This window comes from uncultured Stenotrophomonas sp. (genome assembly GCF_945952405.1).
In the GTDB taxonomy this organism is placed as follows: domain Bacteria; phylum Pseudomonadota; class Gammaproteobacteria; order Xanthomonadales; family Xanthomonadaceae; genus Stenotrophomonas.
This window is the reverse complement of sequence record NZ_CAMFIA010000009.1, coordinates 1-55,985: the sequence shown is the minus strand read 5'-3', so window position 1 is coordinate 55,985 and position 55,985 is coordinate 1. Positions and strand designations below refer to the sequence as shown.

Below are 55,985 nucleotides of genomic sequence, written 5' to 3'. Positions count from 1 at the left end.
GGTCGATGGCTGCGGCATAGCCTCGATGGCCATGCTCCAGCGTGCGTGCCACCCGCCCGGTGGTGGTCACACTGACCCCGGTGCGCTCGTGGATCTCGCGGTACGGCACGCCCTGCTGCAGCAGCGGCACCACCTTCCAGCGGTCGGCCATCGCCTCCAGTTCGGCGGGGGTGCAGAGGTCACGCAGGAACGCCTGCACCTGCTCCGGCTCGCGCAGGGCGGCAAAGGCCAGGGCCAGGGCTTCCAGGTCGGCCTTCGGGTCTTTGGCGGCAATTTCGGGGCGGGCTTTCACGGGGTCGTATCCATGCATCAATGTAATAGCGCGTTAGTACATTAACGCATTCTTGCGCAGTGCGTCAAACCCGGGATGGCATGGGGTCAGATCCGCTTTAACGGAAACGGAAACGGAAAACGCCCACCAAGGGTGGGCGTTTCTGTTCTCGATCAACCACTTGGAATGCTTCAGGCCGGGCCGCAGCGTACCTCGCCCTGCAGCGCGCCGCGCCGCAGGCATTCGCCGAACAGACTGCCCTGGCGGCTGGGCCGCGACTGCAGGTTCTGCAGCTCGGCCGCCCCGCCACGGCACGCTTTCGCGGCCAGGGCGCGCAGGTCGTGCTCAAGCTGGGCACGGTCGATCACATGGCAGCGATCGACCACCAGCTGGTAGCGGTCGGGACCGATCCGCGTGCTGTGCAGCGACGGATCGCTCTGGCATCCCGCCAGCAGGAGCGCACTCAGCACCCCTGCGGCGGCACGTCTCACGCCATTGCCTTGGACTGCTCCAGCTCGACCTGCAGGGTGCTGGCCAGTTCGTCGCGCGAGACTTCGAACTGCTGCTCGCGCAGCAGGTCCTTCACCGCCACCACGCCACGCGCCAGCTCGTCTTCACCGGCCAGCACCACGAAGCGGATGCCAGCCTTGGCGGCGTACTGGAACTGCTTGCCGATCTTCTTCGGCTCCATCTGCACTTCGGTGTTGATGCCACCGGCGCGCAGGCGACGCGCGATGTCCAGCGACTGCGGCATGCCCTGCTCGTCCATCAGCGCGACCAGCGCCTGCACGCTGCTGCCTTCGATGCCATCGATCAGGCCGGCCTCGCGCAGCTGCCAGAACAGGCGCGACAGGCCGATCGAAATACCCACGCCCGGCAACCTGGACTTGCTGTAATGGCTGGCCAGGTCTTCATAGCGACCACCAGAGCAGATCGAGCCGATCTGCGGGTGGTCGGTCAGGGTGGTCTCGTACACGGTGCCGGTGTAGTAATCCAGGCCACGGGCAATGGAGAAGTTCAGGCAATACGCGGCCTCCGGCACGCCCAGCGCCTGCACCAGCTGCAGCACTTCACGCAGCTCGGCAACGCCGGTACGCAGCGTCTCCGACGAGGCCGCATCCACTTCCAGCGCCGTCAGCTGCGCCAGTGCATCGGCATGCCCCTGCGAGCGCACGGCCACGAACGCCAGGATCTTCTCGACCTGCTCGGCCGGAATGTCGAAGCCTTCGCCCACCAGCGTCTCGCGCACATAGTCGGCGCCACGCTTGTCCAGCTTGTCCACTTCGCGCAGCACCGCCAGCTGGCGCTCGCCCTCGGCCACGCCCAGGCTTTCGAAGAAGCCGCGCATCAGCTTGCGATTGTTCAGCTGGATGCTGAAGTCACCGATGCGCAGTTCCGAGAACACCGCGTGGATGACCGCCAGCACTTCGGCGTCGTAGCGCACGCTCAGGCTGTCCTTGCCGATCACGTCGACGTCGCACTGGTAGAACTCGCGGAAACGGCCGCGCTGGGCGCGCTCACCGCGGTACACGCGCTGCATCTGGTAGCGACGGAACGGGAAGGTCAGTTCGTGCTCGTGCTCAGCCACGTAGCGCGCCAGCGGCACGGTCAGGTCGAAGCGCAGCGCCATTTCCGGCAGCGAACGGTCACCCGATTCGGCGGCATTGGCCAGTGCGCCGGTGGACTGCACGAAGTACACCTGGCGCTCGGTCTCGCCACCGGACTTGGTCAGCAGCACATCGGACAGCTCGAACACAGGGGTCTCCACCGGCAGGAACCCGAAGCGCTCGTAGTTGCGGCGGATGACGTCCAGCATGCGCTGGAACGCAATCTGCTCGCGCGGCAGCAGTTCAAGGGTGCCGGGCGGGGTACGGGGCTTGATCACGGGCGGAACTCCTGCTGGAACGGGACGTGGGAGGGGGGCGACATTCTAGCGCCCCCGCCTCGGGCAGGGTCGAACGGCCGCTTGAAGTATCATAAGGCCCTCCCCGCCCGCGATACGCCCCCCCGCAACATGTCACGGCCTTCCGGCGCTCCGCCCGCCACCAACGATCCCGCCTCGCCGTCCTGCCCCACGCTGGACTGCCTGCACTGCTCGGTTCGCCACCTTGCGGTGTGCTCGGCGCTGTCGCCCGATGAAGTGCAGGCGCTGGAACAGGTCACCGTCTCGCAGCAGGTCAGCATGGGCAGCACCCTGGCCCGCACCGGCGAAGAGCGCGACCATGTCTATACATTGACCGCCGGCGCGCTGCGCCTGGTGCGCACCCTGGCCGACGGTCGCCGCCAGATCAATGGTTTCGTGCTGCCCGGCGACTACCTGGGTCTCAGTGGCAGCGACCACCACCGCTACGACATCGAGGCCATCGCCGACAGCCGCGTGTGCCGCGTCGCACTGCCGCAGATGAAGGCGCTGCGCAGCCGCTTCCCGCACCTGGAGCGCAAGCTGCTGCAGCGCGCCTGCCAGGAGCTGGATGCCGCGCAGGACGCCGCGCTGGCGCTGGCGCGCCTGCAACCGGCGGAGAAGCTGGCCGACTTCCTGCTGCGCCTGGCCGCCCGCGAAGCCAGGCTCGGAGGCGACGGCCTGCGCGTGTCGCTGCCGATGGGTCGTGGCGACATTGCCGACCATCTGGGGCTGACCATGGAAACGGTCAGCCGCACCTTCACCAAGCTGCGCCAGCAGGCGCTGATCGCCCTGCCCCACCTGAACGTGGTGGAGATCCTCGACGAAGACGGGCTGCGCAACCTGGCCGGTGAAGGGTTGATCTGACCGTATCGCGTAGCGCCGGCCGCTGGCCGGCAACCACGCACCTCTCCGGTCACCCCATCAACACCTGACGCAACGCCGCATAGTCGGCCGCCAGCGGTTCGGCATGTGCCGGTCGCTGCAGCAGCGCATCCAGCGCCGGCGGCACCGCCACCGGGCCGCCAAGCAGTGGCTCGACCACCGCCTCGAACTTGGCCGGATGCGCGGTCGCCACCACCGCCCAGTCGCCTTTCGCGCCGCGCGCACGCAGGTCCTGCAGCACCCTCACCGCGGTCGCCGTGTGCGGGCAGAACAGCTCGCCGCTGCTGGCATGCGCCGCGGCGATCGTGGCGCGGATGGCCACATCATCCACCGCGAAGGCACGGAACGCCGCGCGCAGTTCGGCGTCGTCGCCCTGGTAGAGCCAGCGCAGGCGCTCGAAGTTGCTCGGTGCCCCCACGTCCATCGCGTTGGCAACCGTCGCCACGCTCGCCTGCGGCTGATAGTCGCCCCCCCCGAAGTAGGCCGGCAGCACGTCATTGGCGTTGGTGGACAGCACGATCTGCCCGATCGGCACGCCCAGCGCGCGCGCCAGCACCGCGGCCATCGCGTTGCCCAGGTTGCCGGTCGGTACCACCAGGTTGAGCCGGCGACGATGCCCGGCGTAGTGACTCAGGGCCGCGTGCGCGTAATAGCTCATCTGTGGCAGCAGGCGGCCCAGGCTGATGCTGTTGGCCGAGCTCAAAGGCACCTGCGCCTGCAGTTCGCGATCGGCCAGCGCCTGCTTGGCCAGGGCCTGGCAATCGTCGAAAGAACCGGCCACGCGCAGTGCCCGGATGTTGTCACCGAAACAACCGAGCTGGTGCGCCTGGCGTGGCGACACGCGGCCATCCGGATACAGCACCACCACCCTCACTCCGGGCTGGCGATGGAAGGCCGCCGCCACGGCCGCACCGGTATCGCCGGAGGTGGCAACGACAATCGTCAGGTCGCGGTCCTTGCCAGCCTGCAGGCGCGACAGCGTACCTGCCAGGAAGCGCGCCCCAATGTCCTTGAAGGCCGCGGTCGGCCCATGGAACAACTCCAGCACATGGTCGTCGCCACCGAGCGGGCGCAGCGGCACCGGAAAATCGAAGGCCTCACGGCAGATCGAAGGCAGCGCGGCCTGCAGTGCGTCGCCAGCGAAGAACGGCGCAAGCAGATCGGCGGCGGTATCGGCCAGGGTCGCGCCGGCCTGCAGCTCACGCGCCGCCGGCAGTTGCCCGGGCACGTACAACCCGCCATCGGGTGCCAATCCAGCGGCGATCGCCGCGCTGAGGCCAACGGCGGCGGATTGGCCACGGGTCGAAACGAAGTGCATGGGTTCGGTATCCAGAAGGGGGGAAGGATTCAGCACAGCCGGGCTCCCGGCGCATCCAGCGGTGACACCCACGCATCGCTGTCGAAGCCGGCGGCCGCGAACGCTGCCTGCACCGCTGCAGCGGCGGCCTGCGCCTGGTCGGCGTCTTCGAACCAGGCGAACACGCTGGGTCCGGCGCCGGAGATGCCCGCCCCCATCGCCTGCGCCGACAGTGCCGCGTCGCGCGCCGCCTCGAAGCCGGCGATCAGGCCGGACCGCCGCGGTTCCACCAGCACGTCGCGCAGCCCGGCCCGCACCAGGGCGGCATCGCTGCGATGGCAGCCGCTGAGCACCAGCGCCAGGTTCGCGCTCTGCGCCACGAACTCGCCCAGCGCATAACTCCCCTGCAGCGCCTGGCGGGCGCGACGCGTCTCCAGTACGGCGTGCGGATGGACCAGCAGGCTGTGCCAGCCTGCCGGCACCGGGATCGACACCAGCCGATCGGCGGTGCACAACGCCAACCCGCCGAGCAGCAACGGGCCGACGTTGTCACCATGCCGGCCACCACTGGCCACGGCTTCGCCATCCAGCGCATAGGGGTACAACGCCTCGCGCGGCAGGGGTGTCTCCAGCAGGGCATTGGCGGCCACCAGTGCAGCGACGCACGAAGCGGCCGAGCCGCCCATGCCGGAGCCGAACGGTATGCCCTTGTCGATCTCGATCGCGAAACCGAAGTCCAGGCCGAGGCCGTCGCGCAGCGATATCAATGCGGCACCGGCCGTGTTGCTTGCCGCATCCAGCGGCAGCGCGATGGCACTGCCGCGGATCGCCTCGATGCGTACCTCCGCGGCGTCGAGGCGGCGTACGCTCACCGTATCGCCGATCCCGGCAATGGCGTGGCCGAGAATGTCGAAGCCCACCGCCACGTTGGCCACCGAGGCCGGCGCGAACGCACGTGCGATCACAGGCGCGCCCCCTCGCCGGCGGCGACCCGTAGCAGATCGGCGAACACGCCGGCCGCGGTCACCTCCGGGCCCGCCCCCGGCCCCTGCACCACCAACGGGTTGTCGCAGTAGCGGCGGGTACGGAACTGCACCACGTTGTCGGTCAGGCGCAGGTTGGCGAAGGCATGATCGGCCGGCAGCTCCTGCAGGCCCACCGAAGCCCCATCCGTACCGAGGCGCGCGACATAGCGCAGCACTGCGCCACGCGCACGCGCGCCCTGCAGGCGCTGCAGCAGGCTGGCATCGGACTCGCCCAGCCGCGCCATGAACGCATCCACGCTGCCTTCGCGCAGCAGCGCCGGCACCAGGCTCTCCACCTCGACCTGTTCCAGGCTGAGGGGGTGACCGGCCTCGCGCGCCAGGATCACCAGCTTGCGTGCCACGTCCACGCCGGACAGGTCATCGCGCGGGTCCGGCTCGGTGTAGCCCATCGCGCGCGCCTGCGCGACCAGCGCGGAGAACGGCTGGCTGCCGTCGAAACGATTGAACAGCCAGGCCAGCGTTCCAGAGAAGATGCCCTCGATGGCCAGCACCTCGTCGCCGGTATCGACCAGATCGCGCAGCGTGGTGATCACCGGCAGCCCGGCGCCCACCGTGGCCTCGTAGCGGAAGCGTGCGCCGCTGGCTGCCGCGGCCGCGCGGATGCGCTGGTAGCGCGGCAGCGGTCCCGCACCGGCCTGCTTGTTCGGGGTCACCACATGGATGCCGGCAGCCAGCCAGCCCTCGTAGCGCTCGGCCACCTCGGCACTGCCACTGCAGTCGATCACCACCGCATGCGGCAGGTGGGCGGCCAGCAGGTGTTCGGTGAAGCGGTCCAGGTCACTCGATTCGCCCGCCTGCTGCAACGCCTCGCGCCAGTCGGCGTGCAGGCCATCCACGTCCAACCGCATGCGCGAACGCGAGGCCAGGGCGCGCAGGCGAAGGTCGACATTGGCCTTGGCCAGCAGCTGCGGGCCCGCCGCCAGCAGCTGGTCCAGCAGGGCGGCCCCCACATTGCCCGGCCCGATCACGCCGACCGCGAAGGTCTGCGGTGACAGCCAGAAGCCGGCATGCGCGGCCCGCAAGGCTCGGGTGGCATCGGCACTGTCGACCGCCACCGAGATGTTGCGTTCGGACGAGCCCTGCGCGATGGCCAGGATGTTCACCTGTGCACGCCCCAGTGCCTCGAACAGGCGCGCCGCCACGCCGGGCTGGCCGGCCATGCCGTCACCCACCGCGGCCAGCACGCTGACCCCCTCGCTGACCTGCACGCGCTGCACCTGGCCCACCGACAGTTCATGCGCGAACGCGTGCAGCAGTGCCTCGCGGCCACGTGCGGCTTCAGCCGCGCGCACCACGCAGCAGATCGAGTGTTCCGAGGACCCCTGCGATATCATCACCACCGACACCTGCGCCTGGCGCAGCGCGGCGAACACGCGTTCGGCGGTGCCCGGCACGCCGATCAGGCCGGTGCCTTCCAGGTTCAGCAGGGCCAGTCCCGGGCTCAGCGTCAGCCCCTTCACCGGCCCGCGTGGCGAACGCTCGGCACTGATGCGCGTGCCCGGATGCGCCGGCTGGAAGGTATTGCGGATGAAGATCGGCAGGCCGAGCCGGATCGCCGGCGACATCGTCTGCGGATGCACCACCTTGGCGCCGAAGTAGGCCAGCTCGCAGGCCTCGTCGTAGCTCAGCGATTCCAGCTGCACCGCCTCGGGCACCAACCGCGGGTCGGCCGACAGCACGCCATCGACATCGGTCCAGATATGCAGCTCATCGGCGTTGAACAGCGCGGCGAAGATGGCACCGGAATAATCGCTGCCATTGCGGCCGAGCGTGGTGATGCGGTCATGCCGATCACGGGCGACGAAGCCGGTGGCGACCAGGCGCGGCTGCGGATGCTGCAGGCGCCATTTGGCCAGGCGGTCGGCGCTGGCCTCCCAATCCACGTCCACCCCCAGTTCGCCATGCCCAACCACCAGCACGTCGCGCGCATCCAGCACCGCGCAGTCTTCCCCCAACGCACGCAGGTGGGTGCCAAGCAGCTGCGCCGAGAACACTTCGCCCAGGCCCTGCACGCGGTCGAGCACCTCACGTGGCAGTTCGCCGATCACCGCCAGCGCTGCCAGCACTTCGGACAGCTGCTCGAAGCGCGCGTCGATCCATTCAACCGTCTCACCCACCTGCTCGCCGAGCAGGGCCACGGCCGCGCCACGATGTCGGGCGCGCAGTGCGTGCCAGGCTTCGCGCCAGCCTTCGTTGCCGCTGGCCGCCAGCTGGGCCAGCTCGATCAGCGCGTCAGTGACGCCCTTCATCGCTGAAACGACCGTGACCTGCAACGATTCGGGACGCGCCAGCAGCAGGCCGGCGACATGGCGGTAGCGTTCGGCATCGGCCACCGAAGTGCCGCCGAACTTGTGCACGACGGTGGACGGCGCAGCCAGATCGGCCGGAACTACGGGATGAGCGGGGGCGTGGGAAGACATGCAGACCTCGGCAGGAGGCCCCGTCGCATGCAGGTGTCGAGTTTCCCCGCCACCTGGATGGTGCGGGGCCGTGGTTTTCGGGAGTTACACGAAGACGACGGGCCGCACCAGGGCAGTGGTGACGGTGGTGGTGGTAATGGTGGTGGTGGCGACCGGCGCAGTCGAACGGCCCGCAGTGGCGGGGGCGATCAGGCTGGCGTGGGCGGCATCAAGGACCATGGCGCACAGAAAACACCGTGCGCCGGGCCGCTGTCAAGTGCTGCGATGCAAAAATCCGCTGTCGCGATCATCGGTCAACATGCGGGCATTTGGTTGCATCTGAGACAAAGCGGGCATCTGCCCGCTTGTGGAATGCATTCACCCGGCATGTTCGGCGATCGCCCGCGGGGTGCGATGCGCGTGTGCACACAACAGCACGCCGGCCACCAGCAACACGATCGCCAGGGCCTCCAGCAGGGTCGGCCAGCGCACTTGCCAGGCAAAGGCATACAACAGCGCGAACAGGGTCTCGAACACGATCATCTGGCCGGTCAGGGTGAGCGGCAGCAGGCGGCTGGCACGATTCCAGAACGCGTTGCCAAGGATCGAGGCGACCACGGCCACACCGGCGCTGATCGCCCAGAAGCCACTCCACTGCGCCGCGGTGTGGCTGCCGGCATGCCCGATGAAGGCCATCGGCACCAGCAGCAGTGCCAGGCCACCGGTGGTGACGCCAGTCAGCAACGACCAGTCATGGCTGGACAGATCCGGCCGGCGCGCCAGCCAGCGGCTGTTGCCGATCGAGTACAGCGCCCACGAGAACAGTGCACCGAACGCGCACAGCAGCCCGATCAGGCGTTGCCGCCATGGCGTTGCGAGATGCTCGGACATCAGTGCTTCCCAGCCCACCAGCGCCACGCCCAGTACGCACAGGCCCAGTGCCGGCAGCAGCTGCTTCAGCGGCACCGCGCCGTGCTCGCGCACACCGACCAGGGTGACCACCACCGGAATCAGGCCGACAATCAGCGACGCCGCGGCACCACCGGCCCACTGCACCGCCGTGGCCAGCAGCAGGAAGTACACCAGGTTGCCGGCCAGGCTCAGCCACAGCAGGCCAAACCACTCGGCACGGCCCAGCCGCGGTGCCAGCCGCTTCCAGCGTGGCAGCAGCAGGACCACGGCGATCAAGCCATAGACCAGGTAACGACCTGCGGACAGCTGCAGGGCATTGAACGACTGCAGCACGGCGGGCGCGAGGAAGACCACGCCCCACAGCGCACCGGCGGCAACGCCATTGGCGATGCCCAGGGCCATCGGGTTGTTGCGCATTTCGGTTCTTCGGGGGAGAAGCGGCCGCGCAGTGTAATCGCTGACCTGCAGGGCTCTCTTGACCGAGGCTACTGCCCGGGCACCACGCTGTTGCGGAGCCGAGCATGGGCTCGGCCCTACAACGGCAACACGCTCCTGCGCAGCCGAGCATCGGCTCGGCTCTACAGTTCAGGCGCCCTTTCGCCAGGCGGCGGGGGTCTGGCCGCATTCGCGACGCAGCGCGCGGGTCAGTGCGCTCTGCTCGGAATAGCCTGCGGCCAGCGCGATATCGCTGATCGGCGCGGCAGTGGCGCGCAGCTGGTGCTTGGCCCAGCGCAGCCGACAGGCGCTCAGCCAGGCCTGTGGGCTGAGCCCGAACTCGCGCTGGAACAACGCGTGCAGCCGGCTCTCACTCACGCCCACGAATGCAGCCATGCGTGCCACCGGCCACGTGCTGCCCGGCTGCGCCTGCACGGCAGCACACAGCCCCTGCATGCGCGCGCCACTGCCGGCCGGCGCAAATGCCTGCAGCAGCTGTGGCAACAGGGCCGGCACCGGCTGGCCGGCCTGCACACCCGCCAGGCACCGGCGCAATGCCAGCGGCAGATGCAGCCAGCGCTGGCGGCACAGGTGTTCCTGGGTCACGTCATCAAGCACGCCCGGCGCGCAGTCGACGATCACGAAACCATTCGGGCCATCGGCCATCTGGTCATGCGCTTCGCCGGCAGCCACGAAGGCGCCCTGCAGCAGATCCAGGCGCCCGCCCCGCCCTTCCATCTCGAACTGCAGTTCCCCCTGCAGCGGCAGCACCCATTGCGCATAGTCATGACGGTCCAGGCCGGTGGCCTGGCCGTAGTGCCGCAGGTGGAAGATGGCGCCCATCGGCGCAGTGTGCGCGTGTAACACTGGCCGTGCAAACCGCTGCTATAGTCGATCCGTCATCCAACGCAGGGAGTGCAGGACATGACCCATCAGCACGTTCTCGTGGTGCTCGCCGCGAGCCTGGGCCTGGCGCTCGCCGCCCCGGCCCCGGCACAGGAACGCACGCCACCGGCCCCGCATTGCATGGACGCAGTCGGCGTGCAGGAAGTGGAGCAGGCCTCACCGCGCTCGATCGCGCTGCGCGCGGCCTCCGGCCAGGCCTATCGCATCGACTTCAGCGAGGACTGCCCCGGCGTCCGCGCGGCTACCGCGCTGAAGCTGGAAGCGCCCGCCGGCTGGGCCTGCGGCCGTCCCAGCGAGCGGGTCGTGGTGGATGGCCGACGCTGTGCCATCAGCGCGGTCACTCCGGTGCAGGATCGCGATTACGCCAGCGTGGCCCGCGACAGCGACCGCCTGCGTACGGCGACCCTGCCTGCCCTGACCATCCGCGAACGCAAGGACGTGCGCCGCAGCTTCGGCGGCTCACCGTCGTACTGCTTCGCCACCCGCAATGTGCGCGCCTGGTCGTCCGACCCGCAGGGCATGCTGGTGGAGACCAACCCGCGCCGCAATGGCGGCCATCGCTACTACCGTGTCGAGCTGGGCAGCCATTGCCGCCAGCTCGATCGCGCGCCGCAGCTGAGCTTCCGCTCCGGCCTGCAGAATGGCCTGATCTGCGGCAATCCAGGCGATCGCATTGTTACCGCCGGTTTCGAGGGCGGTGACCTGCGCAGCGCCGGACTGGCGCCGCTGCCGCAGTACACCCGCGGCAGCTGCACGATCCAGGCGGTCTATCCCGCCTCCAACCAGGCATCGAACTAACCGTCGATGCCGAGGAAGGTGAACGGTGCGCTGGGCACGAAGTGGCCCAGCGCATCACCGGCGAAGGTGTTGCGCTGATCCTTGCCGAGGTCGAGCTTGAGCACCTGGCCGCCGAAATCGACCTTGTTCAGGTCAACCCAGAAGGTATTCGGGGTCAGCGCCGATTCGAAGAAGTACAGCCGCCGCTTGTGGTCGGCCACGGTGCGCCAGCGCGTGGACGAGATGTTCGGCTCGCCGGGCGTGGTGATGCCGTAGGGCACCGACGCGTTGCGGATCACGCTGAACACGCTGGCCAGCGCCTCCACCGGATCTTCGGCCTTGGGAATGGCGTTGATGTAGAACGAAGCCCGCGCAAAGCGGTCGGACGAACGATTGGTACCCGGCAGCATCACCGTGCCGCCGATCTGCTGCCAGTAGCTGTTGAGCGCGAGCTGCTGGTCGAAGATCGGCGAGTTGGTCATCACCTGGTAGCGCCGGTCATGGTGGATGACCTGGCGACCGCCGATGTACTCGACGATGGCACTGTCGCCGGTCGCATCGGACAGCGACAGATGCAGCGTGGCCTGGCGGTCTTCACCGGGCACCTTGTCGGTGACGATGGAATACGGCTCGCGCTTCAGCGCGGCCACGGCCTCGTCCACGGTGGCGAAGTTGTCCAGCACGTACTGCGCCCACAACGAGATCGCCAGGCCCGGCTTGTTGCCGCGCTGCTGCGGATACTCCGATTCCACCAGCCACAGCAGGTTGGCGACCAGGCCCTTCTCGTTCATGCCATCGGTGGTCGACACGTCGTACCCGGTGGCAACGACCGAACCATAGCGGGCGGTCCAGGCCAGCGACTTCGGACCCGCCAGGCCGGTACGTGCGATGCCGCGCGGAAGCACATAGAGATTGGTCGCGACATCGACCTTCCAGTCCATCGAGCGCGCAGTGATCACATCGCCGTTGTCGCCCAGGTACACCGCGCGCGTACACGCCAGTGCCGGCGAGATCGCGGCCGCCAGGGCCAAGGCCAGCATTGCCCTGCCCTTCCACTTCGTCCGTGCCATGTCAGTACGCTCCTTTCCCCGTGGTCCGTGGATCTGACCCGATCCATCGTGACACAGGGGTGAAGCCTCAGCGCACGATGCGATCGTGCAGCCAGAAACCCAGCAGCATGGCCGGCACGAACCACAGCGCCTCACGCGAGGCCACCGCCACACCGGCCAGGGCCGGCCCGGGGCAGTAGCCCGCCCAGCCCCAGCCAATGCCGAACAGGGCCGCGCCCAGCAGCAGGCGGGTATCGACATCGCGGCTGCTGGGCAACTGGAAACGCAGCGCGAACCACGGCTGCGTGCGCCGCAACACCCAGCGCTGCCCGATGGCACTGACCAGCAGCGCTGCCCCCAGCACCCACATCAGGCTGGGGTCGAAGTCACCGCTGACATCGAGGAAGCCGAGCACGCGACGTGCATCGGTCATTCCCGAAAGCGCCAGCCCCGCGCCGAACAACGCGCCCGCCATCGCGGCGGCGCCAATCGCGCGGCTCATGCCAGGCCTCCGCCGTGCCGGACAAGGAAGGTCGTCAGCATCGCGCAGGCCATGAACACCAGGACCGCCAGCAGCGACCGCTTCGAGCCGCGGGCCATGCCGCAGACGCCGTGGCCGCTGGTGCAGCCACTGCCCAGCCGGGTACCGAAGCCCACCAGCAGGCCGGCACCGATCAGCTGCCAGGCCGGAAGGGCATCGCGCAGCAGCGCTTTCGGCGCTGCTTCAGGCGCCGATTGCCACCACAACACCAGTGCCGCCGCCGCGAGCAGGCCGAGCAGGAACGCCCAGCGCCAGCCGCGGTCGCCCCGTGGCGCGCGCAGGCTGCCGCTGGCGATGCCGCTGATGCCGGCGACGCGGCCGATGGACGCCAGCAACAGTACCGCCGCCGCCCCGATCAACGCACCGCCGGACAAGGCGGCCCATGGCAGGCTCATGCCCTGCCCTCATACGATCCCGTCACCTGCTTGCCCTTTTATTTAGATTTTTCTAAATTAGATCTTTCTAAAGTAAAAGGTCAAGCATGGACCGACCCGCACTCGACAGTGCCGCGATGGCCGAGCATGCCTTGCAGGCAGCGGCCCTGCTCAAGAGCCTCGCCCATCCGGCGCGGTTGCGGGTGCTGTGCCGTCTGGTCGAAGGCGAGGCGCCGGTCGCGGAGCTGCAGGTGCTGACCGGATTGAGCGCATCGGCGCTGTCCCAACACCTGGCGGTGCTGCGCGAACTGGATATCGTCGCCACCCGCCGCGAAGCCCAGGCGATCCACTACCGCGTACTGCAAGGGCCGGCGCTGGGCGTGCTGCAGGCCTTGCATGCTGCCTACTGCGGCGGCACGCGCTGAGCAGGCGTGCGCTCAGACCGCGTGCAGCGCCGGCTGTACCACCGCATCGAGAAGGTCGATCGGGGTCGGTGCCGCACGATCCCTTTCCAGCGACCGGCTGAAGCCGGACCAGTCGCTGGCGGTCAGCTGCCGCAGCAGTGCCGCATCCACCGGCAACGCACGCATCGACCAGTACGGAAACTGGCGCTGGCCAAGGCGGCCGCGCGCCAGTTCAATGATGTCGACATGGCTGCCCGCCTGCAGGATGCGCTCATAGACCGAATCGATACCGTCCGGCGGCCCTTCGATGTACTGCACGAAACGGTCGCCGTCATGCAGCAGCACCCCGGTCACCCCGGCCATCTTGTTGAACCGGGCGGCGTCTTCGACCAGCGCCTGCAGGCGATCGACGGACAGCTCCGGCAGCGCCCGGCTGACGTAGGCGATGGCGCGCAATGGCATTGCTGCTTCCTTGGCTGGGTGTGAGCGCACGGTAGCAGTTGCGGACGAGCCCGTCTCAGTACCGCCGCGTTTTTCCTGAAGAGTTCAGCTTGCGGGACTGCCGGCACCGTCGGAGCGCCGTGGCAGCACCGCTTCAAACACCACCTGGCCGGCCTCGTTGCGCGCACCGATCCAGCCACCATGGGCACGTACGAACTGGTCAACGATGTACAGGCCGAGGCCGAGCCCCTTGCTCTGATGGAAGCTGGCCTTGAACGGTTCGAACAACCGTGGCAACAGCGCATCATCGATGCGCCCGGCATTGCTCACCCGCAGCAGCACGGAACGCGCGTCGCTTCCGTCCAGCTGCACATGTGCCTCGCTGCCGTGGGTCAGCGCATTGCCCACCAGGTTGGCCGCGATCTGCCCCAGGCGATCCATGTCGCCCTGCAGCCGCGTATCGCCGACCACGTCGAAACGGATGCGCGCATGGCCGTGCGCACTACCCGCCTCGGCGATCACTGCGTCGGCCACTTCGCGCAGGTCGCAGGCGGCCGCCTCCAGGCGCAGGCCGCCACTGCGGATCCGCGAGAAATCCAGCAGCTGTTCGACCATCCGCGCCATGCGCAGGGTGCTGGCCTCCAGGTGAGCCAGCGTCTGCTGCGCCCCCGTATTGCCGGCAGGAAGCTCCAGCGCCAGCTTGTCGGCACACAGCAGGATCGCCGACAAGGGCGTGCGCAGGTCGTGGGTCAGCACCGCCGCCATCGTCTCGTTGAGCTTGAGCGCACGTTCCAGCGCCTCGTTGCGCGCCTTCAGCAGCTGACGCTGCTGGTACAACTCGATGAAGACGTTGACCTTGCTCAGGATCACCTGCGGCGCCACCGGCTTGTGCAGGAAATCAACCGCTCCGGACTCGTAGCCCTTGAACGCGCGCAGCGGGTCATCCGGCGACGCGGTCAGGAAGATGATCGGCACCGTGCGGCTGCGATGCGAACCCCGCATCAGTTCGGCCAGGGTGAAGCCGTCGATCTCCGGCATGTGCACATCCAGCAGCGCCAGCGCCACGTCGTGCTCGAGCAGCAGCTCCAGCGCCTGCGCACCCGAGCCGGCCAGCAGCAGAGTGACCCCTTCGCGCTGCAGCAATGCCTGCATGGCCACCAGGTTCTGCGGCACGTCGTCGACGATCAGCAGGTTGACCGGGGTCTGCGACTGCGCAGGGTCCGGTGGCAACAGGTTCATGCAAACAACTCCTTCAGGCGACGACACATCAATTCAAGGGGCAGCACGGCATCGGCGCCGGCGTGCTGCAGGGCGGAGGCCGGCATCATCGATGCCTCGGCCTCCTCGGGACATTGCAGCCAGACCCGGCCGCCGGCGCCGCGCACAGCGGCCACGCCTTCGCTGCCGTCACTGCTGGCACCGGTCAGCAGCAACGCCAGTACCTGCGCGCCGAACACCGCAGCGGCCGATTCGAACAGCGGGTCGATGGCGGGGCGCGAGTACAGCACCGGCGCATCAACCGACAGCGCGACCGAGCCCGCATCCTCCACCAGCAGATGGTAGTCCGGAGGCGCGAACGTCACGGTACCGGGCTGCAGGGGCTGCTTGTCCTCCGCCTCGCGCACCGGCAGCGCGCAATACGGCGCCAGTACTTCGGCAATGCGGCTGCTGCGATCACGCGGCAGATGCAGCACCGCCAGCACCGGCACCGGCAGCCGCGCAGGAAGCGCACCGAGCACGGCCTGCAACGCCGCAACGCCCCCTGCGGAGGCACCGACCACCAGCACTGCAGGGCGCGCCTGCACCACCATCAGGCAACCTTCCGGTACAGGCGATGCTCGCGCGAGCAGACCTCGAACGCATCGTGATGGCGCCCGAACTGCAGCGACTCCTTGCTGCCCAGGCCGAGGAAGCCACGGTGCACCAGTGCCTCACGGAACAGGCCCACGGCACGGTCCTGCAGGTCACGATTGAAATAGATCAACACGTTGCGGCACGACACCAGGTGTACTTCGGAGAACACCGTATCGGTGGCCAGGCTGTGATCGGCAAACACCACGTTGCGGCGCAACTGGCGGTCGAACACCGCACCGTCGTAGGCCGTGGCGTAGTAATCGGACAGCGACGCCGTGCCACCCGCGGCCAGGTAGTTGCGGCTGAACTGCGCCATGCGGTCGATGCCGTAGGCCCCGGCCTCGGCGGTGGCCAGCGCCGCCGGATTGATGTCGGTGGCATAGACGATGCTGCGCTCGAGCAGGCCTTCCTCGTGCAGCAGGATCGCCAGCGACCAGACCTCCTCGCCGGTGCTGCAGCCGGCCACCCACAGCTTCACCGAGGGATAGGTGCGCAGCACCGGTACCACCTGCTCGCGCAGCTCACGGAAATAGGCCGGATCACGGAACATTTCCGAGACCTGCACGGTGAAGAACTGCATGGCCTGGGCAAACAGCTCCGGCTCGTGCAGCAGGCGATGCTGCAGGTCGACCAGGCGCTCGCAGCCATAGCGCTGCATCGCCTGGCGGATGCGCCGGCGCAGCGAAGACACCGCGTAGCTGCGGAAATCGTAGTGGTAGCGCTGGTACAGCGCTTCCAGCAGGACCTTCAGCTCCAGGTCGAACAGCGCCTGTTCGTTCATTGCCGCGAGCACCAGACCCGGCACAGCGAGACCAGCTTGTCGACGTCGATGGGCTTGGCGATGTAGTCGTTGGCGCCGGCCTGCAGGCAGCGTTCACGGTCGTCCGGCATCGCCTTGGCGGTCAGCGCGATGATCGGCAGGTCCTGCAGGTGGCGCTGCGCGCGGATCTCGCGCATCGCGGCCAAGCCGTCCTTCTCCGGCATCATGATGTCCATCAGCACCAGGTCGACCTCGCGTTCGGCCAGGCGGTCCACGGCTTCCTGGCCGTTGCGCGCGATCTCCAGGGTCACGCCCAGCGGCTCGAGCACGCTGGACAGGGCGAAGATGTTGCGCACATCGTCCTCGGCCAGCAGCACGGTACGGCCGTCCAGCACGGTGTCGCGCCGGCGCGCCTCGCGCAGCAGGCGCTGCTGGTCGGTCGGCAGGCTGGCCTCGACGCTGTGCAGGAACAGCGTCACCTCATCCAGCAGGCGTTCCGGCGAACGCGCGCCCTTGATGATGATGCTCTTCGAATAGCGGCGCAGGCGCTGCTCTTCCTCGCGGCCGAGCGCGCGGCCGGTGTAGACGATCACCGGCGGGAAGCCGACATCATCGTTGCCGGCCATGTGTTCTAGCAGGTCATAGCCACTGCCGTCGGGCAGCGACAGGTCCATCACCATGCAGTCGAAGGTGACGCTGCTGAGCTGCTCCAGTGCCCCGGCCAGGGTGCCCACGGCGACGATCTGCAGCTGCTCGCGGCCCAGCAGCAGTTCCAGGTTGTGGCGCAGCTCGCGGTCATCCTCGACGATCAGCAGGCGCCGCACATCGCGCTGGCTGGTCTGCTCCAGCTGCTCGATCGCCGCCGCCAGCCGTTCGCGCGTGGTCGGCTTGATCGCAAAGCCGATCGCGCCCAGCTCGCGTGCCACCTGGCTGCGATCCATCGCCGAGACCACATGCACCGGAATGTGGCGGGTGTCCGGGTTGCGCTTCAGGCGCTCCAGCACGCTCAGACCGGACACATCAGGCAGGCCGATGTCGAGCAGGATGCCGTTCGGGCGCAGTTCGCTGGCCAGGGCCAGGGCCTCTTCAGCCGTGGTCGCAACCACGCAGTCGAAATCCAGTTCGTGCGCCAGCTCCACCAGCGCCTCGGCGAAGGTGGCGTCATCCTCCACCGCCAGGATCAGGCGACCGGCGCGTTGCCGGCGACCGCGGTCATCCGCCACCTGGGCGGTCGCGGCGGCGGCGACCGCAGCCGTTGCCGGCGTCACAGGCGCTGCGGAAACCGGCGCAACCGGGTGCGCGGACGCTGCCACGGCGGCAGGCGCTTCCGCAGGTGCCGCTGCCGGCGCACCGTGCAGCGGCAATTCCAGGATGAAGCAGCTGCCGCGACCCGGTTCGCTGTCAACCTGGATGCTGCCGCCCATGCGTTCGGCCAGGTCACGCGAGATCGACAGGCCGAGGCCGGTACCGCCGTAGCGGCGACGCGTGCTGCCGTCGGCCTGGCGGAACGCTTCGAAGATGACCTGCAGCTGCTCGCGGGCAATACCGATGCCGCTGTCAGCCACCTCGAAGCGGACGCGCCCGTTGCCGCCGGCACGGACCTGCAGGCTGACCTTGCCGTGCTCGGTGAACTTCACGGCGTTGGCCAGCAGGTTCTTCAGGATCTGCTGCAGACGCTGGCTGTCGACCACCAGCTGGCTCGGCGCCAGCGCATCGGCCTCGATCTGCAGGGCCAGGCCCTTCTGCCGCGCCATCGGCTCGAAGGTCTCGCGCAGGCGCTGCAGCACACTGCCGACCACCACCACTTCATCGTTCAGTTCGACATGGCCGGCTTCGATCCGCGACAGGTCAAGGATGTCGTTGATCAGCGCCAGCAGGTCGTTGTTGGAGGACAGGATCGCGCGCGCGTACTTCACCTGTTCGGCGGTCAGCGTGCCGTCCTTGTTGTCGGCCAGCAGCTTGGCCAGGATCAGCGAGCTGTTCAGCGGCGTGCGCAGCTCATGCGACATGTTGGCCAGGAACTCGGACTTGTAGCGCGAGGTGGCGGCCAGCTCATTGCTGTTGCGTACCAGCTGCCCCTGCGCGACCAGCAGCGCCTGCTTCTGCGCCTCCAGTTCATGGGTGCGCTCTTCCAGCTGGACGTTGCTCTGCTCCAGCTCGGCCTGCTGTTCTTCCAGGTGGCTCTGCGACTGCAGCAGGCTGCGGCTCTGCTCTTCCAGCTCCTCGTTGGCCACGCGCAGCTCTTCCTGCTGGGCCTGCAGCTCCTCACCCTGGCGCTGCGACTCCTCCAGCAGGACCACCAGCTGTGCGCGCAGCAATGAGGCGCGCAATGCCATGCCGATGGTCTCGGCGCAGCGTTCCAGCAGTTCACGATCCAGGTCGCGCTGCTGCCCGGCGCGAGCCCGGCCCAGCTCGATGACACCGACCACCGCGCCATCGCTGCTGATCGGCGCCAGGATGCGTTCACGCACCGGCAGCCGCCCCAGGCTGGTCTGCAGTTCAAGCACCGCGGCTTCGTCAGCCTCCAGGTGGCGGATGCGTTCATCGCGCGACACCTGCCCGGCCACGCCTTCCTGCAGCGCCAGCGACGCCGGAATCCCGGTCGGCAAGGCCATGCCCCCGGTCAACTGCAGCCGTCCACCTTCCAGTCGGTACACGGCAGCGACATCGGCCTGCAGCTGGCCGCCGAGGCTGGTCGCGGCCGCCTCGGCGATCTGTTCCGGCCCCAGATCGCCGCGCAGGCTCATCGCCACGGCGTTCTCGGCCTCCTGCAGCCACAGCGCGCGCATTGCCTCACGCCGCGCCTGGATCGCCCGCGACACGATCAGCGCGATCATCAGGAACGCACACCCGCCAATGCTGCGGTTGACGAAGGAGAACGCGGAGTTGGTGCTGGCCGGCGCGATGTTGTAACCGATGACCAGCAACACGCAGGCCAGCGCGGCCACCACGAAGGGCGCCCGCGGACTGCGCTGGAACAAGGTGACGCCAACGGCCAGGAAGTAGGCCAGCCACACCGCATAGCCGAGCGGAACCACCACTTCCAGCGCGATGGTCGCGGCCAGCAGCACGGCGGACGTCATCCAGATCCAGCGGTCACGCGTGGTCGCACCAGGACGCATGCAGGTCGGCTCCAGAGGCAAAAGGGTGGGTGATGGTACTCCGTGACGCATTCAGCCGCACAGGACATTTGGCACGTGTCGCACCTGCACGCGTCCTTCACACTGCACTGCCTAGCTTCACGTCCCTCCCAGGGGTAATGCTCATTTCCACGTGGACGCAGCCGCTTCTACGACGTCCGTGCTGACGGACCCTTCCCGACAACTGCGACTGCTGATCGACAGCGTGCGCGACCATGCGCTGTACCTGCTTGATCCGGAAGGCATCGTCTGCAGCTGGAACCCGGGCGCCGAGCGCATCAAGGGCTATTCAGCCGATGAGGTGGTGGGAACGCACTTCGGTCGTTTCTACCTCGTCAGCGATCGTGAGGCCGGCGAGCCGCAGCGCCTGCTCCGCCTCGCGGCGCAACAGGGCCATGTCGCCAGTGAAGGCTGGCGGGTCCGTCGTGATGGGTCGTCGTTCCGCGCCAGCGTGGTGATCGAGCCGGTCGTCGAGGCCGGCGAGCTGCTCGGCTTCGTCAAGATCACCCGCGACATCACCGAGCAGTGGCAGGCACAGCGGCTGCTGCGCGATGCCCAGCGGGCACTGCGCAATACCCAGCAGTTCGAGACGGTCGGCCGCCTCAGCCGTGGCCTGTCGCATGAATTCAACAACCTGCTGACCACCATCGGCAACGCGCTGGACCTGCTGTCGCTGCGCGTGAGCGGTGACGATGCACGCGCGTCGCAGCTGCTGGATGCCGCGCAGGCCGCCACCGACCGCGGTGCCCTGCTGACCCGCCAGCTGCTGGCCTTCAGCACCGGGCAGACCCTGATCCGCGAGCCGCTGGACCTCAACATGCTGGTGCGGCAGTCCTTGCCCGAGCTGCAGCGGGCCTGCCCTGCCAGCGTGGTGCTGGACGCCCGCCTCAGCCCCGGCCTGCCACAGGTGAGCACCGATGCGATGCAGCTGCAGACCGCACTGGCCAACCTGGTGGCCAACGCGGTGGAAGCCACCGTCGATGGTGGCCGCATCCTGATCGGCACCGCACTGGAGCATCGCCTCGATCCGGATGCGGACACGACATTGCAGCGCGGCTATGTCACCCTGAGCGTCTGCGATGAAGGCCACGGCATGGCCGCCGACATCGCCGAACGGGCCAGCGAGCCCTTTTTCACCACCAAGGACATCGGCAAAGGCAGCGGACTGGGCCTGAGCCAGGTGTTCGGATTCACCACCCAGAGCGGCGGCTTCGTCGATGTGTCCACCACGCCCGGTGTCGGCACCACGGTCAGCCTGCTGCTACCCGCAATAGAGGAAACAAGCCATGACCGATGACCCGATCCGCGTACTGATGGTGGAAGACCAGACCGATCTGCGCGAGATGATCGGGCTGGCCCTGCGCGACTTCGGCATCGAGGTGGCCACCACCGCCGATGGTCACGAGGCCGCGGAGCTGCTCAAGGGCGAAGCGCGCTTCGACGTGGTGTTCAGTGACATCAGCATGCCCAACGGCATGTCCGGCATCGAGCTGAGCGAGCACGTGGCGCGCGAGCAGCCGCAGGCACGGATGATCCTGTCTTCCGGCTACGCTCGTTCGCAGCTGCCGCCGCTGCCCGAGCAGGTGGAATTCCTGCCCAAGCCCTATCGCTTGCGCCAGCTGGTGCAGCTGCTGAAGCCGGATTGACGGCGGGCCGGGCATCGCCCGGCCCCCTTCATGGAAGCCGGGCCGCTGTGCGGCCGGCTCCTTCCGTCAGTAACGCCCGACCAGGTTCAGGTACCAGCCGCGGTGGGTGTAGTCGAACTTGGTCAGGTCGTCGCTGAAGTCGGTGAAGTTGTAGCCGACGCCGACGCGGAAGTTGCGTCCGATATCACGGTCGACACCGGCCAGCCAACCCTGCCTGCGACCACCGTCACGCACGTCCAGCAGGCGGTACTCAAGCAGCCCGTGCCACTGGTAGTACAGGTCGTAGCGCAGCTGGCCGGACGCAAAGTTGGTGGCCGAGTCGAACCACGGCCCGCTCCCCCGCCCATAGCGCACCTCGCCTTCGCGCCGGGCCGCCTTGGCCGCCACTTCCCAGCGCTGGTCGATGCGGTACACGCCCTCCAGCGACAGCACCTGGGTCCGCTGGTCGTAGTCCACGCCGTTGACCTGGCCCATCGTCGACAGGTCATACAGGTAACTGTAGCGGCCGAACAGCGCCCAGCGGTCGTTGTCCCACGGTCGGTAGGCAAAGCCGAGGTTGCCTTCGATGAAGCGCGCGCCGGCCACCGGATTGATCGCATCATCGGTATCGGCGTAATTGAAGCGCGCGGCAATCCGCCAGCTGTCGTTGAGGCGGTGGCTCAACCGGTTGGTGCTGACCCACTGCGTACGCCGTTCCGCGCCGGTATCACGACGCCACTCCAGCTTGCTCTGCCACTCGGTACCCGGTGACGTCCGTCCACCGGACAGGCTGACCGCCTTGCGGTCGACCTGGCCGGTGCTGGCATCGAGCTTGCCATTGCTGAGCGTGAATCCCGCGTTCCAGCCCACCGCCGGATAGAAGTCCATGCCAAAGGTGTGCGCCAGTCCGGACTCCTGGCCGGACTTGAGGAACTGGCTTTCGTTGAAGACATTGACCTGGTCGGACAGGCGCCAGCGCTGCCCCAGGGTCCAGCCGTCCTGCGCGTTCGGGCTGAACAGCGGGTCGTACTCGCTGCGGTCGGTGGACTGGGTGAATGCACCGTAGAAGCTGTGCTGCGGGGTCAAGCGGTACTCGGCATTGACCTGTGCGGCGGTCCCACGATCGCCATCACTGACCTCGGCACCGACCGTGGAGAGGTTGGCGAAGGTCCAGGTGCCGCCGGCCACCACCGCATCGTTGTCGGCATAGCGGCCATGATCGTCGTCCACGGTCAGCTGGCCACCGCCGTACACATCCAGCGAGGTCCCGATGCGATGGGTATAACGTGCCGCGGCCAGCACGCCGGCCACGTTGCCGCCACGGCCGCGATCCTCCTGCACGCGGCGCAGCTCGGCCGACAGCCGGTCGTTGTCGCCAATCCGCCATTCGGCGGTGGCCTGGGCCTGGATCAGCGACTCCGCACCACGTCGTGCCTCGCTGTAGCGCGCATACAGGCTGAAGTCGTCCGTCACGTAACCGAGCAGCTCAGCGCCCTGCTCGCGCACGCGCTGGCCGGTATCGAAACGCCCGACCGAATAGCCGCCGTCGACCTGCCGCCACCAGGCGCCCGCGCTCCAGTCGCGCTGGGTCCAGCCCAGCTCGCGCAGATTGACGCGCGCCTCGACGGCAGTCGCCTCGCCTTCGCGCGGCCCTTCCGGATTCAGGCGACTGAAGCTGAGGCCACCGTTGTCGGAGAAGAACACCGGTGCACTGGTGGCCTCGCTGCGGCTGTGTTCGACCTTCAGGTAGGTGCCGCGCCCGGCCTGCAGGGTCAGGTCCGCGCCCTTCAGCGAGTAGTCCTGGCCGGCGCGCTGCTCGTCCACGTAGGTCGCGCCGACCGCGACGTGATCACCGAACCAGTGCTTGCCGCGCACGCCGGCGGTGATGTCATCGCTGTCGAAGCCGGTCGGCACCCATTCGTAATCGACGATCAGGCGCTGTTCGTAGCCATCCAGCGGCACGTCACGGCTGATCCGGCGCAGGTTCTCGCGGCTGACCTGGGCCAGTGGCCGGGTCAGCAGGATGCGGCCCTGCAATGCATCGATCTCATAATCGGCGCCACGCACCATCGGCACGCGCTGCTCGACGCGGCCGGTGGTACGGTCACGGATCTCCAGCACCACCTGGTCCGAGCCGCTGAGGATGCTGGCATGGCGCAGGTAGTACAGGCTGCCGCCGGTACCGATGAACTCGCTGTGGCCGGGCGCGATTTCGGCCTGCGAACCGAACAGGCGCAGCTCACTGCGCGCGTCGCCCCAGGCATTGGCACCGCGTGAGCGCCACGACAACGCCGCGCCGTACAGCGAACGCACGTACTGCGCGTACTCGGTGCCGGTCAGGCCGGTGTTGTAGTTGCCCCACAACGCCTGGTTCTTGTCCCAGTCCATGCGCAGGTAGAAGCGCCCCATGCTGTCCACGTCACGCCGGGTCAGCGAATCGTCACCGTAGGTCGGGTAGTACAGGTCCGGATCGAGGGTACGGAACAGATCACGCGGGTCGGCGCTGGTGAAGCCGGTGAACAGTTCATCCAGCGGACGGTTCTGGGTATCGGCCTGCGCGGTCAACAGGTAACGACCGCGGGTCTTGGCCTTCAGGTAGAACGCCAGGCGGCCGTCGCTGAGCACATCATCGTTGCGCTCGCCGCGGGCCAGGTCCTGCCCCGCCCCACTGGCCTTGTTCTGGTACACGGTGATGTCGGCCAGGCCGACACCGAACAGGTACTGGCCACTGACATCCACGTCCAGCGTGCGCGCGATGGCCGGTGCATCCGGCCGCTCGACACGCACGTCGAAGGCATGGTGGCCGATCGGCATCAGGTACTCGGCGGCGAACTTGCGGTCCTGGTCCAGCGGATAGCTGTCGCCATTGATCTTCAGCGAGGCGCCCAGCGGCAGGTCGCGGCCACGCAGGCGGACGCGCGAACCGTACACGGGGATGTTCTGCTGGCGCAGGCCGTTGCTGTCGAACACCTGCTGCAACAGCGACAACGACGCCGCCTGGTTGGCATCCACCGCGGTGCCGCGACGGTCCTCCAGCGCATCACGCAACTGCTGGTTGCCGCGCTCGAACTCGGCCGGCGTGACCAGCTGCATCGACTGCGCGGTGGTTTCATCGACGTTGCCCTCGGCGTCGTAGGCGCGCAGCACGTAGACCAGGCGATCACCGCGGCGCAGTGGCGTCGACGCCGGCAGCACGCCATCCCAGCGGCCCTGCGCGACCGCAGCCACCGGCAGCTCGAAGGTCGCCAACGGCGCAACACGGTCGGTATCGCTGCCGCGGTAGAGGCTCACCTCCAGCCGCTGGATGAAGGCGGTGTAGTTGCCCCGCACGTAGAACTCGACCGGCCGCACGATGCGTCCTTCGTCGAAGGCCACCATGCCCGGTGCAGACACCGACAACTCGGGCTGGCCCATCGCCGGGTCCTCGGTGGCCCAGATCGCGCCGCCTTCCGGCAGGCGGATCATGAACTCGCCACGGACGGTGGCCTTGCCCGGTTCATCGATCGCCAGGCTGACCCGGCGATCCGGCTGCAGTACCTGCGACGACGAGCGCGTCGAGGTTCCTGCGGTCACCGGCTCGTCGTAGCTGCGCGAGCGCACGCTGAACAGCAGCTCGCCTTCGGCATTGCACTGGTTGCCGTCGCAGCGGATCGGTGCCGGTTCGGCGGCAGGCGGCGCGGCCTGGGTGGTGCCGGCCAGTCCCAGCAGCAGCGCCTGGTACAGCGCGGCGCGCGGCAGTCGGGCCGCGCGGCGGGCGGCGGTGTGATGCGCGCTCATCGGCGGGCCTCCTGTTGGCGGGCGGCCGCACGGGTGGCGGCGCTCTCCTCGTTGCGGACGCGCAGGCGCTGCTGCACGGCGGGGCTGAGCTGGCTGCGCAACGCCTCGAACACGGCATTGGCACGGCGCAGGCCCAGCGCCTGGTTGTAGGCATGGCTGCCGCGCACATCGGTATGCCCGACCAGGCTGACCTGGCCGCCGCCCATCTTCTCCAGGCGTGCGGCGATGGCCGCCAGCAGCGGCCTGAATTCCTCGCGCACGACCGCCTTGTCGGTATCGAACAACACGTTGCCCAGCAGCGCGCCACTTGCATCGACACCGGCCAGCAGCGAATGCGGATCCTGCACATCGGTGCGCAGCTGCACGGTCAGGCCGGCCCGCGCGCTTTCGGCCACTTCGGCCTGCAGCGCATCACGCACGGCCACGGCACGGGCGAAGGCCAGCGCCTGGCTTTCGCCATTGGCAGCGATCACCACGTCGCCGCCCTGGTAGCGGTTCACCACCTCGGCCATCCTGGCCAGGACCGGGCGGTAGCCGTCGCGCAGCTCGCTGCTGCCCGGCGCGAACAGGACCTCGCCCAGTGCCAGCTCCATGCGTTCGGCCGCCGCCTGCGGCGACGCGGGCAGGCGCACACCGAAGCTGAAGCGCGTCGGCACGCCCTGGGTAACCCGCCGCAGCAGCGGATTCTCGGTGGTCAGTTCGGCACCGGCCGGTACCGTGGCCGGGTCCAGCTTGATGATGAAGTTGCGGCCCAGGCGCGCGTCGCCGCCGTGCACGTCAGCCAGGTGATAGCGGCCGAACGGATCGGTCTCGACCAGCAGGCCTTCCACCGTGGCCAGGCGCACGCCCGGGATGCCCTGCTCCTGGATGCCCTCGTTGCCGATCACGTAGGCCACTTCATAGCCCTCGGCCACGCGGGCGATTTCGCGGCGCACGGTCGGCAGCGCGGCGGTCAGGCCCTTGCCGGCATCGCCACCGAGCTGGACGCGGGAGGTGCCCTGCGCATCCAAGGTCAGGCGATGACCCTGTGCGCTTTCCAGCACGAAGTCATCGCTGAAGGCCAGCTCACGCAGGCGCTGGCGCAGCACCACCTGGTGCGCCTCGGCGCTGTCGGAAGTCGAAGCGCGGCCATGCACAACGCCGATCTGCACGCCGTGCAGCAGCGGTGCGCTCGCGTCGGCCAGCGGTTGCGGGCCTTCACCCCGGTCCAGCGTGGTCGAGCCGGCCACATAGGCCGAGGCGGCAAAGCCCCCCTGCACGCGCACGCCGGTCAGTTCGGCGCTGTCCTGCCAACCGTCACCATCGCGGTCATCGAACACGGTGCCGAACACCAGGCTGTCTTCCAGCAGCGGATCGGCATCCATCGCGACTTCGGCGGTCGCCACGTTCGACAGCGGGCTGCCGTCATCGGCGGTGGCCACGGCCTGGTTCACGTGGGTGCCTGCGCGTACGCCTGCGCCCACCCGCAACAGATAGGTGATGGTGGCGCTTCGCCCCACCGCGATATCCACCGCACCGATGCGCAGCGGCGACTGGCTGCTGGCCAGCGCGAAGGCACCATCCTCATCGGCCACACGCATCGAGCCGTCGACATAGCTGAAGCCCGGCGGCGGCGTATCGACCACCACGCCATTGCGCCAGTGGCTGCTGCCGACGTTCTCGACCACCAGCTGGTAGCGCACCAGATCGCCGACCTTCACCCGGCGCGGGTTCGCCGTCTTGGTGATGCGCAGCGCGAAATCGGAGACCACCTTGTGGCGGGTCTCGCAGGTGGTGCAGTCCGGCGGCGGCGAGCCGTCCGGGTACTGGCCACGCAGGCGGTTCAGCACTTCGGTGCGTGCTTCCTGGTTGACGATCGCCTGGTACGCATATTCATGGCGACCCACCGCGGTTCCCGCCGGCACCGTGCACACGATCTCGGCCCCCTGCTGTGCGCATCCGGCCGGAAGGCTCTCGATGCTGAGCCCGGCATCGGGCGTGTCCACCAGCTGCAGCGGCTTGCGCAGGGCGGCCCGCTCGACGGTGGCGACGAGGGTGTAACGCAGGCGGTCGCCTGGGCGGACTTCGGTACCGCTGGCCGGGCCGGACTGCTTCTCCAGCAGCACCCTGGGTTCGGCCAGCGCATGCTCGGTGCTGCAATCGCCACTGCAGGTGGGCGTATCACCGCCAGTGCCGAGCACCGCATTGCGCACGCTGCCACTGGCCTGTGCATTGACCTGCGCGCGATAGCCCAGCGTATAGGTACCCGGCGCGGTTCCGGCCGGCAGCGAGCAGACCAGCGGGTTGGCCGCATTGCAGGTGAACGGTCCGGGCTGGGTCACCGACTGCAGGTCCAGGCCGACGCCCAGGGTGTCGGTCAGGATCAGCGTATCGGTGGTCTGCGAGTTGGCGACTGTGACTTCAACGCTGTAGTCGACCGCATCGCCTACGCCGACCGGGGCAACCGTGGAAGACTGCTTGCGATAGGTCACCACCGCCGCAAGCACCGGCGTGGTGGTGCCACAGTTGCTGGTACAGGTGTTGATGCCGGTACCGCTGCCCAGCACCGCATTGCTGACGCTGCCCTTGGCCTGCGCGTTCACCTTCGCGGTGTAGTTCACCGTGTAGGTGCCCGGCGCGGTGCCGGCCGGCAGCGAGCACACCAGCGGATTGGCGGCGTTGCAGCTGAAGCCCTGGCTGGACGTGACCGCGCCGAAATCAAGGCCCGGGCCCATGGTATCGGTCAGGGTGAATACTGCCGTGGTGCGCGAATGGCTGACCACCGCGCTGAGGGTGTAGGCGATGCTGTCGCCGACCTTGACCGCACCGGCCGCCGCCGAGGTCTTCCGGTAATCGATCGCGCTGCCGGTCACCGGCGTGCTGGTGCCACAGTTGGCACTACAGGACGGATTGTCGCCACCACTGCCCAGCACCGCATTGGTGACCTGGCCGGTGGCCTGCGCGTTCACCACCGCGGTGTAGGACAGGCTGTAGCTGCCCGGCGCGGTGCTGGCCGGCAGCGTGCACACCAGCGGATTGGCGGCGTTGCAGGTGTAGGCGCCGGCGCTGGTCACGGCGCCGAAGTCGAGGCCGGTGCCGAGCGTATCGGTCAGTGTCACCACCGCGGTGGTGCGCGAGTTGGTCACCACCGTGGTCAGGGTGTAGGTCAGGCGGTCGCCGACCGATACCGGGCCAGTGCTGTTGACCGACTTGGCATAGCTCACGCCCGGCGTGGCCACCGGCGTGGTGGTATCGCAGTTCACGCTGCACGACGGCGTGTCGGTGCCGGTGCCGAGCACCGCATTGCGCACGCTGCCACTGGCCTGGGCGTTGACGGTGGCGCCATAGGTGAGGCTGTAGGTGCCCGGCACGGTACCGGCCGGCAGGGTGCAGACCAGCGGATTGGCGGCGTTGCAGGTGAATGCGCCGGCATTGCCGATGCCAGCAAAATCGAGGCCGCTGCCCAGGGTGTCGGTCAGCGTGACCACGGCGGTCGTGCGCGCACGGGTCACGGTCACGCGCAGGGTGTAGTCGATGCGGTCACCAACCCGCACCGGACCACCGGTGGACGCCTGCTTGGCGTACACCACCTGCGGGCTGGCCATCGGCGTGGTGGTATCGCAGCTGCCGACGCAGGAGGGATTGTCGGTGCCGCTGGGCACCACCGCGTTGCGCACCTGGCCGCTGGCCTGTGCATTGACGATGCCGGTATAGGAGAACGCATAGCTGCCCGGCACGGTTCCCGCCGGCAGGGTGCACACCAGCGGATTGCCCGGCGTGCAGGTGAATCCACCGGCGTTGGTCACGCTGCCGAAGTCCAGGCCGGTGCCCAGCGTATCGGTCAGCGTGGTCACCGCCCGGGTGCGCGCATCGGCCACCAGCACGGTAACGGTATAGGCCACGCTGTCACCCACTGCGACCGGACCGGCAGTGGCACTGGCCTTGGATACCGAGATCTTCGGTACGGCCACCGGCGTGGTGGTGGTGCAGTTGCTGCTGCAGGTCGGTGTATCGGTGCCGGTGCCGACCACGGTGTTGACCACCTGGCCGCTGGCCTGCGCGTTGACGGTGGCGGTGTAGCTCAGGCTGTAGGTGCCCGGCACGGTGCCGGCCGGCAGCGTGCACACCAGCGGATTGGCCGCATTGCAGGTGAACGCACCGGCATTGCTGACACTGGCGAAGTCCAGGCCGGTGCCCAGGGTATCGGTCAGGGTCAGCACGTCACGGGTGTTGCCGTCGGCCACGGTGACATCGACCGTGTAGCTGACCGTTGCGCCCACCGCGACCGGGCCGGTGGTGTTGGAGCGCTTGGCATAGCCGATGCGGGTGACCGGCACGGTGACGTCACTGCGCGTGCAGTGGTCGGCCTCGGTGCAGCCGGCGCCCGGGGCCGGCGGCGTACCGTTGTTGAAGGGATCGTAGCCACCGCCCACGCTGGCGTGGTTGCGCAGCGTGCCGTTGGCCGCCGCAGTGACCGTCACCGGCAGAGTGAACGTCGAGGTGGCACCCGGGCTGCCGGCAGCCGCCAACACCGTGCTGCTGGTGCAGGTGACATCCTGGCCGCTGGCGGTACAGCTCCAGTCACCGCTGGCATGCGCGCCGGTCCAGTTCGGCGTGATGCCGGCAGGCAGCAGGTCGCGCACGGTGATCACGCCCACCGGCACATTCGGCGGGTTGCCGGTCGCCACGTCGCTGGTGTTGCTGACCGTGAGCGTGTACTGCGTCCCGGCCTGACCGTAGTTCCAGACACCGCCGGTGGCGTTGTTGGTCTTCACCACTTTCAACGACGGCGCGGTAATGGTGATCAGGTGGTCCTCCACCTCGCCGTCATCGGCCACGCCGACCGGCTGCTGGATCTGTGCCGGGTTGTTGGCGTAACGCAGGCGCACATAGCTGGTGCCGGCGCTTACCTGCGACGGCACGGTCCAGCTCAGGTTGGCCTGCCCGCCGCTGCAGGCGGCGGTGGTGCTGCGTTCATTGGCATCGAACGTGCCATTGCGGTTGAAGTCGATCCAACCGGCCACGTTGCCATTGCCGACGCAGGCCACGGGCTGGTTGACCTGGGTCCCGGCCTGCATCACCGTCAAGCGGTAGCTGCTGGGCCATGCGTTCTCTTCGTTTGGATTTCCAGCCGGGAAGTTGTCATCACCCTTTGCGTCAGCGCTGTAGCTGCTCTTCTGCTCGGTGTCCGGTCCGACGGTACCCAGGAAATCGGTCAGCGGCGGCGCCAGACCACCCGGCGTGTAGCCGGCGGTGTTGATGTTGGTGGCGGCGCCATTCACGGCCAGGCCGTCCGGGCGGAACTGCAGATCGTCCACCACGTGCATGGCATCGCCGTAGCTGGCAGGCGCATCGCCGAAGTCGGCGTACGGCACCAGCAGTCCGATGGCGATGGCCGTGGCGCCGGTGCCGCGGATCGAGAACCCCATGTTGACGGCCAGATTGCCCGGCGCATGCGCGGCGTTGTCGAAGTTGAGGAAGGTCACCGCCGCGGTGTTGTTGTCGTTGCCCGGCCCGAAGCGCACCACGCTGTTCGCGCCGCTCATCGACTTGGTCACGTTGTACGGGCCGGCGCCAAGGTTCTTGCGCATTTCGACCACGTTCCAGGTGCCGAGCGCACTGGCCTCGACGAACTCACCGCTGTTGTTGATCGACTCGGCGTCGGCCATCACCACGCCACGCAGGCGATACGGGGCACCGCCCAGGGTCGATACGCAGTTGATCTCGAACGTGGATGTGCCGCCGTTGCGCACGATGCCGGCGATCAGGCGGTTGCTGGTGCCGGTGCCGCCAACGTTGTAGAGATCATCCAGGCTGTCGCCGCTGTAGTTTCCGGGCCGGTAACTCTGCAGCGAACCACCGCCGCCGATGTTGGCCAGGCTGCAGCTGACATTGAGATTGATGCCGGCCGCGACCGGCATCGAGATCGACGAGGTGTCACCGTTGTTCAGCGTGACCCCGTTCGTTCCCAGGTCCGAACCGCCACCCCAGGTCAGCCACAGCACCGTATTGCGGTACGGGCTGCTGCCGCCGGTGGCGTAGGCCGCGGCCCAGGCCAGCGAGGGCGCCGCCATCGACAGCAGCATCAACAGGCTGATGGCCATCCAGCGGCGGAAATGCCGGCACTGCTGGTTTTTCTCGGGATGAACGCATCCACCGCCCGCGCGAAAGCGCGACGTCGTCGACTGCCACATGTTGATTTCCCCGCTCGACCCGCAGATGGGCCGAAGTTCAGTGGGTGACCTGGGACGAAATCCCGGTACCGGCGGCGCGCGCAACTACGTGTTCTGCCGGCTCCGTGGCACCTGCCTCGTCCCTGCACCCGGTTGGTTGGGCACGTAAAGCTGTGACCAAGTTAACACATTTCGTACAAATGTGTGACTCACATCACATTAACGTTTGCCGAGTCTGGTGCGAAGCCCACGCCCACAGTTGTACCAATGCCGCATACGGCACCCGTGCACGATTCCGGCAGTCGCAGCGCCCTTTCCGGCAAGTCACCACGCGAATTCGGCGCGCGTTGCGTCCACGCGCAGCGTGCCGCAGCCGTCGCTCAGGCGTTCATCGCGCCATGCTGGAACGAGGCCAGCAGCGTGGACGCCGCCATCGCCGGCGCCAATCGGCCGCGCGCGAGCGACCAGGTGATGCCGTAGAAGCAGGTCCAGTAGAAGTCGGCCAGCCACACTGCAGTGAAGCCGACGTTGAACTCGCCCGACGCCTGGCCCCGCAGGAAAAACGCCTCGAAACGCTCGCCGATCGGCGCCCAGCGTTCCGGCAGCAGGTGCAGGTCACCCTGGCGCTGCTGCTCTTCCATCATCCGCGCGAACACCAGCGTCACCAGCTCCCAGTCGGCCAGCAGTTCCGCCGTGACCTGCTCGAGTGCCTGCCGCGCATCCGCGTCGCCATCGAACCTGCGGGCCGCCGCTTCCAGCCGCTCGAAGCCCGCCACGAACAGGGCTTCGTCGATCGCCTCGCGGGTCGGCGCAAACCGGTACAGCGTGGCCCGGCTGATGCCCGCCCCACGCGCCAGCTCGCTGAGCGTGCAGCGCGGATGGCTGACCAGGGTGGCAGCCAGGGCGTGGTGCAGATCGCGGCGGTTACGTGCGGTGGCAGCGCGCATGGAAGGACCAGGATGCAGGGCATCGTCACGCTAGCATGAATCATAAATTAATAAACTGAATCAAAAATGATTCAACCGAAACAAGGATGCGCTACAACAGAGGCGCGTCCGGTGCACCCGGGTCGGTGCACCGCAGGGAACGCGTCACACGCATCGAAGGAGACAACGCCATGCTGCATCCACTACGCGACATCGCCGTACTGTTTGATGCGAGTGACACCGGAAACCGCATCCTGAACATCGCCGCGCATCTGGCGCAGGCCCAACAGGCGCACCTGATCGCGGTCTCCACCGCCCAGCATCCGAGCGACATTGCCAACGGTTTTGCCCGTGGCGCCGGCATTGCCGCCGCGCTCGACCACGAAGCCCGCGCCGATGCGGCCTGCACCGCACAGCTGATGCAGAACCTGCACGGCGCGGCGGAGCCGCTGCAGCTCAGCACCGAGCTGCGCATCGTCTCGGATTATCTTGGCGGCGCCGACCTTGCCCTGCACTCGCTGTACTGCGACCTGATCATTGCCGGCTATCCGCATACGCCCGGCGCACCCAGTGGCTGGCACCCGCTCGGCACGCTGCGCCAGACCGGCGTACCGATGCTGCTGGTGCCGCCGCACTGGCGCGGCGAGCAGGTCGGGCGGCGCATCGTCGTGGCCTGGAATGCCAGCAAGCAGGCGCGACGCGCGGTGGCCGACGCACTGCCGCTGCTGGCGCGCGCGCAGGCGGTGCACCTGCTGATGGTCGACACCCCCAAGGCCGACGCCGCCCCGGGCGCGGAGATGGCCCAGCATCTGTCCCGGCACGGTGTCGAGGTGGAGATCCAGGCGATCAGCTCCAGCCAGGGCGGCGTGGCCGCCACCATCCGCCAGCATGTGCTCGATGCTGAAGCCGACCTGCTGGTGCTCGGTCCCTACAGCCGCAGCCGCGTGGTCGAGCGCGTGCTCGGTGGCGTCACCGAGGACCTGCTGGCCGAGGTTCCGGCACCGTTGTTCGTGTCCCATTAGCCATGCCCTGCCCCGCACGGCGGTAGCCACTCAGCGATTGCCCGGTATGGCGCCGGAAGTAGCGGCACAGGTAGGACGCATCCTCGAAGCACAGGCGCTCGGCGATGCGTCCGATCGGCAGCTCGCTGTAACTCAGCAGCGCCTTGATCTCCAGCACCACCTGACGGTCGATCAACGCCTTCGGCGTTTCATCGAAACATTCCCGGGTCAGCTGTGAAAGATAGAACGGGGTGATGCACAGCGCCTCGGCGTAGGACTGCACGTCGCGCTGGCGCGTGCTGCGCTGGCCGACCAGCTCCCAGAAATTCCAGGCCAGGCGCTCGCGCCGGCTCACCTGCTGCACCGCCACGTGGCGCGTCGGCAGCAACGTGGCGAATTTCAGGAAGAAGGTCTGCAGCAGGTTGCGCAGCATCACGTGCCGGTAGCGCCCGCCATTGTGCTGCGCGTCCAGCAGCTGCTGCAGCCACCCCTGCAGCAGCGGCACCTCCAGCGGCGACGGAACGCAGTGGGGCTGCTCGTGCAGGAACTTGAACAGCGCATTGGGCAGCACATAGGCCACCTCCGACGCCAATGCCTTGGGCATCAGGCAGACCATCGCCAGGAAACCGCGCGAGCGCTGCCGCAGCAGGGCCAGCGTGTCCTCCGCCAGCACCAGCACATCGTGCCGCTGCACCGCCACCTCGCGGAAATTCAGCGCAAAGCGTGCGCGCCCGCCCAGGCACACCAGCACCGCCAGGTAAGCGTGCCCGAAGGACAACGGGACGCCCTGCCCCTCGGCCAGCGTGCTGACTTCCAGGCGCATGGATTCGTCCTGATCCAGAAGCTGGGGTATGCGGTCCATGAGCCGATCCGTCGGGATTCCGGGGAGCAGCTTACCGGGCAGCCGGAACGAGTTGTGAAAAGTACCGAAATCATCAAGGTCCCGCTCTGGGGCCGCGGTGCCGCCGGGCCTAGCCTGTGCGCTCTCTTCCTGCACCTGCAAGCGGCCATGACCCTGCATACCGAACGCCTGATCCTGCGTCCCTGGCGCGACACCGACGCCACCGACCTGTACACCTATGCCCGCGATCCGCGGGTTGGGCCCATCGCGGGTTGGCCAGCCCACACCAGTGTCGAGGAAAGTGCCGAGATCATCCGCACGGTCTTCAACCGGGCCGAAGTCTACGCATTGCAGAGCCGCGAGGACGGCCATGCCATCGGCTGTGTCGGCATCCTGATCGGCGCCGACAGCAACTTCGAGATCGGCGAATTCGAGGGCGAGATCGCCTATTGGATCGGCGTGCCGTACTGGGGCCGCGGCCTGGTCCCCGAGGCCGTGCGCGAGGTGATGCGGCATGCCTTCCTCGGCCTGCAGCTGGACGCGCTGTGGTGTGGCTACTACGCCGACAACCTGCAGTCGATGAGCGCGCGGGCCAAGTGCGGCTTCCGCCATCACCACACCGAGGTCAACGCGTTCAACCGCTTCCTCGGCGACTACCGCACCGAGCACATCAGCCGCATCACCCGCGGCGAGTGGCAGGCGCAGCAGGCTGCACCACTGCCGGGATGAACCGGTCCGGCATCCTCCAGCCGGCCATCCTTGAATTTTGTCCTATGACAATAAACAATGCCTGGCGTCCACGCGCCGCCCGCCGGTTGCCAGCCCATCCACCGTCCACTCCGGGTATCCCATGTTCCACGGCCACAGTGCATTCCCGCTCACGCCCCTCGCCGACCAGGACATCGACATGCGCGCGTTCACCGGCCTGGTCGATCGCCTGGCGGTCTCCGGGGTGGACTCGATCGGCATCCTCGGCTCCACCGGCAGCTACGCCTATCTGCAGAAGGACGAGCGCAAACGGGTGCTGCGCCAGGCCGTTGCCCATGCCGGTGGCGTACCGGTGATCGCCGGCGTCGGCGCGCTGCGCACCCGTGACGTGCTGGAACTGGCCATCGATGCCGAAGACGCCGGTGCGGCCGGGCTGCTGCTGGCGCCGGTGTCCTACCAGCCGCTGAAGGAACATGAGGTCGAGGCGCTGTTCGAAGCGGTCTGCAGCGCAGTACGCACCCCGATCTGCGTCTACGACAATCCGGGCACCACCCACTTCCGCTTCAGCGATGAGCTGCATGGGCGGATCGCCGCCCTGCCCAACATCGCCTCGATCAAGATTCCGCGCCTGTCCGACGACCCGGCCGAGGCCGCGGCCCGGGTTGCCGCCCTGCGCAGCCGCATCCCGGCACACGTCACCCTCGGCATCAGCGGCGACGCCGCCGCCGTGCATGGACTGGCTGCGGGCTGCGATGGCTGGTACTCGGTGATCGGCGGCCTGTTCCCCGAACTGGCACTGCGGATCACCCGTGCCGCGCGCGGCGGAGAACTTGCCACGGCACAGGCGCTGTCGGCGCAGCTGGCCCCGCTATGGGCGCTGTACGACCGCTTCGGCGGCCTGCGTGTGATCGCGTGCGCCGCCGCATTGATGGGCCTGTGCGCCGACGACAACCTGCCCCACCCCCTGCTCCCACTGCGCGGCCACGACCGCGCCCAGGTCGCCGAAGCCCTAAAAAAGGGGACGGAGGGGATTAAGTCGTTTATGGCACATGCGACTTAATTCCCTCCGTCCCCTTTTTTCTTATCTGTACGACGCTGCAGATTTGATGACTTGCGTCTTTGTGTAACCCATTGTCCCCAGCATGACCTTCATCTGCATCTCGCTGGCTTCGGCTCGCGGTCCGATCCAGACTTCGCGGATTGCCTCGAGCTTGTCGGGCAACTTCAGATCAGAGTAAGGCGTGGGATTGGTACCCCGCATGAGAAACTTCAGGTCTGGGGGCTCCAGGAGCTGCGAGGGGTAGGAGAGCTTCGGCATCGGCGCTGCGTCATCCACCATAATGGGATTGCACAGCCGAACCTCGGACTCCTCGCTGAATGCGGGATTCTTCATGCCTGCCACGTCAAGAAGCAGGTCCATGATGGCCCATCTCACGCTGTTCGCATCAAGCCCGTCCGGCTTGGCCGAGCTGACCAGACTTTGCTCGAACGCACTTTCCAGCATCTTCCGCTGCGCTTCAACATCGTAGCAGACGCGCATCATGGTGCCCCTCAATGCTCGAATGGAAGCTGCGGAAAATCCAATGCAGAAACCCGCACCGTTGTTCGCGTAGGCCCGCCACTGGCTCAGCTGGTCCTTCCTCATGGAAAAGCAGCTGGCAAGCACCTTGAACTTGCTGCCGGCCGATGCCAGAAACTCATCAATAGTGCCCTCCGTCCGCACCAACCTGAGAATTTCATCGCGGGCCAGAATTTCTCCCAGCAGCTTCGCCCCCCAACTCAGCTCCATGGAGTCGTTCATGGTTGCCAGATCACAGAGACGAAGGGTCCCGTGACTGAGGACCGCCAACAGGGTCTCAGCCGAGCAGTAGTGATACAGCAGTTCGTCATTGCTCTGCGGGCTGTACCGCAGTTGAGGCATTGAAGGCGGCATCAGCTCCTCCTTGAGCCCGGGCGCCATGCAGCAGAAGGGCCAGACAGAGGAGGCAGCTCTGCGGAATGAGCCTCGCCTCATGCGGCATCGATCATGGTGACCCCGGCCCGATTCGAACGGGCGACCTTCCCCTTAGGAGGGGGACGCTCTATCCAGCTGAGCTACGGGGCCATGCAGCCGGGAAGTTTACAGGCAACGCCCCTGCCCTCCAAGCATTCATGTTCCGCCCGGTTCCGCTGGCGCATTGCACCATGGCCGGACGGAGCGCTCTGCTACCATCGGGGATTCAGTTCATCGCGTCCCCCACCTGCCCGCGATGGCGCCAAACAACGTAACGAAACACAGGAGTCTGCATGTCTTCCGAGCTGCTCAAGTCCCTTGGCCTGGACGCGATCAACGCTGGCACGTACCTGGGCAACGGGGAGTGGTCGAGCGCGACCAGCGGTGAGCTGATCACCCCGGTCAACCCGACCACCGGCGAGCCGATCGCGCAGGTCCGCGCCACCACCGAGGCCGAGTACGACACCGTCGTCGCCCGTGCCCAGGAAGCCTTCAAGGTCTGGCGCACCACGCCGGCCCCGCGCCGCGGCGAAGCCGTGCGCCTGTGCGGCGAGGCCCTGCGCAAGCACAAGGACGCGCTGGGTTCGCTGGTCGCGCTGGAAATGGGCAAGAGCAAGCCGGAAGGCGATGGCGAAGTGCAGGAGATGATCGACATCGCCGATTTCGCGGTCGGCCAGAGCCGCATGCTGTACGGCTACACCATGCACTCCGAGCGCCCCGGCCACCGCATGTACGAGCAGTACCACCCGCTGGGCCTGGTCGGCATCATCTCGGCCTTCAACTTCCCGGTCGCGGTGTGGAGCTGGAACTCGTTCCTGGCCGCCATCTGTGGCGACGTGTGCATCTGGAAGCCGTCCAACAAGACGCCGCTGACCGCCATCGCCTCGCTGAAGATCTGCAACGACGCCCTGCGCGAAGCCGGCTTCCCGGACATCTTCTTCCTGATCAACGACGCCGGTACCGCGCTGTCGGAAAAGATGGTCGATGACCGCCGCGTGCCGCTGATCAGCTTCACCGGTTCGACCCAGGTCGGCCGCACCGTCAACGAGAAGGTCGCGCGCCGCCTGGGCCGCTGCCTGCTGGAGCTGGGCGGCAACAATGCCATCATCCTGGACGAAACCGCTGACCTGAAGCTGGCCGTGCCCGGCATCGTGTTCGGTGCGGTGGGTACCGCCGGCCAGCGCTGCACCACCACCCGCCGCCTGATCGTGCATCGCTCGATCTACGCCGATGTGCTGGCCACCCTGGTCAAGGCCTACAAGCAGGTGGAAGGCAAGATCGGCGATCCGACCGATGCCGCCAACCTGATGGGCCCGCTCAACAGCGACGGTGCCGTGCAGCAGTTCCTGGATGCCATCGCCCAGGCCAAGGCCGCCGCCGGCACCATTGAAACCGGCGGCACCCGCATCGACCGTGCCGGCAACTTCGTGCTGCCGGCGATCGTCTCCGGCCTGAAGAACAGTGATGCCGTGGTCCAGCACGAGACCTTCGCGCCGATCCTGTACGTGATGCCGTACGACAGCATCGATGAAGCCATCGACATGCAGAACGGCGTGCCGCAGGGCCTGTCGTCCTCGATCTTCACCCAGAACCTGAAGACCGCCGAGAAGTTCCTGTCGGCGGCCGGCAGCGACTGCGGCATCGCCAACATCAACATCGGCACCTCGGGTGCGGAAATCGGCGGCGCGTTCGGTGGCGAGAAGGACACCGGCGGTGGCCGCGAGTCCGGTTCGGATGCGTGGAAGGTCTACATGCGCCGCCAGACCAACACCATCAACTACTCGGATTCGCTGCCGCTGGCGCAGGGCATCAAGTTCGACCTGTGATGGCAACGCGCTCGGCCACGGCTGAGGGTCAGAGCTCCTCTGGGGATCTGACCGCAACCCGGGATGGGAGCCCCTCGCGGGCTCCGATCCTCGATTTCAGCGGCCGTTGCGTGCTGATCGCCGGTGGCAGCAAGGGCATTGGCCGTGAGATGGCGCTGGCCTTTGCCGGGGCCGGCGCGCAGGTCTCGGTCTGCGCCCGCGGCCAGGCCGGCCTGGATGCGGTCCGTGCCGATGCACAGGCGCAGGGCACACCGGTGCACGCGTTCGCGGCCGATCTGGCCGACGTCGTCCAGATCCAGGCCTGGCTGCAGGCGGCCGCCGATGCCCTGGGTGGCATCGACGTGCTGGTCAACAACGCCACCGGCTACGGCATGGCTGACGACGAAGACGGCTGGGCCGCCAGCCTGCAGGTCGACCTGATGGCCGCCGTGCGTGCGTCGCGCCTGGCGCTGCCCTGGCTGCGCGCATCCAGCGACGCCTGCATCCTCAACCTGTCGTCGATCGCCGCGCAGCAGCCGCGTCCCGGCGGCGCGCCCTACGCCGCTGCCAAGGCCGCGCTCTCGCACTACACCACCTCGCAGGCCCTGGCCCTGGCCAAGGACCGGATCCGGGTCAACGCCATCGCGCCGGGCTCGATCGAATTCGCTGACGGCCTGTGGGACCGCCGTCGCAGCGAGGACCCGGCGCTGTACCACGGCACCCTGGCGAAGATCCCGTTCGGCCGTTTCGGCCACCCGCGCGAGATTGCCGACGCCGCGCTGTTCCTGTGCTCGCCGCTGGCGCGCTGGATCACCGGCAGCGTGCTCAACGTGGATGGCGGCCAGGTGTTGATGGGCTGACATCGTCCCCCGGTAGCGCGCCAACCTGGGTTGGCGTGCCTTTCGTCGACCCAGGTCGACGCCTGCCATCGTAGCCGCCAGGCATGGGATTGCCGTGGCAGAGGCACTATCATGTGCACACTGCCAAGGAGGACCCCGATGAGCGTGGCACCCCGACAGACAAGCGCCCTGGCCGTCGTCAGCCTGGTCATGGGCATCGCCAGCTGGACCGTCCTGCCCTTCGTGGCCAGCATCGTCGCCATCATCACCGGCCACATGGCCCGCGCCGAGATCCGCCGCCGCCCGCATGAACTGGAAGGCGATGGCCTGGCCGTCACCGGGCTGGTGCTGGGCTGGGTAATGGTCGGCGCGGTGGTCGCCGCGGTGCTGGTCTTCATCCTGTTCTTCGGCGGCCTGGCATGGCTGGCGGCGGTCTCGAACTGACCGCCATGACCGCCTCCGACAGCACTGAACGCTTCAGCAGCCGCGTTGCCGACTACGTCCGCTACAGGCCCGACTACCCGCCGGCCCTGCTGCAGTGGCTGCACGGCCCGATGGGCGTCAGCCCTGCCGCCGAGGTCGCCGACATCGGCGCCGGCACCGGCATCTCCAGCCGCCAGTTCCTGGCCAGCGGACATCCCGTCGTGGCGGTCGAACCCAATGCGGCCATGCGGGGCGCTGCGGAACACTGGCTGGCACCGCAGTATCCGCGGTTCCGTGCGGTGGACGGCCGCGCCGAGGCCACCGGCCTGGCCGACGCCAGCATCGACCTGGTCAGCGTCGCGCAGGCGTTCCACTGGTTCGATACCGTGGCGGTGCGCGCCGAGTGGCAACGCATCCTGCGCCCGGGTGGCCAGGCACTGATCTACTGGAATTCGCGGCTGCTCGATGCCAGCCCGTTCCTGGTCGGCTACGAACAACTGCTGCTGCAGTTCGGCACCGACTACAGCGCCGTGGCCGAGCGCTACCAGGACGATGCCACCATGCAGGCCTGGTTCGGCACCGGCCTGCGCGGCATGGTCGAGCTGCCGAACGTGCAGTACCTGGACTTCGACGCGCTGCGCGGGCGCCTGCTGTCCTCCTCCTATGCTCCGCAGGCCGATCATCCGCGCCACGCGCCGATGATCAGCGCCCTGCAGGACCTGTTCGCCGCCCACGCGGTCGACGGCCAGGTCGCTTTTGAATATCGAACCCGAGCCTTCCTCGGCACGCTGGACTGAACCGACGCATGTATTCGCTTGCCCGCCCCTTCCTGTTCTCGCTCGACGCCGAGCGCGCCCACGGCCTTGGCCTGTCCGCACTGGACCTGGCCTGGCGCACCGGCACCACGCCGTTGCTGGCCGCACGCATCGCGCCGATGCCGAGTACCGTGTTCGGGCTGACCTTCCCCAATCCGGTCGGCCTGGCCGCCGGGCTGGACAAGAACGGCGAGCACATCGATGCGCTGTTCGCGCTGGGCTTCGGCTTCGTCGAGATCGGCACCATCACCCCGCGCCCGCAGGCCGGCAATCCGCAGCCCCGGCTGTTCCGCCTGCCGGAGCACAACGCGATCATCAACCGCATGGGCTTCAACAATGCGGGCGTGGATGCGCTGGTGCGCAATGTAGAGCGCGCGCGCAACCGCCGCGGCCTGCTCGGCATCAACATCGGCAAGAACAAGGACACCCCCAACGAAAGGGCCGTGGACGATTACATCGCCTGCCTGGACAAGGTGTATCCGCTGGCCGACTACATCACCGTCAACATCTCCTCGCCCAACACCGCCGGGCTGCGTGAGCTGCAGGAGGAAACCGCGCTGCGCCAGCTGGTCAGCCAGCTGCGCGACCGCCAGGAACACCTCGCCGCCGCGCATGGCCGCCGCGTGCCGATGCTGGTGAAGGTGGCGCCGGACCTGAGTGACCGTGACATCGACGCCGCCGCGCGGGTGCTGGGCGAACTGCAGGTGGACGGCGTGATCGCCACCAACACCACCATCGACCACAGCAAGGTGGCCGGCCACCCGCTGGCCAATGAAGCCGGCGGCCTGTCCGGTGCGCCGGTGCTGGAGCAGTCCACCCTGGTGCTGCGCCGCCTGCGTTCGCGCCTACCCGAATCGGTACCGCTGGTCGGCGTCGGCGGCATCCTGTCCGGTGCCGATGCGGTGGCGAAGATGGCCGCCGGTGCGGCGCTGGTGCAGTGCTACAGCGGGCTGATCTTCCGTGGCCCGGCCCTGGTTTCCGAGTGCGTGGAGGCGATCCGCCGCCGCCGCGAAGCGCCGAGCCGCGGCGCGGTGGCACCGCTGTGAGCGCGCCCATGGATACCGTCGATGGCGCCGCGCCGCTGCGCTGGACGCTCACCCGCAATGCGCCGCTGCAGGCGCTGAACACCTTCCATGTGCAGGCCAGCGCAGCACAGCTGCTGGAACTGCACGACGCCTCCCTGCTGCCCGAAGTTCTGGGACTGCCCGAGGTGGCCAACGGACCGCTGCTGGTGCTGGGCAGTGGCAGCAACGTACTGGTCGCCGAGGACCTGCCCGGCACGGTGCTGGTATTCGGCAACCGCGACATCAGCTTCCTGGAACATCGCGCCGACCATGCGGTGATCCGCGCTGGCGCCGGCGTCCCCTGGCATGGCCTGGTGATGTGGTCGCTGCAGGAAGGCCTGTCGGGGCTGGAGAACCTGGCCTTGATTCCCGGCACCGCCGGTGCCGCGCCGATCCAGAACATCGGTGCCTATGGCGCGCAGGTCGGCGAGTTCATCCAGGCGGTGGAAGCCTGGGACTGCCACGCGCAGGCCTGGGTACGGCTGGACAACGAGCAGTGTGGCTTCGCTTACCGCGACAGCGTGTTCAAGCAGCAGATGGACCGCTACCTGATCACCGCCATCGAACTGAAGCTGCCGCTGCTGCACGACCTGCGCATGGATTACGCCGGCATCCGCGAGGAACTTCAGGCGCAGGGGGTGGAGCTGCCCGGTGCGGTGGACGTGGCCAATGCGGTGATTGCGATCCGCCGCCGCAAGCTGCCCGACCCGGACGTACTGGGCAACGCCGGCAGCTTCTTCAAGAACCCGGTGCTGCCGCTGGAGCAGGTCGACGTGCTGCTGCAGCACTTCCCCGAGCTGCCGGTGTTTCCCTCCGACCAGGAGGGCAAGCGCAAGGTCTCCGCCGCCTGGATGATCGAGTCCTGCGGCTGGAAGGGCTTCCGCGAAGGTGATGCCGGCGTGGCCCCAAGCCATGCGCTGGTGCTGGTCAACCATGGCACGGCCAGTGGCGCTGAACTGCTGGCGCTGGCGCGCCGCATTTCGGCCTCGGTGCTGGAGAAATTCGGCGTGCCGATCGAACCGGAGCCCCGCCTGCTCGGCGCACAGTGGTGAACAGCCCCGCCTTCTCCTCCGGCGCCACCCCGATGCGGGCGGCGCTGCTGATGCTGGGCAGCACGATGGCCTTCGGCTTGATGGCGGTGGCGATCCGCTATGCCACGCGCTACGTGCCGACCCAGGAAGTGGCGTTCTTCCGCAATGCCTTTGGCCTGCTGGCGCTGCTGCCGATGCTGCTGCGCCCCGGCCACGCGCCGCTGAGGACGCAGCAGCTGCCACGCTACTTCGTGCGCAGTGCGATCGGCCTCGGCTCGATGCTGTGCGCATTCTGGGCACTGGGCCACCTGCCGTTGGCGCAGGCAGTCTCCCTGTCCTATTCCACGCCCCTGTTCGTCACCATCGCCGCCGTGCTGTGGCTGGGCGAGACCGTGCGCGTGCGCCGCTGGGCGGCGGTGGTGGTCGGCTTCATCGGCGTACTGGTGATCGTGCGTCCCGGCACCGCCGGCTTCACCGCAGGCAGCCTGGTCGCCGTGGCCGCTGCTCTGCTCAGCTCACTGGTGGCGATCCAGATCAAGCAGCTGACCCGTATCGACAGTGCCGACACCGTGGTGCTCTACACCTACGTGTTCTGGGTGCCGCTGTCGCTGGTTCCGGCCATGTTCGTCTGGGTCTGGCCAACCGGCGTGGCGTGGCTGTGGCTGCTCGCCACCGGCGTGCTCGGCACCGTTGGCCAGCTGCTGTGGACGCGTGCGCTACGCCTGGGCGAGGTTTCGGCGCTGACACCGATCAGCTTCCTGCAGCTGCCGCTGGTGACCCTGTTCGGCTGGCTGCTGTTCAACGAAAGCGTGGATCGATGGACCCTCATCGGCGCCGGCATCATCCTGGCCGCCAACGCCTACATCGCCCATCGCGAAGCCGTGCTGTCGCGGCGTGCAGCGAGCGCGGCAGCCTCGGCCGCCGCCAAGCCCGCCGAGTAGATCCACGCGATGCGTGGATGGCCAGCTGCGCGCCGGATCAACGATGGCGGCGCAAACAGCAGCCGAGCGCGGGCACGGCGCTACAACGCCCGATACGCCCGCTCCGCCGCATCGAACACATTGCCTGGTGCGAACTGCTCGCCCAGGTAGTGCAGCGATTGCCGGCGCAGCTGCGGCGAACGCTCGCCGGCACCGCTACCCAGCAATACCTGCTGGAACTCGATCAGGTCCTGCAGGATGCGCCAATGCCGATACCAGGCGATCCAGCGCGGATCAGCCGGTTCGCTGCCATAGCCCTCCTCGAATCCGAGCGGATGCTCACGGCCCCAACGCCCCCCCACCGCGGCGCCGATGAACATCAGGTCGCGCTCGCGCGGCGCCAGCGACAGACCATCCCAATCAATCAGGTGCAGGCCACCGTCGTTGCCCATCAGCAGGTTGCCGGCATGCAGGTCGGTATGGCACAGCTGCGGGTTGACCGGAACCTCCTGCAGTGCAGCGTGCAACCGTTCCGCCTGCGCATGCAGGGCGGCGATGCGTGCGTGCTGCTGCTCCCAGATCGAGAGGAAGGCACGGCCCAGCCCATCCTGCGCCGCTGGCAGGCCCTGCCCGGCCAACCATTCACCGAGGGTCTCCAGCGCAGCGGTCTCCATCCGCACGCACGGCAGTGCCTGCTGCAGCTCCGGCGGCAGGCGGGCGTCGTGCAGGCGTCGCAGCACCTCACCCAACCGTTGCCACTGCTTGCGGCTCAGTGCAGCTTCAAAGCCGGACTGGCCTTCGATGTAGGGAAACAGGGTGAACTGCAGGCCCCAGCGCTGCACCGAAGCGCCACCGGTCAGCGCCGGCCACGGCGCGACGATCTCATCGATGCCCAGCGTGCCGCGCAGCCAGTGCAGGCTGTCCCAGACCGCCGGATCGACCTGGTAGGTGCGGCACTTCAACCACCACTGCCCGCGCCGCGCATCCACGCGATACACGCTGGCATTGGCGTCGGCGCCAACCGGGCGTGGCACCACCGCGGTGGCCGTGATGCCGTAGGACTGCTGCAGAACTTCGCCGAGATGCTGCGCCGAAGCGAATGACATGGATGCAAGCGGAAAGTATTACCTGCCGCCACTATCGCAGATGTGCTCGCCGCGACACAGACATGTCCGTCACAACATCGCTTCGGCGCGCCCCAGGGACTAGCTGGTGATACGCCGCATCAGCGCCTCCAACGGCCCACGTGCGAATCGCCATGACCACAGCCACGCCGCTGCCGTGGCCACCATCAGGAACAGCAGCGCCCACAACAGCACCGACGCGAGCGACGCGCTGCCATCGAGCAGGCCCAGGCTTTCCAGCGCGCCCATGCCGAGCAGGATATGACCGGCATACAGGCTCAGGGTCATGCGCCCGGCCGCGGTGAACGGCTCCAGCCAATCTCCTGGCCACGCACGGGTGAGCCACAGGCAGGTGGCGATGACACTGCAGGCCGCACCTGCACCGGTGAGCACATAGGCCGGCCCCGGCGGCATCGGCTGGGTTCCCAACCATGCCTGCCACGGCGTTCCCTGCGCGAGCTGCTGCACACCGTGCCCAGCGGCGAGCAGCAGCAGGCCCAGCACCAGCAAGGCGTGCTGCACCCGCGCTTGCGACAGCTGCAGGCGCGCCAGCAGCATGCCCAGCAGGAAGAAGCACAGCCACGGCAGCACCGGGTGGAAACCATTGAACAGCAGGTTGCGCAGCGCACCCGGCCATTGCCAGAGGCCGGCGTACTCCAGCGTCTGCCAGTTCCAACCCTGGCTGTAGTCCCAATGCAGCAGCGCCCAGAACGAGCAGGCCGCCAGGCCGACGATGCTGGCCAGCAACACCTGCGGCGACGCCCGCAACCACAGCACCGCCAACGCGAAATACACCGCGTAGTAGTGCAGGATGTCGGCCGGGAACAGGGTCAGGTTGAGCAGGCCCAGCAGCAGCAGGAACAGCGCGCGCCGCCAGGTCTGCACGCTGGCCGGCCACCACCGCTGTTTCTGCGTGGCCAGCACCAGGCCCAGCCCGGCCAGGGTGACGAAGGTCGCCGAGGCCTTGCCTTCCAGCAGGTGGAAGAAGCCCACCAGCCAACGGTCGCCCTCCGCGGGCACGGCCATCGCCAGCCGGAAGTTGACCAGCACCATGCCGGCCAGTGCCAGGTAGCGCGCAAGATCCAGGCCATGCAGCCGCCGATCGACGGCACTCATGCACGCGCCCCCAGCAACAGCGCCAGCAGGCCCGGGTCCAGCGCCGTATCACCAGCATCGCCTGTACCACCCAGGCCCTGGCGCAGGGCCTCGCTTTCGATGGCATCCAGCAGCACCTGCGCCTGCAGTGCCGGGGCCAGCGCAGGACGCCGGCGCTCGCGCTGCGCCATGCGCAGCAGGGCGTCAGCCAGGACCTGCTGCAGGTGCTGCCGGTTGCCTGCAAACGCCTCGGCCACGGCACGGTTGCGCGCACTCTCGGCCAGCACCTCAACGGCGAGGATCGCCCATTCCGGTTGCCGGCACAGTGCATGGAACGCCTGCAGGAAGGCCAGCACCTGCACGCGCTCGCCATCGGCCGCCGCCAGTTGCTGCAGCAAGGGCGCAAGCTCCTCGCTCTCGGCTACGGCCACCGCGAGGATGATCGCCTCCTTGCCGGGGAAATGGTTGTACAGGTTGCCCAGGCTGACACCCGCCGCCTGCGCGATGTCACGCATGCTGGTCTGGTGGAATCCCTTGGCAAGGAAGCACTGCAGCGCCGCCTGCAGGATCAGTGCGGCCCGTTGCTCATTGCGGTCGTTTCGGCTCATGCTGCAGATACTGAACGAACGATCGTTCACTTCAAAGAGATGAAGCGGACGCGTGGCAGGCTGCGTTCAGCCTGCCCTGGTCCTGGCCACCCGTTTGCACCCCCGCCCACCGCAGCTAACGCCGTGGCAACAGCGCGATCATCTGCCGCATCCCTGCTTCGACCCAACTGCGCAGGCTGCCCTTGCCGGTCAGGCCCCATCGGTTATGTCGATGGCGGCGCCATGGTCCGCCAGGCGGTGCAGGCACAGCTGCTGGACGAACTGGTGCTGACCTGGCTTCCGGTTCTGCTGGGCGGCGGCGTGCGCCTGTTCGATGTACTCCCCGAACCGGTGGCGTTGCAGTTCAGCGCAGCGGCCGCCGCCGGCAATGGCCCACTGCAACTCCGCGCACGCCTGTTGCCTCAGAAGAACTCGTCGAGCAAGCGGTAGAACGCCAATCGCCGCTCATCGGCGACGATGCCATAGCGCTGGAACAGCGGCGTCACCCAACGGGTATCGCCGAAGTTGTGGACGAGGCTGCGCGCCGCCAGCGCCAGGTCCTGGTAACGGTCGGCAACGCCCAGCCGCCCACAATCGATGAAGCCGCTGAAGTGCCCACCAGACACCATCAGGTTGGGCAGGCAGGCATCACCATGGCTGACCACCCGGTCTTCGTGGTCGGGGCGCGTCGCGCACAACTCGGCGAACACCTGCTGCGGGCTCTGCCCCAGGCGTTCGTCATCGAAGTCTTCGGCATCCACCTGGCCGGCCTCGACCCGCGCCTGTGCGGCCTGCAGGCGCAAGGCCAGGCGCTGGTCAAACGGGCAACCTGAGGTCGGCATTGCATGCAGGCCACGCAGCGCGTCGGCCAACAGTTCCACCACCCGCCGGGGGGCGAGCTCGGGCACCGAGGCCAGATCGCGACCCGGCAAAGCACTCATCAGCAACCAGCGCCTGCCTGCTTCCTCGGCGGTATCCATCACGATCGGCGCGGGCTGGCCATGCGCCTGCAGCCAACGCAGCCGCACGATTTCATCGCCCAGTTCGCTGAAGGCATCGATCACCTCCGACTTCAGGAACGCATCGGCCTGCCCGCGGCGCCGCACACGGGCGACGTCCGCGCGCGAAACGCCGATCGACTGCCGTTCGATGCGCGCATCGGCCAGGGCTTCCTGCCAGGCCCGTGGCAGCGGCATGTCCTGCATGTGCACGTGTGTTGCTTCCATTCCGGGGGAGTTCCGCTGCGGGTGCCTGGACTGATTCTCGCTCATCCCGCATCAGCCGCGGCCAGCAGCCACGCAGCCAGATACAGGCCCAGGCCGAATACGCTGTGCGCGACCAGGCTGCGCAGGCGCGCCTTGCCCGGCGCGGGCGTGCGCGAAGCAGCAATGCCTGCACCCATGCCCGGTTGCAGGTTGAAGAACGGCGCGGCCACGCTGACAATGCCGAAGGTCAGCGCCGGCAGCAGGGTCGGCGCACGCGCCCACCCAACGCCAACCCACGCCAGCAGCAGGCCGGCAAAGATCACCCCGATCACATAGTGCGCGGCCCACCCCAGCACACGCTCGCCACGAACGGGTGCCGAGCGGCCTATCCCGTCATGGCGGAAGCGGCCACGCCGCAGATGGCCCAGCCAGCGACCGACCATGGCGAAATCCAGCGAAGGAATGCCGAACAGCCGCCGCTGCAGCAGCGCCCACAGATCCATCACCGCGGTCGCGCCCACACCGATCAGCACCGCATCCCGCCCGAACAGCGCCACTGCTTCCATGACCACCACCTTCAATTATTTGCTTGAATGATAGATCAATGCTAGCGTGCCGCTCATGAATGCCGCAACCGAGCCCGCCTTCGCGCCGCTGGAGGCCTTGGCCGAGATCGCACGCGCGCTTGGCCATGCCCACCGCCTGGCCCTGCTGGAACACATCGCGCAGGGCGAGCGCGCGGTGGAAAGATTGGCCGAGCTGACCGGCCTGTCGGTGGCCAACACCTCCCAGCACCTGCAGCAGCTGCGCCGCGCCGGCCTGGTGCAGACCCGCCGCGACGGCAAGCGCATCCTCTATCGCAGTGGCGACGGCCCGGTCGGCAACCTGCTGGCTGCACTGCGCGACCATGCCGATCACCAGCGCAGCGAGATGCAGAAGGTGATCCGGGACAGCCTGCAGCGCCGCGACGCATTGGACGGGCTCAGCGTCGAACAGCTGCTGGAACAGCGCGGCAGCGTGGTGCTGCTGGATGTGCGGCCGCGCGAGGAATTCGAGCTGGGTCATCTACCTGGCGCACTGAACATTCCGGTCACGGAACTGCATGCACGCATGGACGAACTGCCGCGTGCCGCCCACATTGTCGCCTACTGCCGTGGCCCCTACTGCGTGCTGTCCAATGATGCGGTGGCGATGCTGCGCGATGCCGGACTGACCGCGCAGCGGCTTGCCGCAGGCTATCCCGAGTGGAAAGCTGCAGGGCTGCAGGTCGAACTGCCCCACCACTGAGCGAAACCGCCATCATGGAAGGTGCATTCTCTCCCTTGATCGACATCGCCTGGCGGCGCGTGTTCGCCGGCACACACGTGCTGCAGGATGATTCGCTGCTGCAGCTTGCCTGCCGCGATGATTTCGACGAGGGCGAAGATGGCATGCTGCTGCAGCCGGTCACGGGTCCAGCGCGCGCACTGCTGAGCACGGCCCTGGCCGATCGCCTACAGCTGCGGGCACAACCGCGCTGGACACTGGCCCAGCTGCAACAGCGGCTGATGACGATCGGCCAGCGCACGCATGGCGCCGACCGTGTCTTCCATTTCCCCGCCGCGACACTCGCTGCCCTGCCCGCACGGCCGGCACCGCCCCACATCCGCCGCCTCGGCCCGACCGACAGCGCAGCATTCGAGGTGTTCCAGGCCCGCGCCAGTGACAAGGATCTCAATGCAGCCTGGGTCGAACTGGATCATTGGCAGGTTTTTGGTGCCTTCGACGGGGAGCAACTGGTTGCCGCCGGCAGCCTGTATCCGTGGGCCCTGGACTCCGCCCTTGCCGACATGGGCGTGCTGACCCTGCCCGAAGCCCGTGGCCGCGGGCATGCCCGCCTGCTGGTGCAGGCCATGGCCGTGTCCGCGCAGGCCGCAGGATTGCAGCCGCAGTATCGCTGCCAGCTCGACAACATTGCCTCAATCCTGACCGCCGAGCGCAGCGGCCTGCGTGCGTTCGCCGATTGGGACGTCATTCTTGCGGCCGACTGAGGCCGCCGCTGTGGAACAAGGAAGCAACATGAAACTGATGGTCATCGGCGCCAGCAAGGGCCTCGGTCGGGCGTTCGTGGAAGGCCTGTGCGGCCCTGGCGACACCGTCATCGGCGTTTCGCGCAGCCGCCCGCGTGGCATTGTCTGCCCGCAAGGCGTCACCCTGCAGTGGATCGAAGCCGACCTCGCCCAGCCCACAACCGCCGCCGACCATATCGCCGCGCAGGCGCCAGCCGATCTTGACGTACTGATCCACAACCTCGGCATCTGGGAAGACAAGGCCTTCAGCGACGAGTACGCCTTCCTCGATGAAAGCGATGCCGCGCTCTCCCATCTGGTGGACGTCAACATCACCGCAACCCTGGTGCTGCTGCAACGACTGCTGCCGCGCGTACTGGGTGCACCACGCCCGCAGCTGGTGCTGACCGGCTCGACCTCGGCGCTGCCACGCAGCGGGCGCCCGGAAGTGGCGTTCGGCGCATCCAAATTCGCCCTCAATGGCATCGCCGACGCGCTGCGCGAGGGCTTCCGTGACCGCCGGCTGGCAGTGACCAACCTGCAGCTGGGCTACCTCAATACCGACGATGCAGTGTCGGTACCGGTGGCGGAGGCTGCGGCGCGCGGCAACGGCGAGCAGGTGCCGGTGCACGATGTGGTGGCGATGGTGCGTGCACTGCTGCAGCTGTCACCCTCCGGTTTCGTGCGCGAACTGGTGCTGCCTGCCATCGCCGACCCGCGCTACTGACCGCCTCCGGCCTGAGCCGTCGCACGCTCTTCGCGCAACAGGTACCAGAGCACGACGGCGCAAACCACCGTGGCCGCGGCCAGGATCAACAGCTGGCCGTGGAGCGCTTGCAGATAGGCGTTGGCCAGGACCGTTCGGGATACGCCTGGCAGTTCCTGCGCAACCCCGGCAAGGTCGCCCACGGACAGTTTGTGCGACGTGGCGCGGGCCACCGGGCCGGCCTCCCGCATCAGATGCGCACCGATACGCGCCGAGAGCATGATGCCGACAATGGCCAGTGCCATGGCATCACCGGCCAATCGCATGGCGTTGAAGATGCCGGCAGCCATGCCCGCCTGCTCCCTGGCGACCACGCTGACCGCCAGCCCATCCATGATGCCCCAGGGCAGTCCGATTCCGATCCCGATGACCAGCATCGGCAGCCATCGTTGCGACGGGGCATCGACCGCCTGTGCAAGCCAGGCCAGGCCCGCCGCTGCGATCAACAGGCCGGCACAACACAACACCTGTGCAGGCATCCATCGCAGCAGATGGCCGGACGCCAACGGAACGACAAGCAATGGCGCCGACAGTGCCGCCATCGCCAGCCCTGCCTCGCTTGGCCGCAGGCCTTCAACACCAATGAAACCTGCCGGCAGCAGGACCAGCAGGACCACGTAACAGAACGCAGGTGCCACGGCCAGAACCTGCACGCCGACAAAGCGCCGATTGCGCAGCAGCCCGAGATCGAGCAGCGGTGTGCGATGGGAACGCTCCACCGCAATGAAGGCGGCCAGCAGAATGACCGAGAGCAGCAGCGGCACCAGCGTCTTCGCATGAAGTGCACCGTATTCCGGGAGCACGATCATGGCGTAGGTGAGTGAACCCAGTGCACATGTGAAGGTTGCCGCGCCCAGCCAATCCAGGCGGGGCGAACCGGGATGCTTCGACTCGACGGATGCAACGGCGACCAGCGGCACGGTCAGCGCAGCCAGCAGCGCCGGCAGATAGAACACCCACTCCCAGCCCAGGCCATCGATCAGCCCACCCGCCAGCAAGGGCCCGCCAGCGGCTCCGGCACCAAAGGTGGTTCCGATCAGGCTGAACACCTTCGCCCGGGCCCGGCCATCGAACACCTGTGCCAGCGATGCCATCGCGCCGGCAAACGCTGCCGCCGCGGCCATCCCCTGCAACAGCCGCATGGCATTCATCCATGCCACGCCGGGCATCAGTGGAATCAGGCCGGTGACGATCGAGAACAGCACGCCGCCCAGGATCCAGACCCTGCGCCTGCCGTACAGGTCGGCCAGCCTTCCGGCCACCAGCGTGGTGCTGCCGTAGGTCAGCAGATAGGCGTTGATCATCCAGGACAGCTCTGCAGGAGTACCGCCCAGGGCCGCGCGTATCGCCGGGATGCCCACAGCGGGGCTGGCGATGCTCAAAGGAATGGTGAGCGCGGTCAGGCAGCCGGCAAGGACCAGCCCACGACCGGGAGATTCGGCAGCGCGCGAACATGAAACAGACATGGGGAGGAAGCTTCAGCATGGCCCAGCGCCACGGGATTGATGCTATCGACGACGTTATCCTGGAAAAATCCAGCGCAAGGTCCATACTTTCATGACATCAACGTCATCAATCATCGTCCATGGACAGCCTTGCCGGTCTCAGCCTCTTTGTCCTGGTCGCCGAGGCACGCAGCTTCGCCTCCGCCGCTCGCCAGCGCGGCATCACTCCCTCGGCGGCAAGCAAGACCATCGCCAGGCTGGAGGAACGCCTGGGCGCCCGCCTCCTGCATCGCAATACCCGTAGTGTCAGCCTGACCGCCGAAGGCGAGCAGTTCCTCGAGCGATGCCGCCGCATCATGATCGAGGTCGCCGCGGCCGAGCGTGAGCTCAGCGACGCCCACGCCGCGCCGAGCGGCCGCCTGAAACTCAGCCTTCCACTCGCAAGCGGACTGATGCTGCCCGTGCTTTCGGCATTCGCACGGCGCTTCCCCGCCGTCGAACTCGACCTGCACTTCAGCGACCGCCTTGTCGATGTCATCGAAGAGGGTTTCGATGCAGTCGTCCGCACCGGCAGTCCCGCCGACTCCAGACTGCACGGCCGCAACCTCGGGAGTACCCGCCTGCTGTGCGTCGGCGCCCCTATGTACTTCGCGAACCGCGGCACGCCCCAGCATCCGGACGAGCTGAGCAGCCATGCCTGCCTTCTGCATCGCTTCCCCGGCACCGGGCTGATCGAGCGGTGGCCACTGCAGGCGGCTGAGCAAGGCCATGAGATGCGGCTGACGCCGGCAATGACCGCCAACCATCTCGAGACCATCCTGCACATGGCCATCGACGGCCACGGCATCGCCTGCCTGCCCGCCTTCGCCATCCGGGACGCGCTCGACAGCGGCGTGCTGGTCAGCGTGCTGGATAAATGGAGCACCGAACAAAGCACCTTCTGGGCACTCTGGCCAAGCCATCGCCACCAGCCGCCGCGCGTGCGAGCGTTTGTCGATTTCATGGCCGAACACCTGCTGCGCGAAGGCGACCGGTGCAATTGAACCTGCACGCAGCTGCGACTACCCTGCCCTTACTGGCCGTCGGTCACAGGCGGGAACCTGCTATGGATGCGCTTTCACGGGTCTCGGCCCAGGTCCTGGACAGCGCTCTGCCCAGCCTGCCGCTGTACCTGCTGCAGGCCACGGCGGTGATCGGCATGATCGGCGTGCTGCTGATCGGCACCCGCCGCGCCGGACATGCCATCGAGGGCCGCCGCCTCTACGTGGGCGTGGCTCTGGGGCTCATCTACCTGTTCAACTCCTGGTTCGTGGCCCGTTACACGCAGGGCGTGGTCAAGCTCCACCTCGGCTTTGACATCCTGCTGGTCAGCGGCCTGCTCGGCGGTTGGCGCGGTGGCCTCGCCTGCCTGGCCGCCAGCCTGCTGGCCCGCTACCAGTTCACCGGCACCCAGTTCTTCCTCGCGGCCAGCCTCGAGTCGCTGCTGCAGATGCTGGCCGGCATCTGGCTGCGCGGGCGCCTGCACCCGCGCATGCTCAATGAACTCTCGCTGCGCACGATCCTGCAGGCCTGGGGCGTGCGCATCGCGGTAACCGCGCTCGGCCTGGCCCTGGGCGTGGCCCTCATCGGCGCCGATCAGCTGCCGGTGGCACAGCTGGCGTTCCAGCGCCTGCTGGCACTGCCGGTCTCCCTGCTGATGCTCGGCGCGGTGTTCGCGCTGGTGTACAACGACGCCCAGATCGATGCCCAGCGTCAGCGCGAACAGGCCTGGCTGCGCATCGATCCGATCAGTGGCTTGCCCAACATGCGCGCCCTCGGCGAGCGCCTGCAGCACTACTGGCGTGATCATGCGGGCACCGGCAAGGCCTGCCTGATCGTGGCCGAGATGGGCAACCTGCGCGATCTGCGCCTGCGCTACGGCCCCCTGCAGGACAACGGACTGTGGCACCGCGACAGCAGCGATCATGTGCGTCGGCTGCTGCCATCACTGCCGCCCACCGGCGTGGAGATCTACCAGTTCGGCGATGCCGCGCTGGCGGTCCTGGTCCCGGATATCTCGTTGTCGGAACTGCGCGCGCAGCCGCAGATCAGCGAGCTGGCCTCCGGCCTGGCCGAGCGCATCGGCGAGGACTGGCCAGGCTTTCGCCCGCTGGTCCGCTGCGCGGTGGTCGAGCTGAAGCCACCGACCGATGCCGAGGATGGGCACCTGCCCTTCCGCGCGATCACCCTGGCGCTGAGTGCGATCGAATCCGGCGTGGTGTTCTTCGATGATCCGATCCAGCGCGACAGCGAAATCGACGCGCAGATCGAGCGCGCCCTGGACCACTGGCTGCAGCACGCCGACGCACCGCTGTGCTACCAGCCCAAGCACCGCCTGCAGGACCGCCAACTGGTAGGCGCCGAAGCACTGCTGCGCATGCGTGATGGCGAAGGCCGGATGATCGCGCCGATGCGGGTGATCTCGCTGCTGCGCCGGCAGGGCCGTCTGGCCGCGCTGGAATGGGCCACGCTGCAGTCGGCCGCCCACTTCCTGCAGCAGTGCCACAGTGACGGCTCGCGACTGACCGTGGCCGTCAATGTTTCCGCCGAGTCACTGCGCTCGCCCGGCTTCGGCCTGCGCCTGCAGGAGCTGCTGCAACTGCACGGCGTGCCTGGGACGATGCTGCGCCTGGAGATTGTAGAGTGGACCGAGATCGTCGAACGCGATGAGGTCGATGCCAACATCGCGCAGCTGCTGGCAGCGGAGGTCACGTTGTCACTGGATGACTTCGGCGCCGGCTATTCGACCCTGATCCTGCTGTCGCAGCTGGCCATCGCCGAGGTCAAGATCGAACAGGCGCTGATCGCCACGCTGTCCGACGCCAAATCGCAGTCGATCGTACGCTTCATCGTCGAGGTCGCGCACCGCTGCGGCGCGATCGTGGTCGCCGAGGGCACTGAAACCCTGGCGCAGGAGCAGCAGCTGCGGGCGCTGGGCGTGGATGTCGGCCAGGGCTACCTGTACTCGGCGGCATTGCCGGCTGACGAGTTCCGACGCTTCGTCGCCAGCTAGGCCACCGCGCCCACTCAGGCCGCGTAGAAGCCCAGGAACATCGCCACCGCCGATTCGGCCACGCGTGCACGCTCGGCCGCGTTCAACGGTGCCTGCCCCATCGTCACCTGCGGCCAGAACGCGAAGCTCTTCACCAGCCCGTGCAGCTGGTGGCCGGCGAACTCGGGATCAACCTGGCGCAGCCGGCCATCGGCGATCGCCGCACGGATCCACGCACTCTCGCCGCTCTCCTTTTCGCCCATGCGGCAGACGATGGCCTGCGCACGTTCCGGCGAATGGATGATCTCGGCCATCGCCACCCGCGCCAGATCGATGAAGTTGGCATCACTGAGCAGGTCCAGCTTCTGCCCCAGCAACTGCAGCAGCTGGGCCTGCAGCGGCTGGTCGGCGCGGTACGGCAGGGTGTCGCTGGCCACGCTGCGCTCCCACAACGCCTCCAGGATCATCGAGAACAACGCTTCCTTGCTCGGGAAGTGGTTGTAGACGGTGCGCTTGGAAACCCCGGCCACCTCGGCGATGCGGTCCATGCTGGTCGCCTCGTACCCCGATGCACGGAACTCCTCCACCGCCGCGCGCACGATGGCCTCGCGCTTGCGATCGGTCAGGCGTTGTGGGGCTCGGGACATGGCTGGAACCAGATAACTGAACGGATGCGCACATTTTACACCCGGCAGTGTACTTTTGAAAAACACGAAACTACACTGTGCAGTGTACCCAGCGGACGTCACCCATGAAGCGCCTGCTCCTTGTCCTCCTGCTCGGAATCCTCGCCGTGACCGCCTATACCTTCTGCAAGTCCTGGTCCCTCCCCGACTTCCCCGATTCACCGCAGTACCGCGACGGCAGGTTCCGCAATGCCCTGCCGCGCCCGGCGATGGGCCTGCGCGACGGCGCCGAGATCTGGTGGACGTTCCTGTTCAACAAGCCCAAGGGCACGGTACCGGCACACCCCATTCCGGTGCTGCCGCTGGACCGGGCCACCTTGGACGCCGCGCCGGATCGCAGCCTGTTCCGGCTCGGCCATTCCACCATCCTGCTGAAGCTGCGCGGCCAGTACTGGTTGACCGACCCGGTGTTCTCCGAGCGCGCCTCACCGGTGCAATGGATGGGCCCGGCGCGCTTCCATGCGCCGCCGATCAGCATCGATGCGCTGCCGCCGATCGCCGGCGTGATCCTCTCGCACAACCACTACGACCACCTCGACCATGCCGCGGTGATGCAGCTGGCCGGCAAGACCGCGCGTTTCATCGCCCCGCTCGGCGTCGGCGACCAGCTCATCGCCTGGGGCGTGGATGCCGGCAAGGTGGAACAGCTGGACTGGTGGCAAACGACAGAAGCCGGTGGCCTGCGCC

The 55,985-nt window shown here is 67.8% G+C and carries 51 protein-coding genes and 1 tRNA gene (1 of these 52 running past the window's edge); 22 read left to right on the top strand and 30 right to left on the bottom strand.

Annotation, left to right across the window (positions count from 1 at the left end; genetic code table 11):
- The 3 genes from Q0P60_RS11170 to hisS form a co-directional block, all read right to left on the bottom strand.
- A protein-coding gene (locus Q0P60_RS11170) for a YerC/YecD family TrpR-related protein (protein WP_345780329.1) crosses the window boundary here: on the bottom strand, positions 1-292 show its 5' portion. The gene continues 17 nt to the left of window position 1, outside the view; only the first 292 of its 309 coding nucleotides appear in the window; the start codon lies at positions 290-292; the stop codon falls past the left edge of the window.
- A gap of 170 nt (positions 293-462) precedes the next feature.
- A complete protein-coding gene (locus Q0P60_RS11165) occupies positions 463-762 on the bottom strand; it encodes a hypothetical protein (RefSeq protein ID WP_294992859.1) in 300 nt (99 codons plus the stop codon).
- Positions 759-2,156, bottom strand: coding sequence for a histidine--tRNA ligase (hisS, locus tag Q0P60_RS11160; RefSeq protein WP_294992856.1), 1,398 nt, complete (start codon positions 2,154-2,156; stop codon positions 759-761). Before hisS ends, Q0P60_RS11165 begins: the two co-directional genes overlap by 4 nt.
- A gap of 129 nt (positions 2,157-2,285) precedes the next feature.
- Here hisS and Q0P60_RS11155 point away from each other — a divergent pair, with 129 nt between their 5' ends.
- Positions 2,286-3,038, top strand: coding sequence for a helix-turn-helix domain-containing protein (locus Q0P60_RS11155; protein WP_294992852.1), 753 nt, complete (start codon positions 2,286-2,288; stop codon positions 3,036-3,038).
- 49 nt (positions 3,039-3,087) lie between these two features.
- Here the strand turns inward: Q0P60_RS11155 and thrC are convergent, their stop codons facing one another.
- The 6 genes from thrC to Q0P60_RS11125 all read right to left on the bottom strand — a co-directional run bounded on the left by thrC (position 3,088) and on the right by Q0P60_RS11125 (position 9,988).
- Positions 3,088-4,374, bottom strand: coding sequence for a threonine synthase (gene thrC, locus Q0P60_RS11150; protein WP_294992847.1), 1,287 nt, complete (start codon positions 4,372-4,374; stop codon positions 3,088-3,090).
- 29 nt (positions 4,375-4,403) lie between these two features.
- Entirely contained in the window at positions 4,404-5,318 is a 915-nt protein-coding gene (locus tag Q0P60_RS11145) for a homoserine kinase (protein ID WP_294992843.1), read from the bottom strand.
- Positions 5,315-7,819 (bottom strand): bifunctional aspartate kinase/homoserine dehydrogenase I, encoded by a 2,505-nt coding sequence (thrA, locus tag Q0P60_RS11140; protein ID WP_294992839.1) that lies wholly within the window; start codon positions 7,817-7,819, stop codon positions 5,315-5,317. Before thrA ends, Q0P60_RS11145 begins: the two co-directional genes overlap by 4 nt.
- Before the next feature lie 84 nt (positions 7,820-7,903).
- The gene (locus Q0P60_RS11135; protein ID WP_005413160.1) at positions 7,904-8,038 is read right to left on the bottom strand and encodes a hypothetical protein; all 135 of its coding nucleotides are present in this window, start codon (positions 8,036-8,038) and stop codon (positions 7,904-7,906) included.
- 138 nt (positions 8,039-8,176) lie between these two features.
- The gene (locus Q0P60_RS11130; RefSeq protein WP_294992831.1) at positions 8,177-9,127 is read right to left on the bottom strand and encodes a DMT family transporter; all 951 of its coding nucleotides are present in this window, start codon (positions 9,125-9,127) and stop codon (positions 8,177-8,179) included.
- Positions 9,128-9,295: 168 nt separating this feature from the next.
- Entirely contained in the window at positions 9,296-9,988 is a 693-nt protein-coding gene (locus Q0P60_RS11125) for an AraC family transcriptional regulator (protein WP_294992828.1), read from the bottom strand.
- A gap of 81 nt (positions 9,989-10,069) precedes the next feature.
- Here Q0P60_RS11125 and Q0P60_RS11120 point away from each other — a divergent pair, with 81 nt between their 5' ends.
- Positions 10,070-10,849 (top strand): DUF6491 family protein, encoded by a 780-nt coding sequence (locus Q0P60_RS11120; protein WP_294992825.1) that lies wholly within the window; start codon positions 10,070-10,072, stop codon positions 10,847-10,849.
- Here the strand turns inward: Q0P60_RS11120 and Q0P60_RS11115 are convergent.
- The 3 genes from Q0P60_RS11115 to Q0P60_RS11105 form a co-directional block, all read right to left on the bottom strand.
- Complete coding sequence (locus Q0P60_RS11115) at positions 10,846-11,898, bottom strand: linear amide C-N hydrolase (RefSeq protein ID WP_294992820.1); 1,053 nt, start codon at positions 11,896-11,898, stop codon at positions 10,846-10,848. The two genes, Q0P60_RS11120 and Q0P60_RS11115, sit on opposite strands and share 4 nt — an antisense overlap.
- 67 nt (positions 11,899-11,965) lie before the next feature.
- On the bottom strand, positions 11,966-12,379 hold the full coding sequence (locus Q0P60_RS11110) for a DUF6691 family protein (protein WP_294992815.1): 414 nt from the start codon (positions 12,377-12,379) through the stop codon (positions 11,966-11,968).
- Positions 12,376-12,813 (bottom strand): YeeE/YedE thiosulfate transporter family protein, encoded by a 438-nt coding sequence (locus Q0P60_RS11105; protein WP_294992812.1) that lies wholly within the window; start codon positions 12,811-12,813, stop codon positions 12,376-12,378. The genes Q0P60_RS11110 and Q0P60_RS11105 overlap by 4 nt, the downstream gene beginning before the upstream one ends.
- 86 nt (positions 12,814-12,899) lie before the next feature.
- Here Q0P60_RS11105 and Q0P60_RS11100 point away from each other — a divergent pair, with 86 nt between their 5' ends.
- Positions 12,900-13,217: a metalloregulator ArsR/SmtB family transcription factor gene (locus Q0P60_RS11100; protein ID WP_294992807.1), complete on the top strand. Its 318-nt coding sequence runs from the start codon at positions 12,900-12,902 to the stop codon at positions 13,215-13,217.
- Between the two features lie 12 nt (positions 13,218-13,229).
- On the opposite strand, the gene Q0P60_RS11095 is transcribed toward Q0P60_RS11100, so the two are convergent.
- The 5 genes from Q0P60_RS11095 to Q0P60_RS11075 all read right to left on the bottom strand — a co-directional run bounded on the left by Q0P60_RS11095 (position 13,230) and on the right by Q0P60_RS11075 (position 19,373).
- Positions 13,230-13,658 carry a BLUF domain-containing protein gene (locus Q0P60_RS11095; protein ID WP_294992803.1) on the bottom strand — a complete coding sequence of 143 codons (429 nt, stop codon included), beginning with the start codon at positions 13,656-13,658 and terminating at the stop codon, positions 13,230-13,232.
- A gap of 84 nt (positions 13,659-13,742) precedes the next feature.
- Positions 13,743-14,876, bottom strand: coding sequence for a hybrid sensor histidine kinase/response regulator (locus Q0P60_RS11090; RefSeq protein ID WP_294992800.1), 1,134 nt, complete (start codon positions 14,874-14,876; stop codon positions 13,743-13,745).
- Entirely contained in the window at positions 14,873-15,448 is a 576-nt protein-coding gene (locus Q0P60_RS11085) for a chemotaxis protein CheB (protein WP_294992796.1), read from the bottom strand. The genes Q0P60_RS11090 and Q0P60_RS11085 overlap by 4 nt, the downstream gene beginning before the upstream one ends.
- A complete protein-coding gene (locus tag Q0P60_RS11080) occupies positions 15,448-16,272 on the bottom strand; it encodes a CheR family methyltransferase (RefSeq protein WP_294992793.1) in 825 nt (274 codons plus the stop codon). Before Q0P60_RS11080 ends, Q0P60_RS11085 begins: the two co-directional genes overlap by 1 nt.
- The gene (locus tag Q0P60_RS11075; protein ID WP_294992790.1) at positions 16,269-19,373 is read right to left on the bottom strand and encodes a response regulator; all 3,105 of its coding nucleotides are present in this window, start codon (positions 19,371-19,373) and stop codon (positions 16,269-16,271) included. Before Q0P60_RS11075 ends, Q0P60_RS11080 begins: the two co-directional genes overlap by 4 nt.
- Positions 19,374-19,551: 178 nt before the next feature.
- Here Q0P60_RS11075 and Q0P60_RS11070 point away from each other — a divergent pair, with 178 nt between their 5' ends.
- A complete protein-coding gene (locus Q0P60_RS11070) occupies positions 19,552-20,688 on the top strand; it encodes a PAS domain-containing sensor histidine kinase (RefSeq protein ID WP_294992787.1) in 1,137 nt (378 codons plus the stop codon).
- Complete coding sequence (locus Q0P60_RS11065; RefSeq protein WP_294992783.1) at positions 20,678-21,037, top strand: response regulator; 360 nt, start codon at positions 20,678-20,680, stop codon at positions 21,035-21,037. The genes Q0P60_RS11070 and Q0P60_RS11065 overlap by 11 nt, the downstream gene beginning before the upstream one ends.
- Before the next feature lie 66 nt (positions 21,038-21,103).
- Here Q0P60_RS11065 and Q0P60_RS11060 read toward each other — a convergent pair whose 3' ends face one another.
- From Q0P60_RS11060 to Q0P60_RS11050, 3 genes are all read right to left on the bottom strand, one after another.
- The gene (locus Q0P60_RS11060) at positions 21,104-24,793 is read right to left on the bottom strand and encodes a hypothetical protein (protein WP_294992780.1); all 3,690 of its coding nucleotides are present in this window, start codon (positions 24,791-24,793) and stop codon (positions 21,104-21,106) included.
- Positions 24,790-30,876: a CshA/CshB family fibrillar adhesin-related protein gene (locus Q0P60_RS11055; protein ID WP_294992775.1), complete on the bottom strand. Its 6,087-nt coding sequence runs from the start codon at positions 30,874-30,876 to the stop codon at positions 24,790-24,792. Before Q0P60_RS11055 ends, Q0P60_RS11060 begins: the two co-directional genes overlap by 4 nt.
- A gap of 449 nt (positions 30,877-31,325) precedes the next feature.
- The gene (locus Q0P60_RS11050; protein WP_294992771.1) at positions 31,326-31,892 is read right to left on the bottom strand and encodes a TetR/AcrR family transcriptional regulator; all 567 of its coding nucleotides are present in this window, start codon (positions 31,890-31,892) and stop codon (positions 31,326-31,328) included.
- Positions 31,893-32,062: 170 nt separating this feature from the next.
- Here Q0P60_RS11050 and Q0P60_RS11045 point away from each other — a divergent pair, with 170 nt between their 5' ends.
- Positions 32,063-32,893 carry a universal stress protein gene (locus Q0P60_RS11045; protein WP_294992767.1) on the top strand — a complete coding sequence of 277 codons (831 nt, stop codon included), beginning with the start codon at positions 32,063-32,065 and terminating at the stop codon, positions 32,891-32,893.
- On the opposite strand, the gene Q0P60_RS11040 is transcribed toward Q0P60_RS11045, so the two are convergent.
- Entirely contained in the window at positions 32,841-33,734 is an 894-nt protein-coding gene (locus tag Q0P60_RS11040; RefSeq protein ID WP_345780328.1) for a helix-turn-helix domain-containing protein, read from the bottom strand. The genes Q0P60_RS11045 and Q0P60_RS11040 overlap by 53 nt on opposite strands.
- A 147-nt stretch (positions 33,735-33,881) precedes the next feature.
- Here Q0P60_RS11040 and Q0P60_RS11035 point away from each other — a divergent pair, with 147 nt between their 5' ends.
- Positions 33,882-34,442, top strand: coding sequence for a GNAT family N-acetyltransferase (locus Q0P60_RS11035; protein WP_294992760.1), 561 nt, complete (start codon positions 33,882-33,884; stop codon positions 34,440-34,442).
- Positions 34,443-34,563: 121 nt separating this feature from the next.
- Positions 34,564-35,481: a dihydrodipicolinate synthase family protein gene (locus Q0P60_RS11030; RefSeq protein WP_294992757.1), complete on the top strand. Its 918-nt coding sequence runs from the start codon at positions 34,564-34,566 to the stop codon at positions 35,479-35,481.
- Between the two features lie 21 nt (positions 35,482-35,502).
- On the opposite strand, the gene Q0P60_RS11025 is transcribed toward Q0P60_RS11030, so the two are convergent.
- A complete protein-coding gene (locus tag Q0P60_RS11025) occupies positions 35,503-36,354 on the bottom strand; it encodes a DUF2971 domain-containing protein (protein ID WP_294992754.1) in 852 nt (283 codons plus the stop codon).
- A 94-nt stretch (positions 36,355-36,448) separates the two neighbouring features.
- Positions 36,449-36,525 (bottom strand) — tRNA-Arg (locus Q0P60_RS11020).
- 182 nt (positions 36,526-36,707) lie between these two features.
- Between Q0P60_RS11020 and Q0P60_RS11015 the strand changes: the two genes are divergently transcribed.
- From Q0P60_RS11015 to Q0P60_RS10985, 7 genes are all read left to right on the top strand, one after another.
- The gene (locus tag Q0P60_RS11015) at positions 36,708-38,240 is read left to right on the top strand and encodes an aldehyde dehydrogenase family protein (protein WP_294992750.1); all 1,533 of its coding nucleotides are present in this window, start codon (positions 36,708-36,710) and stop codon (positions 38,238-38,240) included.
- A complete protein-coding gene (locus Q0P60_RS11010) occupies positions 38,240-39,079 on the top strand; it encodes an SDR family oxidoreductase (protein ID WP_294992747.1) in 840 nt (279 codons plus the stop codon). The genes Q0P60_RS11015 and Q0P60_RS11010 overlap by 1 nt, the downstream gene beginning before the upstream one ends.
- Positions 39,080-39,217: 138 nt before the next feature.
- Positions 39,218-39,502, top strand: coding sequence for a DUF4190 domain-containing protein (locus Q0P60_RS11005; RefSeq protein WP_294992744.1), 285 nt, complete (start codon positions 39,218-39,220; stop codon positions 39,500-39,502).
- Positions 39,503-39,507: 5 nt separating this feature from the next.
- Positions 39,508-40,278 (top strand): class I SAM-dependent methyltransferase, encoded by a 771-nt coding sequence (locus tag Q0P60_RS11000; protein WP_294992741.1) that lies wholly within the window; start codon positions 39,508-39,510, stop codon positions 40,276-40,278.
- Between the two features lie 8 nt (positions 40,279-40,286).
- Positions 40,287-41,342, top strand: coding sequence for a quinone-dependent dihydroorotate dehydrogenase (locus Q0P60_RS10995; RefSeq protein ID WP_294992738.1), 1,056 nt, complete (start codon positions 40,287-40,289; stop codon positions 41,340-41,342).
- Between the two features lie 8 nt (positions 41,343-41,350).
- Positions 41,351-42,412, top strand: a complete 1,062-nt coding sequence (gene murB, locus Q0P60_RS10990; RefSeq protein ID WP_294992735.1) for a UDP-N-acetylmuramate dehydrogenase — start codon at positions 41,351-41,353, stop codon at positions 42,410-42,412.
- A gap of 32 nt (positions 42,413-42,444) precedes the next feature.
- Positions 42,445-43,332: a DMT family transporter gene (locus Q0P60_RS10985; protein WP_294993168.1), complete on the top strand. Its 888-nt coding sequence runs from the start codon at positions 42,445-42,447 to the stop codon at positions 43,330-43,332.
- Positions 43,333-43,412: 80 nt separating this feature from the next.
- On the opposite strand, the gene Q0P60_RS10980 is transcribed toward Q0P60_RS10985, so the two are convergent.
- From Q0P60_RS10980 to Q0P60_RS10970, 3 genes are all read right to left on the bottom strand, one after another.
- On the bottom strand, positions 43,413-44,417 hold the full coding sequence (locus tag Q0P60_RS10980; RefSeq protein ID WP_294992732.1) for an aminoglycoside phosphotransferase family protein: 1,005 nt from the start codon (positions 44,415-44,417) through the stop codon (positions 43,413-43,415).
- Between the two features lie 99 nt (positions 44,418-44,516).
- Complete coding sequence (locus Q0P60_RS10975; RefSeq protein ID WP_294992729.1) at positions 44,517-45,551, bottom strand: heparan-alpha-glucosaminide N-acetyltransferase domain-containing protein; 1,035 nt, start codon at positions 45,549-45,551, stop codon at positions 44,517-44,519.
- On the bottom strand, positions 45,548-46,138 hold the full coding sequence (locus Q0P60_RS10970; protein ID WP_294992726.1) for a TetR/AcrR family transcriptional regulator: 591 nt from the start codon (positions 46,136-46,138) through the stop codon (positions 45,548-45,550). The genes Q0P60_RS10975 and Q0P60_RS10970 overlap by 4 nt, the downstream gene beginning before the upstream one ends.
- Positions 46,139-46,360: 222 nt before the next feature.
- On the opposite strand from Q0P60_RS10970, the gene Q0P60_RS20635 reads away from it, so the two are divergent.
- Complete coding sequence (locus Q0P60_RS20635; protein WP_345780327.1) at positions 46,361-46,567, top strand: dihydrofolate reductase family protein; 207 nt, start codon at positions 46,361-46,363, stop codon at positions 46,565-46,567.
- Here the strand turns inward: Q0P60_RS20635 and Q0P60_RS10960 are convergent.
- Together Q0P60_RS10960 and Q0P60_RS10955 are read right to left on the bottom strand one after the other, a co-directional pair.
- Positions 46,540-47,343 (bottom strand): APH(3')-II family aminoglycoside O-phosphotransferase, encoded by an 804-nt coding sequence (locus Q0P60_RS10960; RefSeq protein WP_294992723.1) that lies wholly within the window; start codon positions 47,341-47,343, stop codon positions 46,540-46,542. The two genes, Q0P60_RS20635 and Q0P60_RS10960, sit on opposite strands and share 28 nt — an antisense overlap.
- A gap of 41 nt (positions 47,344-47,384) precedes the next feature.
- The gene (locus Q0P60_RS10955) at positions 47,385-47,888 is read right to left on the bottom strand and encodes a DUF2938 domain-containing protein (protein ID WP_294992720.1); all 504 of its coding nucleotides are present in this window, start codon (positions 47,886-47,888) and stop codon (positions 47,385-47,387) included.
- A 55-nt stretch (positions 47,889-47,943) separates the two neighbouring features.
- Between Q0P60_RS10955 and Q0P60_RS10950 the strand changes: the two genes are divergently transcribed.
- The 3 genes from Q0P60_RS10950 to Q0P60_RS10940 are packed head-to-tail and all read left to right on the top strand — an operon-like array spanning position 47,944 to position 50,097.
- Positions 47,944-48,609 carry a metalloregulator ArsR/SmtB family transcription factor gene (locus Q0P60_RS10950; RefSeq protein ID WP_294992716.1) on the top strand — a complete coding sequence of 222 codons (666 nt, stop codon included), beginning with the start codon at positions 47,944-47,946 and terminating at the stop codon, positions 48,607-48,609.
- A 14-nt stretch (positions 48,610-48,623) separates the two neighbouring features.
- On the top strand, positions 48,624-49,352 hold the full coding sequence (locus Q0P60_RS10945; protein ID WP_294992713.1) for a GNAT family N-acetyltransferase: 729 nt from the start codon (positions 48,624-48,626) through the stop codon (positions 49,350-49,352).
- A 28-nt stretch (positions 49,353-49,380) separates the two neighbouring features.
- Positions 49,381-50,097 carry an SDR family NAD(P)-dependent oxidoreductase gene (locus tag Q0P60_RS10940; RefSeq protein ID WP_294992709.1) on the top strand — a complete coding sequence of 239 codons (717 nt, stop codon included), beginning with the start codon at positions 49,381-49,383 and terminating at the stop codon, positions 50,095-50,097.
- Here the strand turns inward: Q0P60_RS10940 and Q0P60_RS10935 are convergent.
- Entirely contained in the window at positions 50,091-51,602 is a 1,512-nt protein-coding gene (locus tag Q0P60_RS10935; protein ID WP_294992706.1) for an MFS transporter, read from the bottom strand. The two genes, Q0P60_RS10940 and Q0P60_RS10935, sit on opposite strands and share 7 nt — an antisense overlap.
- Positions 51,603-51,721: 119 nt before the next feature.
- Between Q0P60_RS10935 and Q0P60_RS10930 the strand changes: the two genes are divergently transcribed.
- The gene (locus tag Q0P60_RS10930; RefSeq protein WP_294992701.1) at positions 51,722-52,624 is read left to right on the top strand and encodes a LysR family transcriptional regulator; all 903 of its coding nucleotides are present in this window, start codon (positions 51,722-51,724) and stop codon (positions 52,622-52,624) included.
- Positions 52,625-52,686: 62 nt separating this feature from the next.
- A complete protein-coding gene (locus Q0P60_RS10925) occupies positions 52,687-54,633 on the top strand; it encodes a GGDEF domain-containing phosphodiesterase (protein WP_294992698.1) in 1,947 nt (648 codons plus the stop codon).
- Between the two features lie 14 nt (positions 54,634-54,647).
- Here Q0P60_RS10925 and Q0P60_RS10920 read toward each other — a convergent pair whose 3' ends face one another.
- Positions 54,648-55,259, bottom strand: coding sequence for a TetR/AcrR family transcriptional regulator (locus Q0P60_RS10920; protein WP_294992693.1), 612 nt, complete (start codon positions 55,257-55,259; stop codon positions 54,648-54,650).
- 104 nt (positions 55,260-55,363) lie between these two features.
- Here Q0P60_RS10920 and Q0P60_RS10915 point away from each other — a divergent pair.
- Positions 55,364-55,985, top strand: a 622-nt coding sequence (locus tag Q0P60_RS10915; protein ID WP_294992689.1) for an MBL fold metallo-hydrolase, incomplete at its 3' end; no start/stop codon positions are given.

Bases quoted from the DNA above. Each gene is read 5' to 3' on its own strand.
- Q0P60_RS10970 (WP_294992726.1), bottom strand. From the start codon at position 46,138: ATGAGCCGAAACGACCGCAATGAGCAACGGGCCGCACTGATCCTGCAG.
- Q0P60_RS10930 (WP_294992701.1), top strand. From the start codon at position 51,722: ATGGACAGCCTTGCCGGTCTCAGCCTCTTTGTCCTGGTCGCCGAGGCA.
- thrC (WP_294992847.1), bottom strand. From the start codon at position 4,374: ATGCACTTCGTTTCGACCCGTGGCCAATCCGCCGCCGTTGGCCTCAGC.
- Q0P60_RS11080 (WP_294992793.1), bottom strand. From the start codon at position 16,272: ATGAACGAACAGGCGCTGTTCGACCTGGAGCTGAAGGTCCTGCTGGAA.
- Q0P60_RS11135 (WP_005413160.1), bottom strand. From the start codon at position 8,038: ATGGTCCTTGATGCCGCCCACGCCAGCCTGATCGCCCCCGCCACTGCG.
- Q0P60_RS10960 (WP_294992723.1), bottom strand. From the start codon at position 47,343: ATGGAAGCAACACACGTGCACATGCAGGACATGCCGCTGCCACGGGCC.
- Q0P60_RS11100 (WP_294992807.1), top strand. From the start codon at position 12,900: ATGGACCGACCCGCACTCGACAGTGCCGCGATGGCCGAGCATGCCTTG.
- Q0P60_RS11095 (WP_294992803.1), bottom strand. From the start codon at position 13,658: ATGCCATTGCGCGCCATCGCCTACGTCAGCCGGGCGCTGCCGGAGCTG.
- Q0P60_RS10940 (WP_294992709.1), top strand. From the start codon at position 49,381: ATGAAACTGATGGTCATCGGCGCCAGCAAGGGCCTCGGTCGGGCGTTC.
- Q0P60_RS11010 (WP_294992747.1), top strand. From the start codon at position 38,240: ATGGCAACGCGCTCGGCCACGGCTGAGGGTCAGAGCTCCTCTGGGGAT.
- Q0P60_RS10995 (WP_294992738.1), top strand. From the start codon at position 40,287: ATGTATTCGCTTGCCCGCCCCTTCCTGTTCTCGCTCGACGCCGAGCGC.
- Q0P60_RS11055 (WP_294992775.1), bottom strand. From the start codon at position 30,876: ATGGCCATCAGCCTGTTGATGCTGCTGTCGATGGCGGCGCCCTCGCTG.
- Q0P60_RS20635 (WP_345780327.1), top strand. From the start codon at position 46,361: ATGGTCCGCCAGGCGGTGCAGGCACAGCTGCTGGACGAACTGGTGCTG.
- Q0P60_RS11065 (WP_294992783.1), top strand. From the start codon at position 20,678: ATGACCGATGACCCGATCCGCGTACTGATGGTGGAAGACCAGACCGAT.
- Q0P60_RS10935 (WP_294992706.1), bottom strand. From the start codon at position 51,602: ATGTCTGTTTCATGTTCGCGCGCTGCCGAATCTCCCGGTCGTGGGCTG.
- Q0P60_RS10920 (WP_294992693.1), bottom strand. From the start codon at position 55,259: ATGTCCCGAGCCCCACAACGCCTGACCGATCGCAAGCGCGAGGCCATC.
- thrA (WP_294992839.1), bottom strand. From the start codon at position 7,819: ATGTCTTCCCACGCCCCCGCTCATCCCGTAGTTCCGGCCGATCTGGCT.
- murB (WP_294992735.1), top strand. From the start codon at position 41,351: ATGGATACCGTCGATGGCGCCGCGCCGCTGCGCTGGACGCTCACCCGC.
- Q0P60_RS11090 (WP_294992800.1), bottom strand. From the start codon at position 14,876: ATGAACCTGTTGCCACCGGACCCTGCGCAGTCGCAGACCCCGGTCAAC.
- Q0P60_RS11155 (WP_294992852.1), top strand. From the start codon at position 2,286: ATGTCACGGCCTTCCGGCGCTCCGCCCGCCACCAACGATCCCGCCTCG.
- Q0P60_RS11060 (WP_294992780.1), bottom strand. From the start codon at position 24,793: ATGAGCGCGCATCACACCGCCGCCCGCCGCGCGGCCCGACTGCCGCGC.
- Q0P60_RS11000 (WP_294992741.1), top strand. From the start codon at position 39,508: ATGACCGCCTCCGACAGCACTGAACGCTTCAGCAGCCGCGTTGCCGAC.
- Q0P60_RS10985 (WP_294993168.1), top strand. From the start codon at position 42,445: ATGCGGGCGGCGCTGCTGATGCTGGGCAGCACGATGGCCTTCGGCTTG.
- Q0P60_RS11005 (WP_294992744.1), top strand. From the start codon at position 39,218: ATGAGCGTGGCACCCCGACAGACAAGCGCCCTGGCCGTCGTCAGCCTG.
- Q0P60_RS10980 (WP_294992732.1), bottom strand. From the start codon at position 44,417: ATGTCATTCGCTTCGGCGCAGCATCTCGGCGAAGTTCTGCAGCAGTCC.
- Q0P60_RS11045 (WP_294992767.1), top strand. From the start codon at position 32,063: ATGCTGCATCCACTACGCGACATCGCCGTACTGTTTGATGCGAGTGAC.
- Q0P60_RS10945 (WP_294992713.1), top strand. From the start codon at position 48,624: ATGGAAGGTGCATTCTCTCCCTTGATCGACATCGCCTGGCGGCGCGTG.
- Q0P60_RS11030 (WP_294992757.1), top strand. From the start codon at position 34,564: ATGTTCCACGGCCACAGTGCATTCCCGCTCACGCCCCTCGCCGACCAG.
- Q0P60_RS11130 (WP_294992831.1), bottom strand. From the start codon at position 9,127: ATGCGCAACAACCCGATGGCCCTGGGCATCGCCAATGGCGTTGCCGCC.
- Q0P60_RS11085 (WP_294992796.1), bottom strand. From the start codon at position 15,448: ATGGTGGTGCAGGCGCGCCCTGCAGTGCTGGTGGTCGGTGCCTCCGCA.
- Q0P60_RS11025 (WP_294992754.1), bottom strand. From the start codon at position 36,354: ATGCCGCCTTCAATGCCTCAACTGCGGTACAGCCCGCAGAGCAATGAC.
- Q0P60_RS11015 (WP_294992750.1), top strand. From the start codon at position 36,708: ATGTCTTCCGAGCTGCTCAAGTCCCTTGGCCTGGACGCGATCAACGCT.
- Q0P60_RS11035 (WP_294992760.1), top strand. From the start codon at position 33,882: ATGACCCTGCATACCGAACGCCTGATCCTGCGTCCCTGGCGCGACACC.
- Q0P60_RS10975 (WP_294992729.1), bottom strand. From the start codon at position 45,551: ATGAGTGCCGTCGATCGGCGGCTGCATGGCCTGGATCTTGCGCGCTAC.
- Q0P60_RS10955 (WP_294992720.1), bottom strand. From the start codon at position 47,888: ATGGAAGCAGTGGCGCTGTTCGGGCGGGATGCGGTGCTGATCGGTGTG.
- Q0P60_RS11075 (WP_294992790.1), bottom strand. From the start codon at position 19,373: ATGCGTCCTGGTGCGACCACGCGTGACCGCTGGATCTGGATGACGTCC.
- Q0P60_RS10925 (WP_294992698.1), top strand. From the start codon at position 52,687: ATGGATGCGCTTTCACGGGTCTCGGCCCAGGTCCTGGACAGCGCTCTG.
- Q0P60_RS11125 (WP_294992828.1), bottom strand. From the start codon at position 9,988: ATGGGCGCCATCTTCCACCTGCGGCACTACGGCCAGGCCACCGGCCTG.
- Q0P60_RS11120 (WP_294992825.1), top strand. From the start codon at position 10,070: ATGACCCATCAGCACGTTCTCGTGGTGCTCGCCGCGAGCCTGGGCCTG.
- Q0P60_RS10950 (WP_294992716.1), top strand. From the start codon at position 47,944: ATGAATGCCGCAACCGAGCCCGCCTTCGCGCCGCTGGAGGCCTTGGCC.
- Q0P60_RS11110 (WP_294992815.1), bottom strand. From the start codon at position 12,379: ATGAGCCGCGCGATTGGCGCCGCCGCGATGGCGGGCGCGTTGTTCGGC.
- Q0P60_RS11105 (WP_294992812.1), bottom strand. From the start codon at position 12,813: ATGAGCCTGCCATGGGCCGCCTTGTCCGGCGGTGCGTTGATCGGGGCG.
- Q0P60_RS11050 (WP_294992771.1), bottom strand. From the start codon at position 31,892: ATGCGCGCTGCCACCGCACGTAACCGCCGCGATCTGCACCACGCCCTG.
- Q0P60_RS11115 (WP_294992820.1), bottom strand. From the start codon at position 11,898: ATGGCACGGACGAAGTGGAAGGGCAGGGCAATGCTGGCCTTGGCCCTG.
- Q0P60_RS11040 (WP_345780328.1), bottom strand. From the start codon at position 33,734: ATGGACCGCATACCCCAGCTTCTGGATCAGGACGAATCCATGCGCCTG.